Source organism: Rossellomorea sp. y25 (genome assembly GCF_038049935.1).
GTDB lineage: Bacteria > Bacillota > Bacilli > Bacillales > Bacillaceae_B > Rossellomorea.
In genome coordinates this window covers 40,001-97,500 of the sequence record NZ_CP145886.1, presented here as the reverse complement: position 1 = coordinate 97,500, position 57,500 = coordinate 40,001, and the positions used below count along the sequence as shown (strand labels likewise).

Below are 57,500 nucleotides of genomic sequence, written 5' to 3'. Positions count from 1 at the left end.
CCACGCTTAGTCATGATACGACCTGCAATGGTTACAGTGATGTCTTTCTCTTCTAGTTCTTCTTTAGAAAATTCATCGAATTGAGATTTGATCTCGGATGAACTGTGTGTACGATCATAGCGTTTACCGAATGGATCAAGTCCCTTATCACGGATTGATTCCATTTTTTCACGTCTTACTCGAAGCTGGTCATTGATTTCTTCGTGACTCATGTGTTTCACTCCTATTCTATCTACTTGCTTTACTAGACTAATACGATTATATACCATACTATTTTACACAATATCTATGTTTGTAACACCCCTAAAGTATGAGTTATTTCAGAAACGTACTTTAGCGGGTTAAAAAGAGATGAAAAAAATCTAAAAAAGGCCGATCCAACCTGGTGACAGTGTCACGAATTGGTTCCAGCCTTTTCTAGAATAACATAAAAGGATATACAGGTGAATTAACCGGCATTCACTCACTACGTTCAGATTCTTCATGAGGGATCAGCTCATGTATTGGTATGTTCAACACTTCTGCAACATTCACTAAGAAATCTTCTTTCGGTATCCGACTGCCTCTTTCCACTTCTCCAAGGACCGAAACAGAGATGGAAAGTTCCTTGGCCAAACCTTCCTGAGTATACCCTTTTAACTTTCTGAATGCACGAATGCGTCTTCCCCATTTATCTGTTTCCATAACCGAACTCCTTCTTTGTCAGGTATTTCGTCCAGAAATTCAACGAACGGGGCATTAAAAGACGGATGCTCTATATGTGGAGCAACCTCTACTAACGGGATTAACACAAATGCTCTTTCTTGCATCCTTGGGTGAGGAATGAGGAGATTCTCTGATTCAATATTTTCTTGATCATAGAGTAAAATATCAAGGTCTATTATTCGAGGACCCCATTTGAACTCCCTTTCTCTTCCAAGGTCGATTTCCACCTGCAAGCACTGATGTAATAGAGTTTCTGGACTTAGACTGGTACGAATTCCGATGACCATATTCAAAAATTTACCTTGTTCTGTAAATCCTACTGGGTCTGTTTCATACATAGAGGATTGTTTCGTTACCTCTATCTTACCATGACTGCCTAAGATGTTTATGGCTTTTTCTAAATAACCCGCCCTGTCTCCCATATTGGAACCAAGGGAAATGTATGCAGTATTCATCCTATCGACTCCTATTAATCTCCACCGCCACCGATTGGTAATGTCCAGGAATAGGTGGATCAGGCTTGATTAGTGTTATTTTACAGCTCTCTACGACTTGGAATGCTTCTAAGATCCGGGAAGAGATGTCTTCAGCGACCGCTTCCACTAAATTCTTCGGTTCTCCCTCAACTACAGTTTTCGTGATAGAATAGATCTCCGCATAGTTTACGGAGTCCTCAAGCTGATCACTTTGACCGGACTTCCTTAAATCTAAATGCAACTCTACACTAACACGAAAACGTTGTCCAAGTTTGTTCTCTTCTTGAAACACACCATGATAGCCGTAGAACTCCATTTCGTTCAATAGGATCTTATCCATACATTTTCTCCTTTCCAACGAGGGCATCCATCATCTTCGCCATGCGTGCCATTTCTTTTACATCATGAACCCTCACGATGTGGCAGCCTTTTTGAATCCCGTAGCATACCGTCGCTCCCGTGCCTTCCATCCGTTCCTCTACGGGCAGATCAAGAACATGCCCAATGATAGACTTCCGTGACGTCCCCAGGAGCACAGGATATCCTAGTGAAACAAGAACATCCAAGTGTCTCATCATCTCTATGTTTAATTGTACTGTTTTTGCAAACCCGATTCCAGGATCCAGGATGATTTGATCGTCTTTCACCCCTGCTTCTTTCACTAGGAAGATGCTTTCCTGCAGATCTTGTAACGCATCCCGAACGAAGTGGCTGTAATCCTGGTTATCCCGGTTATGCATGAGAATAATCGGGGCTCCCGTTTCCGCCGCTACTTGGGCCATTTCAGGATCCTTTTTCGCGCCCCATACATCGTTAATGATGCTTGCACCTGCTTCCAGCGCTTTTCGTGCCGTCGCTGCCTTATACGTGTCGATGGATATTGGTACGTTCACTTCCCGGGAGATCGCCTCTATAATCGGCACGACCCTAGAAATTTCTTCTTCAGCCGCTACGATTTGGTGCCCTGGCCGAGTGGACTCTCCCCCTATATCTATAATATCCGCACCCATCTCTACCATTTCTTTCGCACGCTCTACAGCCCGGTCCAATTCATTGAACGAACCACCGTCCGAGAATGAATCAGGTGTGATATTTAAAATCCCCATAATAAGGGTTTTCTCTGAAAAATTAAGTTCGTATTTCCCGCATTTCATTGCACGACTCCCCCTGCTATAATTCCTCAATTGAATTCAACTGTCCTGTATACTTGCTGTACTGATCATGAAGCAACCTTGAATACTCTCCATTTCGGCCGGGGAAATTCACAGAGTCGATTCTGTTTACCGGTATGATCTCTTGCACAGAATTCGTAAAGAAAACCTCATGGGCATTCAGTAATTGCTCTTTCCCGAACATCCCTTCCCGGACCGGCATCTGCATTCGATCCGCCAGGGCAAGGATGAACTGACGCGTTATCCCGTTTAAGAGCCCGGTCCCTACAGCTGGTGTATACAATTCTGCATTTTTTACCCAGAAAAGATTGGAGGTTATCCCTTCACACAGATAGCCTTCCTTTGTAAGGAATATCCCTTCCCGGTGAGGAGATGGTCCAATTTCCCGTTTTGCCGCCATATTGTTCAGGTAATGATGGGATTTCAAACGTTCCCCTGTCTCCGGTGTGTTTCTTCTTAACTGAAGCAGCACACCTTCTTTTTCTTTTAATGGCAGAGAAGGAGGCAATTCCTTTTGAAAAAGGATCACCGTCGCATCCTCATAAGGGGTCGTTTGTAAACCTATCTCCCCAGCCCCACCGGAGATGTTGAACCGGCAATATGCATCCTTCAAGCCATTTTTATCTAAAAGGGTTGTTATTGCATTCCTGATCTTCTCTTCATCCAGGTCTGCTGCAATATTCAATTCCTTTAATCCATGAGAAAGCCTCTTCAAATGATCCTTTAGCAAAAAAGGATGACCCTCATACGTCCGAAAGGTCTCAAACACGCCCAATCCATATAAATACCCGTGATCGAATGGGGAAATGACCGCCTCTGATGCATGAACGATTTCTCCATTAAGATATAAGTACATTTATAAAACCATCTCGATTTTTTTATAGGTCGTTAAAAAGTTAAGGAGCAGCTGTTTCCCTTGTTCCGTCATGATGGATTCGGGATGGAACTGCACCCCTTCGATCGGCAGCTGTTTATGACGGATCCCCATAATCTCCCCTTCTTCCGTTTCGGCTGAAATGTCAAAGCATTCAGGAAGGGTTTCTCTTTTAACGATCAGGGAATGGTATCTTGTTGCCTTGAAAGGATTGGGCATGTCTTTGAAAATGGTTTTCCCGTCATGGATCATCGGTGAGACTTTTCCGTGCATTAACCGTTCAGCACGAACAACATCCCCTCCGAAAACCTGGGCAATCGATTGGTGACCCAGGCAAACGCCGAAAATCGGAATCTTTCCGGCAAAGGCCCGGATCGCCTCGAGGCTCACACCCGCTTCATTTGGACTGCACGGTCCCGGAGAAATCATCAGGTAATCGGGAGACAATGCCTCAATCTCATCTAATGTGATCTCGTCATTTCGTTTCACGACCAGCTCTTCCCCTAACTCTCCTAAAAATTGCACAAGATTATAGGTGAATGAATCGTAGTTATCAACCATGAGAATCATAGGGTTTCTCCTTCCGCCCGGGCTTTCGCTACCCAAAGGGCTTTCGCTTTCTTCAAGGATTCTTTATATTCATACTTAGGGTTAGAATCAATTACGACTCCCGCACCCGCTTGAATATGCGCTTTTCCATCTTTCACAAGCATCGTCCGAATGACGATATTCAATTCCATATCACCATTGACGCCAATCCAGCCAATGGACCCTGTGTAAATCCCTCTTCTGACCGGTTCTAGCTCTTCAATGATCTCCATCGTTCTCACTTTAGGAGCTCCCGTAATGGTTCCACCAGGAAAAACAGATCGAATTAAATCCGCTCCCGTTTTGGTTTCATCTAGTGTTCCTCTTACATTCGAAACGATGTGCATGACGTGGGAGTATTTTTCGATGACCATGAACTCATTCACTTCAACTGTCCCGTATTGGCACACCCTGCCCAGGTCATTTCGTTCCAGGTCCACAAGCATCACATGCTCTGCTCTTTCTTTTTCGTTGTTGATCAGCTCAAAAGCAAGTTTCTCATCCTCTTCAGCATCTTTTCCACGCGAGCGTGTGCCTGCAATTGGTCTTGTGCTTACTTCCGTTCCTTTTTTCTTTACTAGTAATTCCGGTGATCCTGAGACAATCTGAAAGTCCGGGCTTTGAATATAACTCATGTAAGGGGAGGGGTTTAATTCCCGAAGCATTTTATATACCGTGTAGGGCTTAGCCTTCAACTCTTGAGATTGTCGGACAGATAAATTCACCTGAAAAACATCACCTTGAGATATATAGGATTGAATTTGTTTTACGGCCACTGAGAATTCTTCCTCATCCATGGATACCTCAATGCTCGCCGTCTCATGATGTACAGGATCTTCTGCATCCTCATTAATCGGGGACAGGGCTTCTGTCCAAATGGATGTCCATTTGGCAAGATTCTTCTCAGCCGATTCCGGTTCTTTATCGGAAAGAATCATCGTCCACAAAATATTTTCCTGATGATCGAAGACTACCCATTCCTCCAGGTAGTAGAAATAAAGGTCCGGAATCTCCAGGTCATCACGCCCCAAAGCGGGGAGCCTCTCAATCTTTCTTGCATAATCATAACTAAGGAACCCGATCACGCCCCCTTGGAAATCAGGGAGATCCTCTCTTCTTTTCGTCCGAAGGGGATTCATCCACCTTTCCAACAAAATCAACGGATCTCCATTTATCGTTTCAACTCCGGAAGAGCTTTGTATGAGCAACCCATCAGGGACACTTTGTAAAATTACATCAGGTTGTAGTCCAGCAACGCTATATCGTCCACCCCGTCCACTTTCTAACAAAATATGATGTGGCTGATGTTGACTAAGTTGTTCGTATGCTGCAAAAAATTGTTCTTTGGTTGAATGGTTTTTATGAAAATATAGGTGCTGCACTGACCCCTCACACTCCTAATCTTTATCTATTTTCATGATACATGAACTTTGGGAAGGTTTCATCGTTAAAAACTTGAAATTATGTAATGGGATGATGGATTTTGAAGGTGCTTTTACTATTAATCTTCTAACAGATCAAAAAAAAACGGATCCTGAAGATTTCACTTCAGGATCCGACACATCTTTATTATTCTTCATCAAATTGGTAAAGAGGAGTACTTAAATAGCGTTCTCCATTACTAGGGATGATTGCCAGTACTTTCTTACCCTTTCCTAACTTTTTCGCCACTTCAATGGCTGCATAGATGGCTGCTCCAGAAGAAATCCCGCCCAGGATCCCCTCTTCTTTAGCAGCTCTCCTTGCATAGTCGAAGGCCGAATCTTTTTCAACTTGAATAACATGATTATATACACTCGTATCTAAGATCTCAGGGATAAATCCAGCACCGATTCCTTGGATTTTATGAGGACCAGGTTTACCCCCTGATAATACAGGCGAATCTGACGGCTCCACCGCATACAGATCAATGGATGGATAATGCTTCTTCAGCACTTCCCCCACACCTGTAATCGTACCACCTGTTCCAATCCCGGCAATGAAGGCATCCAGCTGATCGCCCATTTGCTCGACGATCTCAGGTCCGGTTGTTTCCCGATGCACTTTCGGATTGGCTGTATTTTTAAATTGCTGCGGCATGAAATAGCCTTTTTCTTTCGATAACTCTTCAGCTTTGCGAATGGCCCCTCCCATACCTTCTGCTCCTGGCGTTAATACTAATTCTGCGCCGTAAGCACGTAACAGGTTGCGTCGCTCCATACTCATTGTGTCAGGCATGACAAGTAGGGCACGGTACCCTTTTGCCGCAGCCACCATCGCTAAACCGATACCCGTGTTCCCACTCGTCGGCTCAACAATCGTATCCCCAGGTTTAATCGTACCTGCGGCTTCACCTGCTTCAATCATCGCCAATGCGATACGATCTTTTACAGAGCTGCCCGGGTTCATATATTCTAATTTCAAGTAAACATCCGCACTATTTTCATCTACTAATCGATTCAGTTTCACCACTGGAGTCTGACCTATTAATTCCGAAATTGAATTGGCTACTCTTACCATTCATCCATCACTCCTAATCCCAAGTAAATTTGTTGGTTTTATAAAAATGTAACAATATTCAATATATTTGTCAATTAATAAGTATAAGCGGGGGTTGGCCCTGTTCACTCTAAAGGGCCTGGATCGGGGTAAGTGTTGTGCATATTGGATAGGTGTATTATTCAACTTCCCGGTTAATCCCTCGAGCTTTCCAAATGCTTGTAGGACCTGGCCAAATTACCTCCACCCTAGGTTATATGTATGCACATTTCATTTATCCTATGTTACGTTAAAAAGCTTTTCTCTATGTAAAAAGAAGCTGACCTTTAAAAGGCCAGCCCCCTCTAATTCTGTTTTCCGTAAAACCAGTCCACTTCAACCTCTTCCCAAAAGGACTCGGGCTGCAGTGGTGTCTCTACTTGCTCTAAAGCAATTTGTCTCCGAATTTGAGATTTTACGTCTTTGAATGAAAAATGTCTTTCTTTCAAAACATCGTCTACATAATAAATAACGTACTCTGAATCCTCTCGAACCGGTTTTGTCCATTCACCTGGTGAGAGAGGCTCTATTTCTTCTGAGGCTTCTGAAGATAGGAAATCTCCATCCAGAGGAACATACCCGATGTCCCCCCCTAAATGAGCACTTTGCTCATCGATTGAACGCTCCATGGCTAATGCTTCAAAGTCCGAGCCAGCTTCGAGTTCTTCCAATGCTTGAGCTGCTTCTGATTGATCAGCCACCTTCAACTGCTTCAGCTTATACATTTTAGAAATAGAATACAGATGCTCGTTTTGATTATAAAAGCTCTTTAACTCTTTTTCAGGTACTTGGACATCCTTAGTGAGGAGCTCCTCTAATAATAATTCAGATCTGATTTGAGCCTTTAGTGAATCTTCATCTTCAAGATTTTCTTCATCGTAAGCATTATAAACAGACTGTATGAGATAGTATTCCTGCTCTACTTCTTTTTCCGAAACGGAGATATCATATTTCTTCGCTAAATGGTCGATCACTTGCTGATTGATCAGGGCCTTTAGCTCTTCCTTACCATGTTTTTGCTCAAGGGAATACAACCAGTCCTCCCGGGTTACTGACTCTCCACCAACCGTTGCCACTACTTCAGGAGTTCCACTCGCCCCGGAAGAGCGATCCCACACGAGTGTAATGATGTTTGTGACAAGTAGTACCCCAACCAAAACCATGAGTACAGACCGTTTAATTCTCATTTCTCCCATTCTCCCTGGATATGATTTACTGCTTAGCGTTTGCTTTCAGTTCTTCTAATTCTTCTTTAGAAAATACATAGGTTTCGTTACAGAAGTGACAGCTTGCTTCTGCACTTCCATCTTCATCGATCATTTCTTGAATTTCTTGCTCCCCTAAGCTGATGATGGCATTTGAAAAACGTTCTTTATTGCACTGACATTTAAATGCCACAGGAAGCGTTTCAAGTACTTTGACTTCCCCTTTTCCAAGTACTTCTTCTAATACCTCTTCAGGGGTGAGGCCCTTTTCGATTAACTTCGAGATTGGAGGGATTTTTGCTAAGCGCTCTTCAATCTTCGTAATCGTTTCTTCATCCGTTCCCGGCATAAGCTGCAGAATGAACCCGCCTGCTGCAAGGATCGAATTATCAGGGTTCACTAACACACCAACCCCTACAGAAGAAGGTACCTGTTCAGAAGTGACGAAATAATATGTGAAGTCTTCTCCAAGTTCTCCTGAAACAATCGGAACCTGACCAGAGAAATGATCTCTCATGCCTATATCTTTTACAATCGATAATGTTCCTGTTGTACCTACAGCACGACGGACATCAAGCTTCCCGTGCTCGTTTAAATCAAAGTGTACATGTGGGTTGGTCACATATCCCCTGACCTCTCCTTTTGCATTACTGTCCACAAGAATGGCGCCGATCGGGCCTCCACCTTCCACTTTGATCGTTAATTTATTGTCTCCTTTAAGCATAGCCCCCATCATGACTCCGGCACTAATGCTTCTGCCTAATGCTGCTGATGCAGTTGGCCATGTTCCATGTCTTCTTTGTGCTTCTCCTACTGTATCCGTGCTTTTCACTGCATAAGCACGTACCTGGCCATTATAGGCTAACGCTTTTACTAAATAGTCGCTCATGGGTTGAAGCTCCTTTCACTTTAGTTCATGTTTCTCTTGTAGATTAATTTTAATCCATTTAATGTCAGGAAAGGATCTACTACGTCAATGCTGTTGGATTCTTTAGAAATCAATGTCGCTAATCCTCCAGTTGCTATGACCGTTGGTTCCTTCTTACTTTGTGCTTTCATTCTTTGAACGATACCTTCTACTTGTCCAACATATCCATAGAGAATACCTGCTTGCATAGCCGTTACGGTATTCTTTCCAATAATATGTTCAGGACGGGCAATTTCGATCCTTGGCAATTTAGCCGCCTTTGAGTACAGGGCTTCCGTTGAAATACCTATTCCAGGTGCAATCGCTCCACCCATATATTGTCTTTCCTCATTGATATAGCAATACGTCGTCGCTGTACCGAAATCAACAATAATGAGAGGACCACCGTATTCATGAATACCAGCGACAGCATTTACAATTCGATCCGCTCCGACTTCCCTTGGATTTTCATACTTGATATTTAAACCGGTTTTAATACCAGGCCCAACGACGAGCGGAGTAATATTAAAATATTTCTCACACATACGTTCCAAACTAAACATAATTGGAGGAACAACTGAGGAAATAATGATTCCGTCAATCTCGTCAAACGTCAGCTTCACATGCTCGAACAGATTCTTCACAAGCATCCCAAACTCATCTTCCGTTTTATGTCGATTCGTTTCAGCTCTCCAATGATATTTTAAATGGTCATTTTCATATACACCAAATACAATATTGGTATTCCCTACATCCATTACAAAAATCAATATCCTCACCTACTAAGCCAATTGTTTTCACACTGCCAACATCATACCATAATTTATTTAGAATAGGTACAAAAGCGGAACCGGCTTGGTCAGACCCGACAAGCATAAGATGAATGGGCCGGGAAGGCGTTCTTTGCCTTCTTGGACCATTTATCTTATGACCTCGAGGGGCTAGCCGGTGGAGCTAGATGAGACAAAAGCGGAACCGGCTTGGTTAGACCCGACAAGCATAAGGCGAATATGTTTAGCAGGGGGATTCGCTAGCTCCATCTAGTTACGGTTAAATATTCTGTATTTTGCATTTTAGAGCATTATCTTGTAGCAAACACGCATATTGAGCATATAATCCGATTTTGGGTGATGAAATCCAAGAAAAACTCTGCCATAAGGTGCTGTTTCGGGTTACTCGTTGAGAAAATCCGGCCATTTTACGCCATAATCCGGCCGTTTTAATCGAAAATCCGGCCGAAACAGGAAATAATCCAGCCGTTTTACAATCCTTTCCAAAACAACATATTAACCAATCATGAATCGTCCTGCAGTGGAAGCCAATCTACCACAACAAAAAGGATGCACCCATTACTGGATGCATCCCCTCTATTTACGTACGATCAGAGTTAGAATCGTCTTCTTTTGAAGCTGTATCTTCCTCGATCACCGTTTCTTCATTTTTCTTTTGGATATTTACTTTCACGTCGCTGTTATCCTGATCGGATTCATACGTACGTTCCGGTAATTTACCATGATCCATTAAATGCTTGATTTGCGCTGCATCCAATGTTTCAATGTCTAATAATGTTTTCGCAATGAGTTCAAGCTTGTCGCGATTTTCAGTAAGAATTCGCTTCGCTCTCTCATAGCTTTCTTTAATTAGACGCTGCATTTCTAAGTCGATTTCGTAAGCGATGGCATCTGAATAATTTTGCTCACTATTGATGTCGCGTCCCAAGAACACTTGACCGCCTTGAGATTGACCAAACTGAAGCGGTCCAAGCTTATCACTCATACCATATTCAGTGACCATTTTACGGGCAATTCCAGTTGCACGTTGGAAGTCATTATGGGCACCAGTTGAGACATCACCGAAGATGATTTCCTCTGCTACACGACCACCAAGTAAACCGGTAATCTTATCAAGAAGCTCAGGCTTCGTCATAAAGTAACGATCTTCTTTCGGAAGCATAACGGCATATCCGCCTGCTTGCCCACGAGGAACGATGGTCACCTTATGTACCATATCTGCTTCATCAAGGACTAATCCAATAACGGTATGACCCGCTTCGTGGAATGCCACGATTTTACGTTCTTTTTCAGATATGACGCGGCTCTTCTTCGCAGGACCGGCAATGACACGGTCTGTTGCTTCATCAATATCGCGCATATCGATTTTCTTCTTATCCTCACGGGCTGCCACAAGTGCTGCTTCGTTTAGAAGGTTTTCTAAATCAGCTCCAGAGAAACCTGGTGTTCTCATGGCAATTGCTTTTAAATCGACAGATTCATCAAGCGGTTTATTATGTGCATGAACTTTAAGAACCGCTTCACGTCCTTTAAGGTCAGGACGATCAACTGTAATCTGACGGTCGAAACGACCTGGACGTAACAATGCAGGATCCAGAATGTCTGGTCGGTTTGTTGCAGCGACGATGATGATACCTTCGTTAGCGCCAAAACCATCCATTTCGACTAGTAACTGGTTAAGGGTTTGTTCACGCTCATCGTGACCTCCACCTAAACCTGCTCCACGTTGACGACCGACTGCATCAATTTCATCAATGAAAATGATACAAGGTGCATTCTTCTTTGCATTTTCGAATAAATCACGTACACGAGATGCTCCGACACCGACAAACATTTCAACGAAGTCGGAACCACTGATTGAGAAGAAAGGAACTCCTGCTTCTCCAGCCACTGCTCGCGCAAGTAAGGTTTTACCTGTACCTGGAGGTCCCACTAGAAGGACACCCTTTGGAATACGGGCACCCACTTCAGAGAATTTGCGTGGATCCTTTAAGAATTCCACTACCTCTACAAGTTCTTGCTTCTCTTCATCTGCTCCCGCTACATCTTTAAAGCGGACTTTCTTCTTCTCTTCGCTGTATAGCTTTGCTTTACTTTTCCCAAAGTTCATGACACGGCTGCCGCCGCCTTGAGCTTGGTTAAGTAAGAAGAAGAACAGAATAAAGATAATGACAAATGGAATGATCGTCGTAAAGAAAGATACCCAGCCGCTTGTTTCTTTGGCTTGTAATACTTCCACATCAATTCCTTGCTCTGATGCTGCCGTATTGATCTTCTCCATTAACTTTCCATCTGTGGTAAGGACATAGGTTAAGAAGTACTCTCCTTCTTTAGCCCCTTCCATCTGTCCTTTCACTTCATAAACGCCTCTGCCAGGCTGAATTGAAAAAGAAGAAACGTCTCCCTCTTCAAGGTTATTAATAAACGTACTGTACTCGATATTTTTGGTTGGCTCGTTGTTATTACTGAAATAACTCACCACACCTATAATCACTAAAAAGACTAGTAAATAGAATATGGTGTTTCGAAAGATCCGGTTCATCCCTTACCTCCTCCCACGGGTAAACAAACTAAGTAAAATAGTATCATAGAAAATCATGGCATTACAACAAATTGCACTTACAAGATTCCTCTTTAGAATATACTTATTCTCCTGTTGTATACACTCTTGGTTTTAAAACACCGATATACGGTAGATTACGGTATCTTTCTGCGTAATCCAGGCCATACCCGACAACGAATTCGTCAGGAACAATAAAGCCTACATAGTCCGCTTTGATATCTGCTTTGCGTCCAGATGGCTTGTCAAGAAGCGTGACAATGCTGATGGATTTTGCTTTGCGATAACGGAATAGTTCCACTAAGTAGCTTAGTGTTAAACCACTGTCGATAATATCTTCAATGATCAGGATATCCCGTCCTTCCACTTTCGTGTCTAAATCTTTCACAATCTTTACTTCTCCTGAAGAGACAGTAGAGTTTCCGTAGCTGGATACATCCATGAAGTCCATTTCCATATGTGTATCCATACGTTTACAAAGGTCCGCCATGAATGGCATCGCGCCTTTTAAAACTCCAATTGCCAAAGGAAATCGATCTTGATACTCCTCTGTTAATTGTGCACCTAATGCTTTAATCTTTTCTTGAAGTTCTTCTTCTGAAATTAACACTTTCTCAATATCTTGATTTAACAATGTTCAACTGCCTCCTAGAAGATGATTGCTCTTAAATTGTAGTACTAAACTATTTTCTTGCTCTTCTCCCAAATCGTAAATAGACTTTTTCATTCCCGGTACCCAAAGTATGTGATTATCTGCGTCCACTACAATAGGCCATCCGTCACGGAGGTGTACAGGAACTTTTTCGTCAATAAAGAGTGTCTTAAGCTTCTTTGAGCCTTCCAAACCCTTCACTTTCATTCGATCTCCGCTCTTTCTCGTACGCACATATAAAGGTAGAGTGACCTCGTCCGGATCCAGGTAGATCCTATCGCCGGTAAGATCCTCTGCTAACGAGGAAGAACAATGGAGACGGAACTGATATCCACCTTTAAGTTCAAGCGTTTCATTCACCTGTATCCCGTAACAATAAGGAGATTCGGTTAACGCTAATTCTCCAAAGTGAAAATAACATGTATGATACGCCCTTGTTACCTTAAGCCCTTTCGGTAAATCCAGGCTGGCATTAGGCGTTTTTCCTTTTAATATACCCAATACATCGTAAATATGTATAGACGATAAGGAAGATGGTCTAAGTTTGTAAAGATAGTTTAATATTAGATTAATCCCTCTTCTTTGTAAAGGCTGAGCCATTGCAAGAAAACCTTCGATATTTAAAGATGAGAAATCTCCAGTGTTATTCCATACCTTATTCAACTTATTCCTTGTTAATTCCTCTAAAAATGCCTCATCTTCTTCCAATTCTTCACTAAATCGTTGGAATTGAAGATGAACATGAGGGTTTTCATTCTTTAAGAACGGCAGAACCTTTTTTCGGAATCGGTTCCTCGTATAATCTTCCTTCTGATTGCTGGGATCCCTCCTCGGAGAAAGGTCGTATCTCTCACAATAGCCTTCGATTTCCTTCTTGGTGATCGAGAGGAAGGGCCGGATTATCTCTCCTGTAGAAAAAGGGCGCTTGAATGGAATTCCCGCTCTGCCGGCTCCCGACGCTCCCCTTGTCATCTTCATTAAGATGGTTTCTACCTGATCATCCCCATGGTGACCGAGGGCCAATTTGGTAGCTGATACATCTTCCATTACATTCCCCAAGAATTCATAACGAATGTGTCGGGCCTTTTCCTGTAGGCTTCCATTCATCTTCTCCATTTCAGTTGACACATCCATTCGTTCACCGTAAAAAGGGATGTGTCGACTTCTGCAGAATCCTTCTACGAACAAAAGCTCTTGATAGGACTCTTCTCCTCGAAACATATGATCAAGATGAGCAGCGATCACTTCTACTCCCCACTCATTACGGTTCGCATCGAGAAAATGGAGAAGCGCTAAGGAATCAGGGCCTCCAGACACAGCCACAACAATTCGATCTCCCTCTTCAATAAGCCCATGATCGTGAATAAACTCTTTTGTAGTATGTTCTAACATAACGCTTCCTCTTCCTAAAACCATTTTCCCCATTGTATCAATATCTGCTGAAATCTCACACTCTTAAGCTACATCAATTCTCCATAAATATACAAAACATATAATAACGAAACAATCATCACCACGAGCACAGTCTCAAGAAAGTGACTTGACTTTTTATTTCGGTGATTTTGATATCTGCTTGTATGCGAAGGTGATGAACTTACATGAGAATTTGTTGGAACAGGTCTTTTGACTTTAGGTTTCGGTTTGGGCTGCTGTACTGGTTGAGAGTGAGAAAGTCCATTCAGGAGGCTGACTCTCATATCACTTGCAGATTGAAATTTTCCTTCCAACGCATCCAGAATCGACCCTTCAAACTTCTTCAATTGATCTTTGGAACCTATCGCTTCCCTTAATTGTTGCATATTCCCGTTTCCTGACTTGGTGAAACGCCCAGGGTAGGCTAAATTAATGAGGATCATACCTACAGAGAAAAGATCATATGAAGGTTCCGCTCTCCGTGAACCTCCTACCCAATATCCTCTATCAAAAAACTCCGTAAACTCTTTGATTGCCCGTCCATTGATAGTCGTTCCCCCAACATCAATACAGCGAATTCGGTAAGGAGGGCCTGTGACGATCAAGTTTTCAGGTTTTAAATCCCCAAAGACCCACCCTTCCTTATGAATTCGCTCTAGGTCTGTCAGGAGTTGAGCAATGAGTACACCTGCCCACGAAAATCCTTTCGATTGAACAAATGACAGCAAGTCAGTACCTTGAATATATTCCATCACGTAATAATGTATTTTCTGTCCCCGATACTCCCAATCGTCCACATCAAGAAGCTTTGGCCCAAGGGGAGCACCTTGGACCTTTGAGAAAGACTTTAAAACATTGACTTCAGAGGTAATAGATACATTACTGTCACTCATCTTTAATGCCTGGTATCCTGACGATCCTTGTACAAGGTACACAATACCGTTCGCACCATACCCTAATTCTTTTACAATGGTGTAGATGTGCTTATACCACTTTCCTCTTATAACTGTTCCAGGGGGAAAATCAAATGGTTTCTTCGAAGTATTGTTCATCATCGCCACGAGTGAGCAATCCCCTTAATGAACGTTTTTTCTTAAAGTGTGTGATAGCTTCTGAGATCGCTGGACCTGTTGGAGTAATTCCACCTGGAGACAATTTAGAGAATATACTCGTTAATGTTTCAAGTTTCGGTGTCCAATCTAGCAATTTTTCGACATCTTGTCGTTTCCCGGGAAATACAAAGACGGAAAATTTATTATCACCCATTCTAGCATTCAGGCTTAATGAAAGGTCTAATAGAGCTTCCTTAACCGTGGGAAGCTTATGTTTCATACTTGCAGACGTATCGACAAGAATCAACACTTCCATATCAACTGACTCCCCTAATTCGTCGACAACCTCCATGACCTCTCCACGTTGTTCTGGAGGAAGCTCCTCCATGGATGCGGATTTACCGAGGATTTGTTTCAGCTCTTTATTCACAACCCCCTGCAAGGTTTGTGTCATCGCTTTACGTGTAACCATTTGCACGGTTTGAGAAAGTTGTTGAGCATATACAATCTGACTTACTCCACCCCCTGATAGAGCAATTCCTTCAATTTCCTGCATTCCGTTATCATCTATCACATCATTATCCATGACACCAATTACGTTAACTGAAATTCCTTGCTCCTTCGCAAGGGCCGCCATCGCAATTGGATCTTCCCCTTGATTCGAACAACCATCCGTAATTAATAGAATTTGACGAAGTGTACCTGGCTTCATCAGACTCCCCTCCTCATTCTAAAGTTGTTATCATCTTCGCCGAGTGAGGAGGAAATTATACTCTAGTTAACTATTTTTCAAGGGAAATATTCGTCCTACGAAATCCTTTTTTTATCTTTCGTTTTCGGTTTTTGCACAGGGATAGAGGACCATTTCGGTATATTATGTTTGATTTTCGAAACCACAATTGTCATATCGTCTTCTATTAATCCGGAGCTCGACCTGATCACTTCCTCCATTAGAATATCGGCCACTTCTTGTGGTTCCTCGGTTTCAAGTTCCTTTATTTTCCTCTTCATCCAGAGGTCATAATTTTCTACATGTTTCGGGCCTTCAAAGGCGCCATCACTCATCATAATGAGAAGGTCTCCTGCTTTTAACTGCTCAGACACGACATCCACATCGAAATCCTGCTGAAGCATCCCCATTGGTAAATTGCTTGCCTCTACCTTTATGATTTTATCTCCCCGCTTAATGAAACTCGGGGTTGAACCGATTTTCAAGAACCTCGATGACGCATTCTGCAGATCGATCATGGCTAAATCCAATGTAGAGAAAATTTCATCATTCGTTCTTAGAGATAGAATCGAGTTGATGGATTTGATCGCCACCTGTTCTTCAATCCCGGATTCCAGTATTTTTTTCAAAAGTCTCAGGGTTTCATTACTTTCATAGTGAGCCCGTTCTCCATTTCCCATTCCGTCACTAATCGCAACAGCATATTTCCCCCTTCCTAATTCAATCATCGAGTAGCTGTCTCCTGATACCAGCCCTCCCCCTTTCGCTGCATGAGAAGCTCCGGTATCCACTACAAATTTCTTGGCAGATTGGAAGGTCACATGACATTGACCGTTCGGAAATTGAGCACACTCCTCCTTTTGAACAATGATATTTTCACCTAAAATATCCGATAACATCGGGGCAATCAGCTTTTCACCCTCTCCATGTCCCCCGCAATAAGGCATGGTCATATCTATATCAACATTCCCCTGTTCCAGGTTATAGATTTCAATGCTTTCAATCTCGATTCCAAACTCTCCGATACTCGATAAGATTTGTTCTTCCTGAATATGATGATTCTCCCTCTCTCTTTGAATTTCTTTTGCGAAGTTCCCCATTACCTCGGATACTCCCAGTAATTGATCAGCGACCAGCTTCCTGCTTTCCTGGACCTGCTTCTTTAATTTTAAATTGGCTTGATAGAAGGTCAACTCCTGATAAATCGTCTCTTTCAGCTTTTTCTCTCTCGTACAATGCTTCTCTACTTCTCTAGCAAGTTTTTGTGACAAGGGGACACGTCCCTGATCATACTCGGTCATCACATCTTTCATCAGATTATAGGTTTTATCAAAATTCCGAGCCCAGCATTGATCTTTCTTAAAACAGGTTTGACACGTTTTCTCTGTCACATTGCTTAAGAAATAATCGAACTCTTTATCTTCCTCCTCTTCAAATCGGTCTTCTATTTGTTGAAAACTATTGGACAAAGCTTGAAACACCGAGGAAAACTGCGTGACCCTGTTAGCGGTCACATCTCTCACCCTTCGCATGTATCCCTGTTGTTCCTGCTGGTATTCGGCAGTCCCAGGAATATGCTTGGCAATTTTAGACGTTAAACTTTGAGGGGTTAAAAATAAGAGTAAAATCGCTACCCCCGATTCATATAAGGTTTTCGTTATGACCGTATCTGTTTCTCCGTACATCCCCATTAGTAAAGTAGCGATTAACAAACCGATTGCTGCTCCGAATTTCTTTCCTTCTTTCATAAGTCCGCCCAGAAGCCCCGAGAAAGCAAGCAAGCTCATTTGATAAAAGCTGGAAACGTTCGCTAAACTGAAAACAAGCCCAGTGACAACCCCTACTGTGGAGCCCACTGTAGCCCCTGCTATAAAGGAAAACAGCAGCACTAAGTATCTTGATAACACATGTTCCACAGACAGATTATATACAGACCATCCGATCGTACCTGTCATAATAGATGCTAATAGAATGATCAGACTGACCACTTCTTCTGTTTTCAGCGACTTCCTTCTACGCTGAACGGTTACAAGGGGCACACTTTGAATGAAAATATACGTTAACAGAAAAGCAAGGCTCGCTTCTATCAAAGCCATTACTCCGTTGTAAACCGTCAGGGCTTGTCCTTGCTGGATATAATCGAATGAAAGCTTCGCTGCCATGACAGTGAAGAAGACATAAAAAGCGACGACTCTCAAATTGTTCTTGTGATATTTCTGTGATAATCGAAACGCTAATAGGAATATTATCGCACTGACAAACGTATAACTGATACTAGGAAGAGATAAGGTAAGAGCTCCTGCAAGCAATCCGATTAGTGCAATGGGAGATTTTTCTCTTCGGATAATGTAAACAGCGGCAAAGAACGGTAATGCAAACGGCGTTAAGTGGGAAAGGATTAACGCTCTCCCCAATAAAAATCCGATAACGAATAAGGCGATCCCCTTTTCTACGAATAGCCACGAAAGCTTCGAATAAATAGACTTAATTCCCTTGGATAGCTCCACCCTAGTGTGTTCAATGTCCACGTTCTGAACTGGTTCGATGATCGACTGATCGGCTTTCCCCATGTATGAAACACTCCCCATTTCTTTTTTGTTCAGTATAAATGGTACAAGCTTAAAACTTTGTCAAAATGAGGGAATACACACCAAGAAAGTTTCGACGACTTTCTATGGATTCCGGTAAAATATTCAGAATATTCTCGTCTCATTCACTATCCCTTACTGCTTTTTTCGTCTTAAACGCTTATGCAACTAGACTTAAGGGAATTTTGACAAATTCTTTACGAGAGTATATTGACAAGATAATTCTTTCTATGTATCATAGATTTTGTGCCTAAAAGGTGCATACAATATGGCGGTGTAGCTCAGCTGGCTAGAGCGTACGGTTCATACCCGTGAGGTCGGGGGTTCGATCCCCTCCGCCGCTACCATATTTTGAGGCCCGTTGGTCAAGCGGTTAAGACACCGCCCTTTCACGGCGGTAACACGGGTTCGAATCCCGTACGGGTCATAGTAAAAAAAGACTATCAGTTATGATAGTCTTTTTTTTATATTCAAGTTCTTTTCGTATGAATGTGCAAATCAGGCTTTTTCGGCAGACACCACTTCTTCAACTTGCTCCTGGTGATGTTTATCATGACCGATAAAATCTTCAAAAAACTCTTCAAGTGTAAAGCTTTGATCTCCTACAGAGAACGAAAGTTGTAAATCATCATCTGATAAGCTATTTACATAAGCTATAATTGAATCGCGTGTTTTGATACCCTCTTCAATCAAAGCTTCCTTATTGACCACGTCATGCGCATATTTTTCAGCTTCTCCATTAAAACGTTGAAAATCCGGAAAGGGAGACAGCTGCGCTCCTTCTGAAATATTTGGAAGAAGCTCTTCTAAGGAATATTGGTCCCATTTGATCATGTGAGAAACATTTGCAGCAATCGACCATTTGCTTTCCTCCATTGGCTGAAACCACTCGTTATCATTTATCTTTTTCAATTCATTAAGCCACAGCTTAAACGATTCATGATGATCGATTATCTGTTCTTTTTTCATAATGGCTGCCTCCATAAAGTTAGTTAAGACTATATTAATTCGATGGGGGCATGTCATTTTCCTGTCTCCACAATATAAAAAAAACAGGCACACTCATCATAATGAGTATGCCTGTTTTCCGTTCACAACCTGCTATATGAGTTAATAGACAGCAAGTTAACCTTTTTTCGCCCCTCTTCCACCACGACGAGACTCAGTATTCTTCTTTAAAGATGATAAACGATCCTCACTGTCTTTCAAGAAACGTGCCATCTTTTGTTCGAAACTCTCTTTAGTGCGTGTGTCGTTCTGTTTGTTATTATTACTACGCGGGCGTTGAGGACGCTGAGGGCGCTGCGGGCGTTGTGGTTGCTCTTTCGCTTTTCGGATGGACAAACCGATCTTTCCATCTTTCTCAACATTAATAACCTTAACCGTTACTTCGTCGCCAACTTTAAGGTGCTCGTTAATATCCTTAACATAGTTGTCTGCAACTTCACTAATGTGAACTAAACCTGTTGAACCTTCCGATAATTCCACGAACGCTCCAAAATTTGTAATACCTGTTACCTTACCCTGTAACTTGCTGCCTACTTCGATTGACATAAAAGAAATGCTCCTCCTTAAAATGATAAAAGATAAACCTTATTATATATTATAGCCAATTAAAAAAAAGAGTGTCAATAAGACACCTCTTCTTCTTTCTCTTTATCTGGTTCAGGTATGTTGAAAATAATCTCACCATCATCTGATAAAAAGTAATCCCGGCGCGCCAGTTTGGCTATATATTCATCGTCGTTAAGCTTCACAATCTCTTCTTCCAACGCGGTTTGCTTATCTTTAAGATGTTCTAACTTTTTTTCTAATTGTGCTTTTTCAGTACGTTTATCTTCTAAAACTTGGGCTCTGGAAATGAGAGTCGAAACTAAAAATCCACTAATTGCCAAAACTAAAACAAAAAAAACTGCTAATCGACGGACCAAACGCTTTTTTCTCTTAGAAGACGATTTATGCATATGCTCCTGATGACGGACATATTCATTTTCCATTGGTGTCACGTTTTTTCTCATTCCCAAACCTCCTTTACAATATGGAGTGGCAAAGCCGTAAGCCCTATTCTTTATCTTTAGGTTTCTTGTTAAACTTTTCTACCACTCTATATACTTTTTTGATATACGCTTTAAAAATCCCTGCCAGTTTATTATATAACTTCTCGACTCTTTTTGTAAGATTTTTCGGCAATAAATTCCAAATACCCTTTAATATCCACCATATTGGAGCAGTTACGAGCTTAATCGCCCAATGCAATACCCTCCAGATCACCTTTAAAAGGAAGATTATGACGGATAAGAGCCCTTTTCCTACAGATAAAACCATTGTAATGAGAAGCACGATTATCCATTTTATCGGTGAATAGATTAATTTTTTCACCATTTGCACAGCAAAATTATAAAGGGAGATAAAAAATAAGATCAGTCGTTCCAAAAAGGCAAGATAAAACTGCTTGATGAGAGCTTGATAACCAGCAAAGCCACACAGCAAAGCAATGAAAATATAAAATCGAATCTCACCAAAATTGACGACAAATAAAATGTAAAAGATAGACAGGGCTTGTAATATCCAAAACATAATGTCGTTTAGGAATACAAGCCACCGTTTTCTTTCTGACCGGTTTAAGAAACGATTGTAAGTATCCAATGTCGCACCAAATAAAGCTCCCATACCGATCATGGAAAGCATGGTATAGAACTGGATTGAGAGTGTCATCGAAACAGCTTGCTAAAGAAGCCTTTAGCCTTCTCCCCATTTTGTTCATCCAGGTAAACGAGATCAAACACCTTTCCTTTAATGGAGACAATGCCTTTGTCCACGTCTAAATTTTTCATTTGAAGATTTTGGCCTCTGACAGACAAAAAGCCCATCACGGTTTCGAGGAGAAACTCTTCATTATCGAAGCTTTCCACTTGTTTAACACCCGTGATATCAAGAAGCTTGCGGCCTCTCATCATAACGTCATGCTCTTGAAAAGTGGTTTTATCTTTGTTCCCATCATAATATTGATTCATATCCATCCCTCACATTCCCATAGTACAAGCTTTGTAACTATGTTTATGTTTTCGGGAGGAAAATAGAACCTCTGACTATGTAATCCTTACTCCGTTTCTTCTTGAACTCTTTCTTCTGAAAGAACGGAATAAAGTCCACTCGCTTCTTCTTTTTTGGTCGTTTCAAGTAGCCTTTCTATCTTTACCCTCATAATCTTTTGACCAAACCTCACGCTTAATTCGTCTCCGACTTTCACGTTAGAGCTCGCTTTTGCTTGCAGTCCATTCACTGTTATACGGCCCTGATCGGCAATTTCTTTCGCCATCGTTCTTCTTTTTATCAGTCTTGATACTTTTAAAAATTTATCTAATCTCATGGATACCATTATACATTTCCCCTTATTCGATATTCATCTTTTTGGCTTCGTTCCAAAATTGGTCTAATTCTTCTAGTGTAAATTCATCGAAGCTCTTCCCCGTTTTCAAAACCTGCTCTTCCACATAAGAGAAGCGGCGATAAAATTTAGTATTGGTCATAGCCAGGGCTTCCTCTGGAAATATCTTATAGAATCTGGCCACATTGATCAGCGCGAATAAAATATCTCCAAATTCTTTTTTGATATGGTTTTCACTATTATTCTCGACCTCGTTTTCAAATTCCTTTAATTCTTCCCATACTTTTTCCCAGGCACCTTGTGGTTCTGGCCAATCAAATCCTACTTTTGCGGCTTTTTTCTGGTATTCGTATGCCTTCATGAGAGCCGGCATTCCTTTGGCAACGTTCTTAAGCATCGGTTCATGTTCATCCGACTTTTCTTGCTTCTTGATTTCATCCCAGTTCGCTTTCACTTGTTCCGTATTTTCTACTTGAACCGAACCGAATACATGAGGGTGTCTTCGGACCATTTTGGAAGCAAGACTTTCAATCACTTCCTCCATCGTGAACATTCCTTCATCCTCACCTATTTGGGCATGAAGCATGACCTGGAGCAGGACATCCCCCAGTTCTTCAATCATATGCTCAATATCCTCTTCTTCAATGGCTTCCAGTAATTCGTACGTTTCTTCGAGTAAGTATTTCTTGAGGGAATGATGAGTTTGCTCTTTATCCCACGGACACCCATCAGGTCCCCTTAGTGTCGAAATGATTTCTCTTAATGTAGTATATTGCTTATAAGTAGATTCCATTTCTTTCACTGCCGGGACATATAAGCTTGTTACATTACTGAGGTGGGCCACACGATCAAGTTCCACCAGCGGGATTCTTTCCACCTTCTCTTCCTTGCTGCCAGCCGCTGTCACGAGCATCACTTCATAATCATACGGATAGAGTTCCATCAAGGTAATCTTCACCTCAGAAGCAACGAAAGCATCATACACCTGTCCGATAATCAGCTGTTGATTCATATGTATATCGTGAAGCTTTAAGCTGGTACCGTCCAATAGCTGAAAGCCATCTATGGGATCCGCTCCGACTGAAGCGAACAAAGCATCAATGAAGCTCTGCCCCCCGCCGATCGACACCTGGATCTTCCCTTCTTTCTGTAGGTCAAGAAGCATTTGAACAGCTTTTTCAGCCACTAAGGGATGACCCGGAACGGCATAGACGAGTGGATGCTGTTCAGATTCCCTAACCAACTCACGTACAATTTCTTCATACACGTGGTCGAATTGTTCATGCTTTTCATATACAGCATCGAAGGATTGAAACTCGACTCCTTCAGCTGTTAAATCCTTTACGACTGGATGCTCCTTCGTACGTAAATATAGATGAGAGCTACTCTTTATTAATCGGTATACTCCTAAAGGGAGTTGTTCGATATCTCCTGCACCTAAACCCACAATTGTTATTGTATGCATATTGATCTCCTCGCTACTTTTTATTCATTGGTTGTGCTTTATTCATCAACCAAACCCATTTACTCCCAAATGGCAAGAAACTGATTTCTTCTCTTGTGAGGACATTCCCTCTTAAAAATACGATCAGAAAGATCATGCCACCGATACAAACCCCTCCTAAAGAAAAGAGGACGGAAAGCTCCCGTTCAGGCATTCCTTTGTCTAAAAGTGTATCATAAATCCGCAATAACACCTGTAACCCGATGGTCATGGATCCACCGCTAAGAAGTAATGTTTTGTAGAAAGAAAAGGGGAAAAACCGAATAGGGAATAACCTTCTTAGCTTCCCGATCATCATTCCGGCAATAACAGTTAAAGAAGCAACAGTCGCGATGGACGCCCCCATGATCCCCATGACAGGAACGAGATAGGCGTTGCCGATATATTTTAAAAGAATGCCCATCATAATACAGAACGCAGGAAAATAGATTTTTCCGATTCCTTGGAAAATACCTGCAAACGTAAGAATAAGACAGCTAAAGAAAATCGATACACAAAAAACGGCTATGACCTTTGAGCCGAGGGCATTTTCAAATAACATCGTATTGGTGGGAACCATGATATTAATGATTCCCAATGTTGCAGCAAATCCGATGGTAATGCTAATTTTAAGGGATAGCTGACTGTACTCCCTCACTAAATCATCTTTCTGTTTCAGATAGGCACTTGTCACCAATGGGACAATGGTCAGGGAAATGGAGGTCGCCACTACAGTACCCAGCTGGACAAAGGGTTGTCCCCGGTCATAAATCCCTTTCCAGGTTTTCGCCGTTTCCGCTTCCATACCTGATGAGGTTAAGAGGGAATATACATTCAAGGAATCAACAAACTGAAGAAGGACCAGCAGCATGGCACTTACACAAATGGCGGTTCCATTCTTTAACAATCGTGACCAAATATATAAGTAATCTTCTGGCAATCTAAGGGATTTACGTGAAAACAGCTTCTCCTTCCGTGCAGACACAAAGAAAAGTAAAACCAGCAAGCCTCCAAGACCACCGGTTATCGAACCGAATAGCGCTCCGTTCCCTGTGATATACAGGGAATATCCTTGAGATATCAATATCGTGGAAAAAACAAGAATTGTCGTCACTCTTATCGTCTGCTCCGTCACCTGCGAAACGGCGGTTGGCACCATATCTTCTCTTCCTTGATAGTATCCCCTCATAACAGAAAGGGGAGCTAACAATAGAAAGGATAAAGAAATGACTTGAATCAACGGTTTAAGGAGTGGATCTCCCATCCAATCGGCAATGACCCCCGCACCAAAGTAAACGAGAAGAAACCAGCTTATTCCAACAAGACATAGAAACAGGAAGGAGGTGACAACTATATTCTTCGCCCCTTCTTCATCTTCATATTCTAATTTCTCGGCTACTAACTTCGAGATGATCACAGGGAATCCATAGGTGGATAATGCAATGGCAATTCCGTAAAAGGGATACACCTGCTGATAGATATAAAAACCAATATCACCAACAATATTTTGAAACGGCACTCGATATACAGCACTTAATATCTTCGTCACTAGTGCGGCAACCGTTAATACCATTGCCCCCTTCAAAAATTGATTGGAGGAGTATTTCTTACTCAACCAGTTTTCCTGCCTTTCTGTACCACTTTTTCAATGCTCTGAAGTGTCTGATCAGACAGAGAAAAAATCATTTATGTACTGGTCATTTTACCATAAAGAGCTGTCTGTTTTCTCCACTAGCATCGTTTAACAGCCCAAAACAAAAAAGAAGAGCGGCTATGTGCCACTCCTTAAGGTTATTGCTCCATTTGTCTTGCTAAAAAGCCAGCTGCCGTTTCTACTGCCTTTTGTTCCACTTCGCCTACTGTACGTTCCTTCGAGAAGATCGCAACGGCACCAATCGGGTCACCATTTGCGACAATCGGGGCAATCGTATAGGAAGCAAGATCCTCACCGTGTCCATCGACAAGTTCAGCTTGTCCTTGTTGAGTGTGTAATAGAGACGTACGGTCATCCATTACTTTCTCAACCAGTTCACTGATGTTCTTATTTAAATATTCTTTCTTTGAAGCGCCGGAGATTGCGATTACAGCATCTCGATCGCAAATTAAAACAGCACTTCCAAGGCTGTCGTATAATGCTTCGCCGTATTCCTTAGCAAAGTCACCAAGTTCACTGATTGGGGAGTATTTCTTTAAGATGACTTCTCCGTCACGATCAACGAAGATTTCCAGGGGATCTCCCTCGCGAATCCTTAATGTTCTACGAATTTCTTTCGGAATGACGACACGCCCTAAATCATCAATACGACGAACAATACCAGTTGCTTTCATCTATAGTTGCCTCACTTTCATCAGATGATTTTTATTTGGCAATGTACCAACTTGTTATTGAATACTTTACCATTGTTGAGTTTAGTATCTTACAACTTAGAAGTTCTATACACATTCAGTTATTTTTTCTGTAATTTCACTAAAATTCTAATGCAGGTATCTTTTTCCATTGTTGGCAGCTGCATAAATACTAATACCCTTATCATAGTAAAGTAAAACAATCAGCGCGTTTACATTTTGGTTACAGTATTATAACGAAGGTAAGAATTTCCGTTTTTCATCTGATGAATGAGGCTGCTATCAATTTTATGCGTTTTCTTCTACTTTCAATGCTTCATCTAAGTGCTTAATGATGTCATAAGCCATATTAAACCACTTGGATGCTTCTAAGCGTGTGGTATTGATGGATATTTTAAGCTTAGAGCCTTCCATTCCTAGTCCAACAGCCCGGCCGTGTTTATTGCATAAGTTAAAGACCTTGGAACCATCGATCTGTGCCGTTCCTTCTGGCGACATGAAGATGTTCACTGATTTCTTATCCTGCTTAATGGATTCAAGCTTTGTATTTTTAGCGTATATTTTCATTTCAGAGATTAAGAATAGATAGCCGACTTCCTTTGGGTACTCCCCGAATCGGTCAAGGATCTCTTCTTCCAGCTCTTCGATTTCCGGAAGAGAAGAAAGAGAACGGAATCGTTTATACATTTCAATCTTCTGATGACCATCTTTAATATAATCATCCGGAATATAGGCGTCAATTTCGATATCCACTTCAAAGGTCGACTCCGGCTGCTTCGGCAGATCTCCCTTTCGTTCCTCGATCGCTTCTTTCAGCATTTGAGAGTACAAATCAAATCCGACAGAATCAATAAATCCGTGCTGTTGGGCTCCCAGGAGATTCCCTGCTCCACGGATCGTCAGGTCGCGCATGGCAATTTTAAACCCTGAACCGAGCTCAGTAAATTCTTTTATTGCCTGCAATCGTTTTTCGGCGACTTCCGTCAGCACTTTATCCTTACGATAGGTGAAGTAGGCATAGGCCACCCTGTTCGATCGTCCTACCCGTCCCCTTAATTGATAGAGCTGAGATAAGCCCATTCGATCGGCATCAAAGACAATTAATGTGTTCACATTCGGGATATCAACTCCCGTTTCAATGATTGTCGTTGTGACCAACACATCGTATTCTCCAGCAAGGAAGCTTAAGATAACCGCTTCCAGCTCGTTTTCACTCATTTGACCGTGTGCGTAGGCAATTCTCGCATCTGGTACGAGCATGGAGATTTCGTCAGCTTTCCTTTCAATATCTTCCACTCGGTTGTAGAGGAAATACACCTGACCGTTACGGGCCATTTCTCTTTCAATGGCTTCTTTGATTAAGGCACCGTTGTATTCCATCACATATGTCTGAACAGGGAAGCGATTCTCTGGCGGTGTTTCAATAACAGATAGATCCCTTACTCCAAGCATCGACATATGGAGCGTCCGCGGGATTGGGGTAGCCGTTAAGGTCAATACATCAATGTTTGTTTTTAATTGCTTAATTTTTTCTTTATGCGTAACTCCGAATCGCTGTTCTTCATCGATGATCAACAAACCTATGTCACGATATTGAATATCCTTAGACAGTAGACGGTGAGTCCCCACTACAATATCAACCGTACCATTCTTAAGCCCCTTCGTCGTTTCCTGCTGCTGTTTTCGTGTCCTGAAACGGCTTAACAACCCGATCTCAACCGGAAAGTCCTGAAAACGCTCTTTAATCGTCTCATAATGCTGCTGAGCAAGGATTGTGGTCGGTACAAGAATGGCGACCTGCTTTCCATCGGCAATGGCTTTGAAGGCCGCACGGATGGCCACCTCTGTTTTCCCATAGCCTACGTCTCCACATAGTAAGCGGTCCATCGGACGTTCTCTTTCCATGTCGTGCTTGATCTCACTAATAGAACGCAGTTGATCGTCTGTTTCCTCGTAAGGGAAGGCTATTTCGAACTCTCGTTGCATATCCCCATCAGGAGAAAAAGCATAGCCTTTTGCCGCTTCACGTTCCGCATAGAGTTTGATCAGATCATCGGCTATATCTTGAACAGAAGACTGTACCTTCGATTTAACCTTTTTCCATTCGCTGCCACCTAATTTGTATAGCTTGGGATCCTTATTTTCTGAAGCTACATATTTTTGAACGAGCTCAATTTGATCGACGGGAACATAGAGTTTGTCATTCCCCTGATACTTCACATGCAGGTAATCTTTATGAACCCCGTTGATTTCTAATGTTTCAATCCCCAGGAATTTACCGATCCCGTGATTCACATGAACAACATGGTCGCCAACCTTCAGCTCAGAATAACTTTTGATGCGCTCAGCATTTGAAAGCTTTTGTCTTCTTGGCTTCTTTTGGGTCCTTTTATTAAACAGCTCTTCTTCCGTAATGACAGCAAGCTTCTGAAGTGGAAGCTCAAATCCGCTCGTCAGGCTTCCGTTAATCATTTGAATCGTTCCGGGTAATAGCTTATCTCCATCTTCCACGAAGGCGATTTCAATTTTATAATCGTCCAGCACCCGTTGAAGCTTCTTCACCCGTTCTTCATCGGGGCCTAGTAAAACAACGGTATATTTTCCTTTTTTCCAGCGGTCCAATTCAGCCTTCAACACATTCATTTGCCCATGGAAATTTTGCATGGGCTTTGTGGAAACATTAAAGATATTCTGTGGGCTTGTGTTGGGAATATGACGCAGGAACAACGAAAAATACACCTTTGGAAGCTTCGTCGTACTAATCAACTTGGAAAAGGCATGGGATACTGGTACGTCATGGATGATCTGTCCCTCTTGTAATAAAGAGGTATACCACTCGGCTTCCTCTTTCTCAAGAGACTCACTCATTTCTTGTACCCGACTGAATTCGTCAAAGAAAATGACCCCGTCCTGAGGTAAATAATCTAGCAAACTACTAGGATTTTCATATGCCAGCGATAAGTACTTGAAAATCTGCTCGGGGACCTGGCCATTTTCAAGCTGATCCATCTCATGTCCTATGTACTCTGTTAACTTCTCCTTTACAGCAGCTGCTTTGACTTTCTTTAAACTAGAAGAAAGTCCAGCTTCAATTTCACGAATCAGTCTTTCGATATTCTCATATTTCAATAAGACCTCTGTTGCAGGACCTATTTCCATGGAATCCAGTTTATCAATCGATCGCTGATCCTCTACAGAAAATAAGCGTATAGAATCAATTTCTGTGTCAAATAACTCGATCCGGACAGGATTTTGGGACGTTAAAGGGAACACATCGACGATTCCTCCCCGAAGGCTGAATTCCCCAGGTGTACTGACCATTCCCGTCCGCTGATAACCCATTTGGACCAATTGATTTAACATTTCATCCAAGTCGATATCTTCCCCCGTTGTAAAACGAATTTGATTCGTTTCCCACATTGATTTCGGAGGAAGGATTTTTCTTAACCCTGCGACAGGAACAATGTAGACACCTTGATGATTCTGGGATAGCTTGTTTAATACTTCGATTCGTTGAGCTCTCAGTTCCGGACTAGCTACGCTTAATTCCGCTGCGATTAATTCATTGGCAGAATATAAATATACTTCATCATCGGATAAAAATTGAATGAGATCGTCATAGATTTTCTGCGCTTGAAACAAATTATGGGTAACCACTATGGTGGATTTCTTTGTTTGTAAATACACATCCGCTATATAGGCTGTTCGAGATGAGCCTGACAATCCTGCTACAAGTTGTTCTGATAATTGTTCTTCCACTCCAGTGATGATGGACTGGATTTCTTCACTTTGATGAACCTGTTTTAGAATACCTTTCAAGTGTACGCTCCTCCCCTACGGATCTTTCTATATATCTCAGGTTGTAAACAGAAAAATGCTTTGGTTCGCAACCAAAGCGTTCTTACTGAATGATATGATCTAATTGATGATAGTCCGGATTTCTTTCCAGACTCTCCTGACAATCTTCACAGATGGTCTTTACTTGGATATCTCCGTTGTCTCGATACTGAACCATGTGTAACCGTTCTTCCTCTGACAGCGTATGAATCCCGAGCTGCTCTGAATGAACAGATACGTTTGAAAGTGTTCCAACATTCGTACCACAATGTCGACACTGATAATGGATCGCCATACCATTTCCCTCCATACACATTTATACAGTTAGTATGAACCTGATAGAAGGGAGTTATTCAACTCTTAAAAGGAATGATGGATGGTTTCACCAGGATGATTCATTTGTCTTGGAAGTTCAGTATATGAAACCCTTAATTGAATTTATTCATCACTTCGAGGAAAGGTTTATCAAACCATGTTTCACATGCTTCGACACTGGCAGAGATCGCCTTATCAAGCTCCGCCTGATCTTCCTTATTAAACTTACCAAGTACGTAATCCGGAACGCTCATCCCGTTGACAGGACGGTCGATTCCAACTCGAAGACGATTAAAGTGTTGAGATCCTAAGTGAGCGATTGTCGATTTAATGCCATTATGACCGCCTGCACTTCCTTTTTGTCTTAGCCTTAATTTCCCTACTGGTAAGTCCAAATCATCATAGATGACAAGCAAATCTTCCTCTTTAATATCAAAATAATCCATCAGGGGGACGATGCTTTCCCCAGACAAGTTCATATAGGTAAGGGGCTTTAATAATATGATTTTTTCACCTTTATAATGGTACGTCCCGTATACGCCTTTAAACTTTGACTGATTCAACGAAACTCCCAGTCGATCTGCTAAAGCATCTATAATAACAAACCCGATATTGTGTCGTGTTTTCTCATATTGTGATCCCGGGTTTCCCAGTCCAACGATTAACTTCATTTCTAACACCTCTTCTGACCTTATACTTCTAGAATAACGTAAAAAGCGCAACCTGCAAAAGGTTACGCCAAAAAATATTGATTTTTATTCTTCCGTTGACTCACTTTCTTCATTGGCCTCTGATTCTCTTCCTTCTTCATTCTCAGGAGTACCAGCTTCCTGCTCTTCGCCACTGTCGATCTCTTCTTCTTGTCGAGGAGCAAGAATGGAAGCGATCGTACGATCATCCTCTTCGTTAAGAGTGACGCTGTATTTGTCCCGGATATCACTGATTGTGACCGTTTCTCCGACTTGTAGGTCGGCAATATCGACTTCAATTGATTCTGGGATATCCTTAGGTTTAGCAGTAACAGAAACCTCATGTAATGGCTGCTGCAACACCCCTCCGTCTTTCACTCCAGGCGCTTCTCCTACAAGATTGATACGAACATCGGCATCAATTTCCTCTGACATATTCACAGCAAGAAAATCAACGTGCGTAACAGCATCCTTCAAGTGGTCCTGTTGATAGTCACTTAAAATGACGTTTTGTTTATTACCATCTACGTTTAAAGAAATTATCCCGTTTCTTCCTACTTCGCGAATCGTTTTGATAAACGTAATGGCATCTACCATAATAGGTGTATTATCTGCTTTGTAGCCGTACACGACTCCAGGAATGTTACCCTCGTGTCTCAACTTGGTTAATGAAGATCGTTTAAAATCTTTTCTAGTATTTGCTTTTAATTCGGTTGCCATGTCTAATCCAACACCTTCCCTAATCTTTTATGTTAGTTAAAGTTCTATATATAGTAATTACCCTAATATGATTTGAAATAAACATAGAAAAATCAATTCATTACAGGAAGAGTGCTCTGGGAATGTTGTCAGAGAGGGAATAAGGCAGAATGACAAAAAGAAGAGCCCGACCCTCAAAAAGGGCAGGCTCTTCTTCATATGCACAAACTACAAATATTAATTCTTAATCAAAAAGCGTGCTGACAGATTGTTGTTCATAGACACGGATGATGGCTTCACTGATTAGTGGAGCCACTGACAACGACTTCACTTTACCGATCATTTTCTCTTCCCCTAGTGGGATGGAGTTCGTCACAACCAACTCTTTAATATTTGAATTCTCGATGCGCTCGATGGCCGGACCTGAAAGAACAGGGTGCGTACAGCAAGCAAAGACTTCTTTCGCTCCGTTTTCTACTAACGCATTGGCAGCCAGCGTGATCGTACCTGCTGTATCAATGATATCATCGATCAAGATGGCGATTTTCCCATCAATATTACCAACGATGTTCATAACCTCTGCAACGTTCGGTTTTGGACGACGTTTATCAATGATGGCAATCGGTGCTTTCAATCGTTCCGCAAGCTTACGGGCTCTTGTCACTCCTCCGTGGTCCGGGGATACGATCACAAGGTCTTCATTATTGAATCCTCTTTCTTCAAAGTAATCCGCAAGGATCGGAACACCCATTAGGTGATCAATTAGGATATCAAAGAAACCTTGAATTTGAGGGGCATGCAGGTCCAGCGTAATAACGCGGGTAGCACCGGCAGTTTCTAACAGGTTCGCAACCAATTTAGCCGTGATCGGCTCACGCGCTCTTGCTTTACGATCTTGACGGGCATAACCATAATAAGGCATAACAATGTTAATCGTTTTAGCAGATGCCCGTTTCAAAGCATCGACCATAATAAGAAGCTCCATCAGGTTTTCGTTTACAGGCTGACAAGTAGACTGAATGACGAATACATCACAACCACGGATACTTTCTTCAATGTTAATCTGGATTTCACCGTCACTAAAACGCTTAACAGAAGATTTCCCTAATTCTACTCCTACTTCATCCGCAATTTCCTTTGCAAGATGATAGTTTGAATTAAGGGAGAAAATTTTTAATTTGGAATTAATATAAGAGTTTGGCATTGTGGACCTCCAATTATTTCTTATGGTTTAGATTTTGAACATAGTTTTCTTTATTTACTTGGCGAGCTCTTGCAATTGAAAGAGACTCTCCTGGAACATCCTCAGTAATAGTAGAACCGGCAGCAATGTAAGCACCTTTTCCAACTTTGACAGGCGCTACCAGATTTGAATTACAGCCTACAAATACACCATCTTCAATCTTCGTCAGGTGTTTGTTTTTCCCATCATAGTTCACTGTGATCGACCCACATCCAATGTTGACGTCACTTCCAACCTCTGCATCTCCAATATAGCTTAAGTGAGATGCTTTACTCGCTTTACCAAACGAAGCCTTCTTAATTTCAACGAAGTTACCAATTTTCACTTCATCCTCAATGGTCGAAGCCGGACGAATGTGAGCAAATGGCCCAATATGAACATCCGATCCGATCGAGCTGTCATGGGCAACAGATTGCTTCACGACTGTTCGGTCGCCGATCTGACAATCCTTCACCTCGGAGTTCGGTCCGATCATAGTGTCTTCACCGATTGTGGTGCGGCCCGTAAGAACCGTACCCGGAAGGATAACCGTATCTCTGCCAATCATAACATCGGCATCGATATACGTATTGTTCGGATCCTTTATCGTTACACCATTGCGCATATGGTATTCATTGATGCGCTTTTTCATCGTGATTTCTGCTTGAGAAAGTGCTACACGGTCGTTCACACCCAATGTCTCATCAAAGTCACTTGTTTGGTACGCACTTACGATTTCACCTTCAGATTGGAGAATCTCAATCACATCCGGTAAATAGTACTCGCCTTGTACGTTATCATTCGAAACCTTTTTCAGGGCATCGAATAACGCTTTATTATCAAAACAATAGGTTCCAGTATTGATTTCTTTCACGTTTCTCTCTTGATCAGTTGCATCCTTATGTTCAACAATGCGCTCCACTAAACCTTCTTGATTGCGGATGATACGTCCGTATCCATCAGGAGATTCAGTGTGACCAGTCAAGATAGTCGCTTTCGCACCCTGTCCTTCGTGATGCTTCACTAAAGCTTCCATCGTTTCTCCTTTAATGAGCGGTGTATCACCACATACCACTAAAGTAGTGCCTTCTAAATCACCTAGCACATCTTCAGACTGCATGACAGCGTGAGCGGTACCTAACTGCTCAGCCTGAAGAGCAAAATCACTCTTTCCCTCTAAATGCGACTTCACAAGCTCAGCACCGTGACCAACGATTGTGACAGTCTTTTCTATATGTAATGTTGAAATTTGGTCGACCACATGTTCCACCATTGGCTTGCCACACACAGGATGAAGAACTTTGTAAAGCTTCGACTTCATTCTCGTACCTTGCCCAGCAGCTAATATAACGGCATATCTATTTGTCATTTTTGGTCCTCCAATAACCTTTTTATCCATAACGAATATATCCTAAAAACTCTATCATTTCAAGGATTCAAATAAAAGTACATATATTTGTCAAACGAAAAGCGGAGGCGGCTTGGTCAGGCCCGACAAGCATATGATGAATTGACCGGAAAGGCGCCCTTTGCCTTTTTGGTCAATTTAGCTTATGACCTCGAGCCTTTAAGCCCTGGAGCTGGACAAGACGAAAAGTGGAGGCGGCTCGCTAGCCAGAAAAGTCCGTGTTCACAATTTGGCACAAGTTTGACCGAAAGTGGCACAACAAACCCCAATAATGGCACAAGTTTTCCCGAAAACTGCCTCTACAAACATTAAAAGTGCCGCAACACTTCCGCATTTCCAGCTTAAAAAGTACTTTCAAACGACCTAAATCAGCCATTTTCCCTTAAGGGCAGCGACACCGTCATTTAATTGAGCCGTTTTCATTAAACACATGCCATTCCTAGTTCCATTTTATCCATGTTTTAGCCCGGATCTCGCTTTTTCAGACAAGCTATCCTATTATCAACATCTATGTCGAATTTTCTTTTCCTTAAAATACAAAAAAAATAAATTAGAGGTTTCAACTCTCCAAACATCGGGGTATACAAAAAGCGTAAGAACTGCCACTTTTAAATGCTCGGCTCTTAAAGACAAAAAAAAGAGCCTTACAAAAGTAGGCTCTTGATGCAATAGATTCTATTAGGAAGCCCCAGCTTCTTCTAACTCAACTTCTTCTAACTCACCTAGACGGTGATACTCAGCTAAAACGGCATCTTGGATCTTGCCGCGAGTACCCGAATTAATTGGGTGAGCAATATCACGAAATTCCCCATCTGGAGTTCGCTTGCTTGGCATCGCTACAAATAAGCCATTGTTCCCATCAATTACACGAATGTCATGAACAACAAATTCATTATCCAGCGTAATAGATGCGATAGCTCTCATGCGACCATCGGTGTTTACTCGGCGTAATCTTACGTCTGTTACTTCCATTCTGTTCACCACCTTTTTCCCTAGATGAAATCTACTCTATGTATTCAACGAATTATTTAGATATTCCTTCTTAAATTGTAAAATTTTTTGAAAAGTTTTATTTTTTATACCCTTTCATCTATTTCATTTGAACTACACTTCTTTTTTGACACAAAAAAACACCCGTGAATATTACTTCACGAGTGCGATTACTTCGATCTCAACCAAGGCATCTTTAGGTAAGCGGGCTACCTCTACACAAGAACGAGCAGGCTTGTGGTTACTAAAATACTCCCCATATACTTCATTGATCGTACCAAATTCATTCATATCCTTAATGAAGACAGTGGCTTTTACCACTGTTTCCAATGACGCCCCAGCTTCTGATAGTACGGCTTGAAGATTACGGAACACCTGATGCGTTTGTTCCGCTACATCCCCTTCCACCATAGTACCTTCTGCTGTCAGAGGAATTTGTCCTGAACTATAAAATAAATTATTTACGACAATCCCCTGAGAATATGGACCAATTGCTGCTGGTGCTTGCTTAGTAGAAACTACACGCATTTTAAATGCCTCCCCTTATGGTAGAAATGTTAAATTTGATTGAAAGTAATTTCCTTCCGTTAATGAAATTTGTTTATCTTTTTCATTCACATCAGACAATTTTAATAATGAAACATAGTCATCCACTAGTCGATCATCGATACTATTGGATTCAACTAAAACACCGATGCCAGATAAAGTAGCCGAGAACTCTTCCAGTAAGTTCTTCATACCGTTGATGGTTCCACCGGCCTTCATAAAATCATCGACAACCAATACTTTAGACCCTTCCTTCAAACTTCTCTTGGAAAGTACCATAGATTGGATTCGCTTCGATGAGCCGGAAACATAATTGATGCTCACAGTCGATCCCTCTGTTACACGACTATCCCGCCTAACGATGACCACTGGAACATTTAAGTATGAGGCAATAGCATTAGCAATCGGTATCCCTTTTGTCGCTACTGTCATGATGACATCAATATCTTTCTCAGCAAAAGCTGACGCCAGTAACTTCCCGACACTTTTCATAAGCTGAGGATTGCCCAGCAGGTCAGTCATGTATAAATATCCGCCTGGCAATAAACGATCTGAGCTTTCCAGATGAACACAAAGCTCATCTATCATTTCTTTCGCTTCCTGACTGTTTACCTTTGGAACATATTTCACTCCACCGGCTGCCCCGGGAACTGTTTGAACAGTCCCCACACCCCGTCCTTCAAATGTTTCCTTTACTATCGTCAAGTCCTCACTGATGGAAGACTTTGCAGAACCGTACCGCTCAGAGAAAAAAGTTAAAGGAACAAGTTGGTGGGGACGTTCTAATAAATAATGCGTCATATCAATTAATCGTTCACTACGCTTAAACTTCACCAAAGAAACCTCCTAAATCCGAATATTATAATGTAAATATATCATTAATATACGGATTTCGGCAAGAGGTCTTAATCTCCCAGCATGCGCACCGCGAACACTTGATCACAAAAACCCCTTAAACCATTATAGATTCGATGAAGTCTTGATTCATATTGCACTAATCCATATACTGTCGGGCCGCTTCCGCTCATTAGAACAGCATCGGCACCAAAGCGCTCCATTTGGTCTTTTATTTGGGCCACTTCAGGGTGCATATCCAATGTGACTGATTCAAGTACATTCCCAAGATTGGAGCATATATCATGATAATTTCCATGTTCCAAAGCTGAAACCATGGCGTTTGTATTCGGATGTGTAATGTTTTGCAGATTCAAATTTTTATAAACATCTGCTGTTGAAACTCCTATTGTTGGTTTCGCCAAAATAACCCAGCAATTTGGTGGAGCAGGAAGGTGTTGGATCTTCTCACCTCTGCCTGATGCTAAAGCTGTACCCCCGTAAACACAGAAAGATACATCTGAACCAATTTCGGAACCAAGTTCTGCCAGCTCATCCATACTGAGACCTAAATCCCATAATCGATTTAACCCTTTTAAAGTTGCTGCTGCGTCACTGCTCCCGCCTGCTAATCCTGCTGCTACAGGTATCACTTTATCAATGGAAATTGCTACCCCTTTTTTGATATTCAACCTCGTCTTTAAAAGCTGTGCAGCCTGATAGGCAAGGTTTCTTCCATCGTCCGGTACAAATCGATTATGCGAGAGAATCTTAATCGTATCATCAGAAAGATTCGTAAGCTCAATTCTATCTGCTAAATCAATTGTTGTCATAACCATCTCAACTTCATGGTAACCATCTGAACGTTTATGTAAAACATCAAGTGATAGGTTAATTTTTGCCGGCGCCTTCACTAATAACCTCATATCATCACCTTCTTACCAATACTCTTTGTTATATTGTATCATACACTTATTATTGAGAGTGTTAACTTCTAAACATACTCATACAAGTATGTTATTTTATCACGTAAAGTACTGATAGGAAAGATTGTCTTGTCCTTATTAAAACAGGGGCCGCCTGAAAAGCACTACACTTTTAAGGCGACCCCCTGTATATGGTACTGATAAAAGATGTAATCCTGTACGCGTGAAAAGAGTTAGTGAGGACGATTTTCAGATAATCGCTGACTTGCGAGCTCAACTGCGCGCTTCACCATATTACCTGCATCCCGTGACGTGATTCCACCCCAACCATCTTTCTGAACAACATCATAGAATCCCAATTCCTGAGCGATTTCTTCTTTTAATTGATCAGACATGATTCCTCTTCTTCTGCTCATAAGTCTACCTCCTTTAGATGTACCACACGTTTAGTATGTGTACAAAAGGACAAAACATAACAAAAGGAAGGGAGCGCTATCTATGTAAATCATGAAAATCAGACAAATAAAAAAGCAGCAAACAATTGTCTACTGCTGGCTAAAGATGATATTTCCTGTTGCTTCATCATAAAATGTTAATTGAACTGTCTCAGTGAGAACATCTGCATAGCTGTAAGAAACTCGTTCGAACGCATTCTCTTCTTGATCCAGTTGAACAACGAATACAGAAGGATACGTTTCGGCTAGAACACCTGAACGCTCAATTGTTTTTCGACGTCCACCGTTTGCTTTAAGCATTAAACGTTTCCCCAGATTAGAATCAAGGGATCTTTTAATGTCGGCTAATGTTTTTGGCATTTCGCTTCCACCTCACTATAATCAAATATAACACATTATGTAATTTTAGTCAAATAAATTTATTATTTTAACAAGAATCACGAACACCTGTCAATATATTTTATTCAACAAAAAGTACGTTTTTTCTACACACCTAACATTCCCCATACATTGAGAAATTATGTAAACAATAAAAGCGGAGGGGCTTTGCCCAGAGGCGACAAGCATAAGGCGAGCATGCCGGAAAGGCGCTTTTTGCCTTTTTGGCATGCTTGACTTATGACCTCGAGCCTCTAAGCCCCGGAGCTGGAAACAATAAAAGCGGAGGCGGCTTGGTCAGGCCCGACAAGCATAAGGCGGGTGCATCGGAAAGGCGTTCTTTGCCTTTTTGATGCACTTGCCTTATGACCTCGAGGGACTAGCCGCCGGAGCTGGATAACAATAAAAGCGGAGGGGCTTTGCCCAGAGGCGACAAGCATAAAACCACTAAAAAACCCACCTTACTAATCTATACATCTAAACACCAAATAGACCTTACAATTCACGCGGTAAATTGTAAGGTCTATTTGATTTTTGTCGAACATCCCCTAATCTTCTTCAGTAATTTTATATGGCATCCCAGTCCGAAGAACACCCTTCGTCTCGATTCCGCCAAGCCCTTTGTCCCCTGTTAACGTATTACGGATGACGTCCCAAACATTAACCGAGTCCTTAAACCCCGTAAAACAAATCTTAGCCACGATATATACTGGATCCAATGCATGGATATTAACTCTGGATGGAGAACTGGCGAAATTGGCTCCAGCATGAATGAGTGATTCAAAGTGGGATTGACAAGCACCCGCAAAGATCACCAGCTGGTCCAAGTGAGGAGATTTGCTCCGTGCCTCTCTCACTGCCTGAACAAAATACTTCGAATGTCGATATGCGTTAATATCAGCTTTGGTCCCTTTTGCCTTAGAATAGGCATCGTGACCAGTCAATACAATAATATTCGGTCTATATTTATCGATAAGGGACCCAATTTGTTCAGGCATTTCTGTCTCACTACAGTGAACACCTTTTACTGGAACACCAATTTTTTCATAAAGATCTAGACACTTTCTTAAATAGCTGGGATCTCCATCAAGATGAAGCACTTTCCCTGGAACTTGGAAATAGTTATAATCGTCTCGATAAGCATTCGTTACTCTATACTCCTGCTTATACTTGAGAAGCTCTATATCCTGTCGGAACAGGTCAAGAGATTGTTCCTCCTTTGAACGAAACTCCTGTGTAATACGATCCTGCTCTCTAGGGTCCATCTTCTTCAAATCATGAAAAGGAGCATCCGCTATTAATCGAAAATCTTCACCATACAGCACCGCCGTTTTTTGACCATCTATCATGCGGATATCTATCACTCGGAATAAAATATCACATTGATATGAAAGGCGACCTACGACATCATTGATTTCGATATTCACATCAGTCACTCCCATGGGCTAAACATTCGTTGATAAATTAAAAAAGGAAATAATAAGCCGAGGAGAATCAACGTTTATCTTATCCTTCTCAACACGTTCCTTATCATCAATTAAGTAAAGTAAATATTCCCTGTGATAACCTATGCAACCTTCTACTGTTCGGTGTCAATAAAATGGGTGTCCCTTGCGGAGTACACGGGAACAAGAAAATGGCTAAACGCACTTACACGTTTAGCCATCTATCCAAGCTTTAATTAAAGTTCGGGTATAACGCATCACTCAACCGGCCGAATTCCTGTATCGTCAGTGTCTCTCCACGGCGGGTAGGTTCAACCCCCGCAGCAGATAAAGCTTCGAGGATTAAGTCTTTCTTTTCTTTTCCTTGAGGAAGCTGACTGCTTAAATTGTTCAAGATCGTCTTTCTTCTCTGAGCAAAAGAAGAGCGTGTTACGGTAAAGAAGAAGTCTTCACTGATAACCTCGACAGGAGGCTTCTCCCGCTTCGTTAAACGGATGACGGCTGAATCAACATTCGGCTGCGGCATAAAGACCGTTTTCGGGACAGTCATGACCATCTCGGCCTCTGTATAGTACTGTATGGCAATCGAAAGAGATCCGTACGCTTTTGTTCCGGGTTGGGCTGAAATGCGGTCTCCTACTTCCTTTTGAAGCATGACACAGATCCCTCTGATTGGAAGTCGCTCCATCAACAGCTTAAGAATGATAGGTGTAGTGACGTAATAAGGGAGATTGGCCACTACCATAATGTCTTCGAACCCTTCAAACTCTTTATTAATAATGGCTTCAACATCCGCCTCTAATATATCTTCATTGATTATTTTAACGTTTTCGTAAGGGGATAGTGTATCGGCCAGAATAGGAATCAGTCGCTGGTCGATTTCAAAGGCAACGACCTTTCCCGAGGTGCGCGCAAGATGTTCTGTTAACGCACCGATTCCAGGCCCAATCTCAATGGCTGCGGTTTTCTCAGATAAACCTGCGTATTCCGTTATGTTCCTGAGGATATTAGGATCGATCAAAAAATTCTGACCCAGGCTCTTTTTAAACGAGAAACCATACTTACCTAATATCTCTTTCGTACGTATCGGGGTGGCAATATCTTTATGCATGTTCTTCCTCCTGAATAATTTCCATTAAAGCTTTTTTAAACTCTTCTTTTTGAATATTGAACATCCTTAATCGTTTATGCAGCTGTTTTCCATTAGTGTATCCGATTCTAAGCTTCTCACCAAGAGCAATTCTTCGGTCCTTCGACTGAGCACTCCCGATTAAGCCTGCATCAATTAAATCCTCTTTTGAGATAACCTCTTCCTGCTCAACATCCAGCACATGAGCCTCTCTTAAAGACTCTCTTATGATATCTGGCGAAGCATGCTCTACTCCTATTCCTCTGCCTGACTTTGGCAGCGCATCCTTCTTATGTACAAAGGCATGTTTACAACCCGGTACCGCTTCACTCACAATCTTCCGGATACGTTCACCCGGGTAGTCCGGATCGGTAAAGATGATTACGCCTCTTTTTTCCTGGGCGTGTTTTATTTTCTCTATAGTAGCCGGAGACACAGCAGAACCATTCGTTTCAATCGTATCTGCATTGACAGCACGTTGAATGGCTACCGTATCGTCCTTTCCTTCCACTACGATGATTTCTTTAATTTTCATAATTCCTCCAAAAGAATTGAAACTTTTCTGCTTTCATTTTCGTCTAATCATTGAAGACCTAAAGCTATTATAACGGTTTTCACCGATAAATAAAAAAAAGCAGGAGAACACCCCTGCTCTTAGTTTAATATTTTTACTTTAATTGTTTTTCTTCCCCAACGATAGGCATCTGATTTAGACGGGAAGAATACATCAATTTTGTTCCCTTTGATTGCTCCACCCGTATCTGCAGCTACGGCATAGCCATAGCCTTCTACATATACCTTTGTTCCTAAAGGAATAACAGAAGGGTCTACTGCAATCACCTTAACATTCGGATTTGATTTCAGATTGATTCCTGTAGCTGTATAGCCTGAGCATCCGTTACATGATGCAGTGTAAGCTGTAGAGCTCACATAAAACTCTCTTCCTCCACTTGGAGCAGCTGAGGCTGAGGCAGATGAATTAGAAGATGAACTTCCACGGGAAACTTGAGCCACTAAAACCTTCGTTCCGACATTAACGATTTTATCCTGGCTTTCTTTCACTACCTTTTCACTAACTAACTTCCTGGAAACCTCTTTGCCGTTCTCTTTCACAACTTCAAATTTCTTTTCAATCAAGCCGTTTTTACCTTCTTGAACGACCTTCTCTTTTCCTTTTGAAAGATCGGAATCCTTTTTGGAAATAACGGTGAAATCCTTTGTCTCTTCCACTACATCGGTGACTTTTTCAACTCGAACGACATTTACGACATCATTTGCTTTAACAACTTTGTCTAAACTTGGTTCAACACGGTCTGATTTCTTTAGTGTAATTCCTTGTTGCTTTAAAAAGTCAGCGACCGTAGTCGAAGTAGACCATACCTTTTGTTCTTTTCCACCGTTCACTAGCTTAAGTGAAAATGCGGTATCAATCTTGACATTCATATTCCCTGTTACTTTTTCTGATAAGCCGGGTTGGACCTTATCATGCTCTCCTACTTTAATTTCATTTTCAGAGAGTAACTCTTTTACTGTATCAGCAGTCGTCCAGACCTTTTTCGTCTGATCCCCTACTACTACTTCTACCTGTTTTGCCGGTTCCCAAACAATGTTCATGTTATTTGAGACCTTCGTATTCCCCGAGGGGTACAAATAGTCTTCTGAGCGGGTTGAAATCTCTAATTCTTTTAATATATCTTGAATAGTATTTGCATGCGTCCTAATCTCTTTTTGCTCGCCGTCTAGGGTCAATGCCACAGTGTTTTTAGATCCTTCATAAAAAAGAATTCCGAATACAGCTGCAGATGTTACCAATGTTCCGATTGTAACAATCCATTTCCTTCGACTCAAAGACTTGGAAAACAGGCTTTTCATGGTTTTAAACTTCATGAAAAACGCCTCCTTTTCTCGGAGTGATTATATAGAGTAATCCAGTGACTGTCAACCCTTACTTCTTTTAACTTAATCTAGCAAAATATTGAAACCCAGGGAACATAAAACATATTATGCATAAAAGAAGAGAAAAAGAAAAGAGAGAGTTATCGACATGATTATCCTATGAAACAAGAATCCTATGTAGAACTTTTTGTTTTTATTAACTATTTGGACAAGCTCTCTCAATTCTCGACAATATCTGATGTCAGATTATGTTGAATAACTTTTTTGCATTTTCGGTTGTTTTGTTCTCTACTTCTTCTAATGATACTTCCTTAAGCTCCGCGATCTGTTCTGCTACCAGCTTTACGTATGCAGGTTCATTTCGCTTCCCTCTGTTCGGGTGAGGTGCTAAATAAGGACAGTCTGTTTCGATCAGAAGCTTTTCCAATGGAATTTCTTTTGCTACTTCTTTTGGCTTTTTCGCATTTTTAAAGGTTACGGGACCTCCCAGAGAAATGTAGAAATTCATATCCACACATTCTTGAGCAATTTCAGGACTTCCGCTGAAGCAATGCATGATCCCTCCAACTTCCTCTGCTCCTTCTTCCCTGAGGATATCCACTATATCTTGTGTGGCATCACGGTTGTGTATAATTATTGGGAGTTTTACCTTTTTAGCTAAATGGATCTGTTTTCGAAACACTTCTTTTTGAACATCTTTCGGTGATTTATCCCAGTGATAATCGAGTCCCATTTCCCCTATGGCAACTACTTTAGGGTGGTTGGAGAGCTCTTCTATCCAAGCTAAATCTTCATCCTTCATATCAATTGCATCCACTGGGTGCCAACCGATGCTGGCATATAAAAATTCATATTGCTCAATGAGCTCCATCGCCCGGTTAATCGTTGGCCGATCAAAGCCGACGACCACCATCTTTTCAACTCCAGCTTCTCTTGCTCTTGAAATTACCTCCTCCAGATCTTCGTCAAATTGTTCAGCATTCAAATGAACATGTGTATCAAATAGCATGTAAGACACTCCTTGTAATAAAGATAAGTTTAATATAAAAAAGCATGACAAGCATCACATTCATGTAACATTCATATTACATATTATGGTTTCTATGGATATTTTTTATTACTTCTGTTTCATTCGCAGGTACTCTTCATTCTATCTACTTTCGTCACAGAACCAAAACAATCTGTTTCTTTCTATATTATTGTTTTCTAAATATAGTAATGAGTTTAATAAATACCTAATATGACAAATTTCATTCCATATATTCATTATTTTAATATAATAAAGGGATGTTCCACGTGGAACATCCCTTTATCGACAAAAGCATAAAAACCTTACTTATTTTACTTTTGTTCCATTTGGTAAAGACTGGTCGATGGAAGCAAGAGACAGTGTTCCATTTTCTTCACCGGCAAGAATCATTCCTTGTGAAAGTTCTCCACGCAGTTTTACTGGCTTCAAGTTTGTCACACAGATCACTTTTTTCCCAACCAGTTCGTCCGGTTGATAGAATTTAGCAATTCCTGACACAACTTGTCGTTTTTCAAAGCCAAGATCCAATTGCAGCTTAAGCAGTTTATCCGCTTTTTTAACCGGCTCAGCTCCTATGACCTCCGCTACGCGAAGATCAACTTTCATGAAATCATCGATTCCGATTTCCTCTGACTCTTCTTTAGCAGGCTCCTTCTTTTCTTCAACAGCTGGAGCAGATCCTTGCATTTTCTCTTTGATGAAGTTTACCTCTTCCTGAAGTTCAAGTCGCGGGAAGATCGGTTCCCCTTTTTTCACTACTTCAGTTCCTACTGGAATAGCTCCAAAACTCTCCAAGCTTTCCCATGTGTGCATTTTTTCATCATGAAGGTTCAATTGTTCAAAAATCTTTTTAGGAGTTCTCGTTAAGAATGGTTGTAAAAGAACAGCGACTCTTCGTAATGATTCAGCTAAATGACTCATCACACTGCCGAGCTCTTCTTTTCTGCTTTCGTCTTTAGCAAGTGCCCAAGGCTGAGTTTCATCAATATATTTATTCGTACGGCTGATTAACTGCCATAGACTGGACAAAGCTACAGAAAACTCCATGTTTTCCATTGCTTCTTCATATTTATTCACTGTTTCTTTGTTCATATCCAGGAGGGCTTGATCGAATTCACCGTTAGAATCAACATAGGCTGGAATGACTCCATCAAAATATTTATTGATCATGGCCACTGTACGATTTAACAGGTTTCCTAAGTCATTTGCTAAGTCGAAGTTGATGCGTTCAACAAATCCTTCTGGCGTAAAGACTCCATCAGAACCGAATGGCACTTCTCTTAATAGGTAGTAACGAAGAGAATCAAGGCCGTAGCGATCAATAAGGGTAACAGGATCAACTACATTCCCTTTAGATTTAGACATTTTCCCGTCTTTCATCAGAAGCCACCCATGAGCGAAAACCTTCTTAGGAAGCGGAAGATCTAATGCCATTAACATGATCGGCCAATAAATCGTATGGAAACGAACAATTTCCTTCCCGACCAAGTGAACATCCGCTGGCCAGTACTTTAAGTAATTTTTATCTTTTTCACTGCCGTAGCCAAGGGCTGTAATATAGTTGGAAAGGGCATCGATCCACACGTAAATGACATGCTTGGGATCTCCCGGTACTTTCACTCCCCAGTCGAAGGTTGTTCTTGAAACAGCCAAGTCTTCTAAACCAGGTTTGATGAAGTTATTCACCATCTCATTCTTACGGGACTCAGGCTGAATGAACTCAGGGTTTTCTTCATAGTAAGCAAGGAGGCGGTCAGCGTACTTGCTCATTTTGAAAAAGTACGATTCTTCCTTCACTTTTTCAACAGGTCTGCCGCAATCAGGACAGTTTCCGTTTTCCAATTGACGCTCAGTAAAGAAGGATTCACATGGTGTACAATACCAGCCTTCATACTGGTCCAAGTAAATATCACCTTGTTCGACAAGCTGATGGAAGATCTTTTCCACAATATCCTTATGACGCTTCTCAGTCGTACGGATAAAGTCATCATATGAAATATCCAATTTCCCCCATAGATCTTTAATTCCACTAACGATCCCGTCTACATATTCTTGTGGAGTAATCCCCTCTTCCTGGGCTTTACGTTGAATTTTCTGTCCATGCTCGTCCGTTCCTGTCAGGTACATGACATCGAATCCACGCATTCTCTTATAACGGGCCATCGCATCACCAGCTACCGTGGTGTAAGCATGTCCAATATGTAAATTTCCACTTGGATAATAAATCGGTGTTGTTATATAGAAGGTGTTCAACTTTTCTTCCACTTTCTGTTCCTCCCTTTTTTATCTACCCCCATAAAGCCATATGGGCATCCGTATGGTTTATAGTGGCATAATTGTTACGTACATCCATTATCTGCGTCTTACCTATCATCTTAACCTCTTATCTCATCAAAATATACCTAAAATATAGGGTTTCTGCAACTAAACAATGTTGAATATTGATTTTGTCGAAACACGTGCGGGTTTTTGTCTAAATTTGTCGAATGTATACATACCATAAAGATAATTCGACATTTCTCACTTGCATTACTTTCGTTACAATAATATTCAATTGGTAATACAATTTTTTACAACAAAGCGTAAAGCTTATTATAACAGCTTTTTTTTATCCATTTTTTCTTAAAAATTTACAGATATAATTATTGACGATATTCCTAAACGTTGGTATGATAGAAGCAACAAAAGAAATTTGTCGAATATTGACGAACTAGAGAGAGATATAAATATCTTATATTTGGAGGAGATTTTTAAATGAAGTCTACAGGTATTGTAAGAAAAGTTGATGAATTAGGTCGTGTCGTTATTCCAATCGAATTACGTCGTACATTAGGTATTGCTGAGAAAGATGCTTTGGAAATCTATGTAGATGACGAAAGAATCATTTTAAAGAAATATAAGCCAAGCATGACTTGCCAAATCACTGGTGAAGTTTCTGATGACAACATCAAGCTTGCTAACGGTAAATTGGTTCTTAGCCGTGAAGGTGCAGATCAATTACTTAAAGAAATCCAGGATTCACTACAAACAAAATAATTTGTTGTTAATATACCAAAGGCCTGAGTGACTAGACTCAGGCCTTTTTTTATGGATCTATTCGTAAAGTTTGTTGCTATTGTAGAGGAGAAAGTAATTGTTGATTTCCGCTCCGGGATGCTCGCTTTCCGCGGGGCTGGCGGTGAGCCTCCTCGGCAAGCCTCCGGGGACTCACCTGTCCAGCTATTCCCGCAGGAGTCGAGCATCCTTCCGCTCCAATCAACTTTCTAAGCATGAATCCTTAATAGAAATCAATCATAACAAGAATTTTAGCAAGCAATCTCATTTAAGGTAAAAGAGATTGAATTTCATTTTAAGGAAGAAGGATTATTTTTTCTCGTAACATTGTTTTCTTGCACACCTTGAAGCTCTGTCATGAAAATACTGTTTAAGATGGTGAGGGGAACTGCGCAGACTCCGGCGGATTTTGGACGTGCCGAGACCCCGTTCGGCTAAGCTGAGGAGGTTCGGCCGAACGCTAGCTGCAAGCAGAGCAGTTTCCCTCACCATCCAGCATAAACCTGGTTGATAGAGCCCTGGCAGATTCTATGCTAGAAAACAACAATCTTTGCGAAAAGAGCCTTTTTTATTTATTGATTCTGCCTCTCTGCACTTTTCTATTCAACATGATAAGCTTGATATACTTCCCGTTTTGGAAGGGATCGTTCTTTAGAGACTTGTTTGATGGCTTCTTTGGAGGACATGCTTTTTTCATTTACATAGTGTTGAACATGTTCCTGGAGGGAGTAGCTGCTCCACCAGACGTCTTCCTCTTCTTTCTCCAACGGACCTGCTCCCTCAATCAATAAGCAGAATTCGCCTCGTACTTCTCCATCGTTTGCCCATTCCATTACTTCTTCCAGGGATCCACGGATGAATTCCTCGAATTTCTTCGTGAGCTCACGACAAACAACGATTTGTCTATTTCCCAAAGCTCCATATAGCTCTTTTAATGTTTCTTTTAATCTGTGTGGTGATTCATAAAGGATAAATGTATCTTCCAGCGTTTTAAGTGTAGCCAGTTCCGCTCTTTTGTCTTTCTTCCCTCTATGTAAAAACCCATAGAAATAAAATGGCTGCGGAGCCAATCCTGAAGCGATCAAAGCCGTAAGAGCTGCATTAGCTCCCGGTAGTGGAATGACAGCAATTTCGTGATGGATTGCTTCTTTCACCAGTTCGTATCCCGGATCTGAGATGGATGGCATACCTGCATCACTTACAAGGGCAATGAGCTCGCCTCTTTTCATTCGTTCAATCAGCTTCGGTCCGCTCGTTTCTTTATTATGCTCATGATAACTAATGATAGGCGTGTCAATTTCAAAGTAATTACATAGTTTTTTCGTATTTCTTGTATCTTCAGCAGCAATCACTGCCGCTTCCTTCATCATGCGGATTGCTCGAAACGTCATATCCTCTAAATTCCCGATTGGTGTAGGGACAAGATACAAGCTTCCTTTGTCACTATCTTGAAAGCTTTTTTGCTGGTTCATTGAATCGCTCACCTTCTCATTTCCTTAGTCCTTATCTTCATTCTTTCCAAACAGCATATCATATACTTCCCTTGAGTATTTGTTTTGTTCGTCATACACATAAAGGGGAGGAAGAATTTTCAGGTCCGGTTTCCCATCTTTTATTCCTTCTATTAAGATGGTGTTGGCTTCTCTTCCCGGCTTCGGATATACAAAGCGCAATCGTTTCGGCTCGAGACGATGCTTCCTCATCAACGATAGGATGTCCATCAATCGACCCGGACGATGGACGAAGGAAGCCTTTCCCCCTTGCTTCAGGAGATAGCTTGAAGCTTTGATGGTATCCTCAAGAGAACATAAGATTTCATGACGGGCAATCGCATAGTGCTCGTTTACGTTTCTTTTATCCCCGGGTGGAGTATTAAAGTATGGAGGATTACAGGTTACGACATCATAATGGGAATGATGAAGAAGCTGATCAATTTCCTTCACATCCCCCAGCTTCATGGATATTTGATTTTGACGGCCATTATACTCGATACTTCTTTGTGCCATATCAAATAGTCTTTCCTGAATCTCCACCCCCGTAATTTCAACGTTGGTTCTTGCACTTAGTAATAAGGGGATGATGCCGTTACCCGAACATAGATCAACCACTTTCCCTTTGTGAATCGGTAAATAGCTGAAATGGGCCAATAGGACCGCATCTGTTGAAAAGGAAAAAACAGATGGACTTTGAATGATCCTCATGTTTTCGGCCAATAAATAATCTAAACGTTCATCTTCTTTTAACTCAACCATGCCTTACCTCCTTCTTTTCTTCTATTATATGTTGTTTCGCTTTACGATTTGTCCGGCTCCGGCAGCTAGTCCCTCTAAACTATTCCAATAAAAAGGACCAATCCCACTACACATGGATCAGCCCTTTTTACTCTGTATTCAGTTCAAAAGAATGAAGTGCACCTTTATTTCTTATTTAAGAAAGAAAGGCAGAACAAGCAGTCTTCATCCTTCCGTGGACTTCCGAAGTGTATATTACAAATATGAAATCCTTCCTGGTATAATCGAGCAAGGTTGTCATACCCTTCTCCAATATCCAGTGTTTTATCTTCTAAGTCTGACTCACTCGTTGTACCCGCATCGCTGTTTGTTTGTACCTTTTTTGGTGAGTTCTCTGTTTGTTCCAGTCTACGGCGCAAATGCTCATTTTCAAGCTTCAGAGAGTTATTCTCTTCTAACATTTCAGCTAGGCATTGTTTGAGCTCACCTAATTGATGATATAAATGACCAATTTGTTGTTCCATGTTACTGACTGAATCAAAGAACTCTTTTTTATCCACGACACTACACCCCGTTACTCTGTGGCTTGGAATGATACGGCACCCGCGTTCATAATTTCATCTAATGTGAATTCCAGAACCCGCTCTTCTTCTTTAATTTCCACTTGAAGAATACGTTCCAGAATATTAAGACCTACCACTTTTCCTTTTCCATGAGGTGTCTTAATCACTTCTCCGATATCAGGTAATTCTTCTTTTGCTGCTTCATACTCATCGTTCTCGTATTTCAGACAGCACATTAAACGTCCGCATAAACCTGAAATCTTCGTTGGATTAAGGGATAGATTCTGATCCTTCGCCATCTTAATGGATACCGGTTCAAAATCTCCTAAAAAGGTTGAACAACATAGCATGCGGCCACAAGGACCAATACCACCCAGCATTTTCGCTTCGTCTCGAACGCCAATCTGACGAAGTTCTATGCGGGTACGGAAAATGGAAGCTAGATCTTTTACTAGCTCTCGGAAATCAACTCGTCCATCAGCCGTAAAATAGAATATGACTTTATTTCGATCAAATGTATATTCTACATCTACCAATTTCATATCTAATTGATGCTGATTAATTTTATCACAACATACATTGTAGGCTTCCGTTGCAGATGATTTATTCTCATCTACGATTAAACGATCTTTTTGATCAGCGATACGAATCACTTTTTTCAATGGAAGCACTACATCATTTTCTCCTACTTGCTTTCTCTCTACGACTACTTTTCCAAATTCGACCCCGCGAACCGTTTCAACGATCACATAGCAATCTTTCTGAATATCCAATTCACCCGGATCGAAATAATAGATTTTACCCGCTTTTTTAAAGCGTACTCCTACAACATCGTACAAAGGACCATCACCCCTGCAGTTTTAGCATAAGCTGTTCTACTAGCAGCTGCGAATTCATATTGGCGTTTAACTTGCGTTTTGCTTCAAGTATCGCCGTCATATTAGTAGAAAGACGATTGGTAGATACTTGAAGTGCGTTTGATTTCCAGTTTTCCTTTTGGTCCGGGTACACGAGCTGTTCTTCTTTTCCTAACTGGATATGAAGTAAGTCTTTATATATTAGAAGTAAAAGATCTAATGCTCGATCGACTTGATCTTTTTCTTTGAAGTGCTGTACAAAATCCTCTTGTATTTTGACCATTGCTTGGAAGGGACTTTTCTGGAGGACTTCATATAATTTTAACACTATTATTCTTGCTTGTGCAAACCACTCATTTTGACATATTTCTACAGCTTCCTCATAATGGTTCGTCAAGTTGGATGCAAGGGTTGCTAAATGAGGCTGAACCCCCTCTTCCAATAATTGTTTTGTCAGCTGTTCTTTCGGCAACGGTTTAAAGGAAATCGTCTGGCACCTGGAAAGAATAGTAGGCAAAATCCGATGAATATTTTCTGTGATAAGAATCGCCGTTGTATCTGCTAATGGCTCTTCAAGAAACTTAAGCAGGCTATTAGCTGCATTGGCCGTCATCTTATCTCCATGAACGATAATGTAGATTTTCTTCTTGGATTCTACACCGGTTTTCGAAAATTCTTCTTGTAAACTTTTAATCTGATCCTTCTTGATTGAAAGACCGTCCGGCTCAACGACATGCAGATCCGGGTGGTTCCCATGATTAATCCTTTTACAGTTAGAGCAGCTTTCACAAGCCTTTCCATCCACGCGGTTTACGCATAGCAATGCTTTTGCAAACAGGATGCTCATTTCTTTCTTCCGTGTCCCTTTTTCACCCTCAAATAAATAAGCATGAGCGACACGATCCTTCACAATACTGTTTTGAAGCATCTGAAGAACGACGGGCTGAAATGGTTGTATCTCTTCAAACAACATGTCTTAACATCACTCTCTTACATATAAAGATTAATAAGCAATCCTTTTATTTCACCTATTTTCCCTAATATATCAATGGACTTCTTTTCTTTATCTAATACATCTTCCGTCAGTTCAACAAGTTGTTGATCGATGGTTTCTACTATATTGAGCTTTCTGCCCTCGCCATACTGATTCCATGTATGAGATTGCTTCAGATCCATTCCGAAATCTACGGCCTCACGCACAAATTTCTTGACCAATGTTTTATATTTAGCAAGATCTTTAAAGGATCTTGATTTGGCTAAACGACTGCCGGCATTTTCTATTGTGACAAGCAGCTTATTGAGCTGATCCATCTGCATTTTCTGATCGTGCTTGTGAATAAGCTGCCCGAATTTAACATGACCTGTGCTGTTAGACTTCTGGTCTTTTGCTACTTTATCTAAGGACACTCGATGGTCTTGGGTAATTTTCATAGGTTAAACCCCACTTTAAAACTGATGGAATTGCTCTACAGGAAGAACGAACACGGTCGCTCCACCAACGGCTACTTCAACAGGGTAAGGCACGTAAGAATCTGCATTTCCACCCATAGGGGATACAGGAGCCACCATCTGATCACGTGACTGACAGTTTTCTTTAATAACCTGTAACGCTTTATCTACACGAATATCTTCAGTACCAATAATGAACGTGGTATTTCCAGACTTCAAAAACCCGCCTGTACTTGCTAATTTCGTCGAACGAAAATTATGTTCCATCAGGGCATTAGACAAACGATTGCTATCTTTATCTTGAACAACTGCCATAATTACCTTCATAAATCAATTCCTCCGTTATAAAGCCATTTACTTCCTTCTATTATATCATTGAACAAGATCTACATACATGTTTCATCTAAAAAAGAGACGGACTTCTTAGCACCAATTTTTGCTTAGAATTCCGCCTTTCCCTTTTCACTAAACTTACTTGTTTAAGTAATCGGTCACGATACCATATGCATCACCAAATACAGCTTCTTTGCTTTGGCTGGCATCGATGACTTGTATACGATCAGGATATTGTTTTATTAACTTCTGATACCCTTCCCGGACGCGGGTATGGAAATCGACCGATTCCAGATCTAACCGGTTCACTTCTCTTCCATTGTGTTTCGCAATTCTCTTTAACCCTTCTTCGGGATCGATATCAAAATACAAGGTAAGATCAGGCATCTTATCCTCAATCGCAAATTGATTGATGTTCATGACCTCTTCCATACCGATTCCACGCGCATTCCCTTGATACGCAAGAGAACTATCAATAAAACGATCACAAATCACAATCTTCCCTTCATCGAGTGCGGGAATCACTTTTTCCACCAAATGCTGTCGTCTCGCTGCAGCATACAAAAGAGCTTCCGTCCGTTTATCCATTTCCGTGTTCTTTGTATTTAATATCACTTCTCTAATCTGTTCAGCAATCGAAATGCCTCCAGGCTCCCTCGTCTGAATGACATCGAATCCTTCTTGTACTAATTGATTATATAACTCAGTTAATATAGTTGATTTCCCGGCTCCCTCAGGACCTTCAACTGTAATAAACAATCCTTTTGACATGTCTTTCCCTCCACTTGCTTAGCGGTACACAAACACACGGTTTTCATCTAAGCGGTGATGACCTTGTATATTCGCCTTATTCTTTACATACTCTGTTAAACGCGCAATGGCATGAGAGGTAATTCGTTCCCCTTGGATCAACATAGGAATTCCTGGTGGATAAGGAGTGACCATTCCTGCAGAAATTTCTCCTTCTGCCTCCTCAAGGGCAACGAGAATTTCAGCTTTATCCTCCATCTCTTCAAAGCTTAATGCCAAGGTAGTAAAATAATTCTCATCGCTATTTGAACGATTTATTCCATGATTCGTTATCTTTTCTATTATCGGTGCATTCCCTAATGCCTTACTCATTCGACTGATTGCTTCTTTATAAGGAAAAGAACGATCTTTCTTCAGTAACGGAAGAACCAATAGTACATAAGCAGGGTCTGCAAGCTCCGAGTAAATCCCTTCTGACTCTAATAACTGTTGAAGAGAATACCCCGACCTTCCCTCTAGCTGAATGACAAGCTTTAGTGGGTCATGAGCCCGGTTTACAATGAGCTGAGGGTGAATCCCATCTAACGCTTGTACAAACTCATTGACCCTTTTAATATTTTGATCCATATCCTCTTTAGTAAAGGTTCCGACATAGGATCTGGCATAATCCAGGGATGCCATAATCGGATAAGATGGACTACTTGATTGTAGCATAGTTAAATACTCTCTTACCTTACGTTCAATCACTCTGTCACTTGCAATATGTAAATAAGAACCCATCGTCATGGCAGGGAGCATTTTATGGGCCGAATGGACGACAATATCTGCTCCAAGTTCAATTGCAGACTTTGGAAAGGGTGTGCCCAATGAAAAATGAGCTCCATGTGCCTCATCAATGATACACGTCACATCATGTTTATGTAATTCCTCAATTATCTGATCGATATTATAGGTGAACCCATAATAAGTCGGATAGGTAAGGACACACGCCTTCACATGAGGAAATGCCTTCAATGCTTCCTTCAAAGCGTCTAGATTAATACCAAGAGCAATCCCCTCGTCGTTCCACTCTGTTTCTATTAATATAGGAACCGCCTTCGCAAGCTTGATTCCGTTTAGTACTGACTTATGACAATTCCTTTGAACAAAAATGGGATCTCCAGGTGAACATGAAGTAAGAATTGCAGCGATATTCCCTACTGTACTCCCATTCACTAAAAAATAACTCTTCAACGTCCCATATACATCCGACAACAAGTCCTCAGCTTCACGTATTGCCTCATGTGGATCATGTAAATCATCCAATCCGCTTAATTCAGTAACATCAGATTGATAAAATGGATCATCATTCAACAATAAACCATTTTTATGACCCGGCACATGAAAAGAGATAGGCTTTGCAGACCGGTGCTTCTCTATCGCCTCAATAAGCGGGGTTCTCGTATGATCTCGTTTCATTCTCTAAATCTCCTCAAAACAAATATCCACTCATATCGTATCACAACCATGCTGTTCGTTGCGTCAAGGAACAAGGAAAACTTTTTAAAGTACAACGCTTTGCACGTAAGCTATTAATATCAAAAAAAATCATAACCAAGGATACTTCCTGGTTATGAATAGATTTGAGGAGTATTCACTTTTTTTAATCTTTGAACAAACGTTTTATACAAAGGATCGTTGGTTTCTGTCTGAACCATTTCTTTCTCACATTCTGTGCAGATAAACGATGTGTATAGATGGATTCCAACCTTCTTTTCAACGTGACAAACGATACACTCTTCTAAAGCCGCCTTACGCTCCGGATTTAACATAGGGCTCTCCACCTCCATACAACCTATTCTGCCTCAAAACCTTAAATTGTATACATTATTTCAAACTTTTAAACTGACAGAATAATCAAGTGTAATTTATCTTATGTTACAATCGCCCTGTCTGTGTATGTCTCTATAAAAAAGATTGTGGAAAAAATACTGGGAAGGTTTAGGTTGGTATAGATCTTTTATGGAGAAAGGGGGTGCTGTGGGGCAAAGTTAGTTTAAAAGAAGAGTAGATAATGGTGGGATATTGATTATTCATTTTGGGATTTGGAAAGTGAATCATTCATGTGGATGTGCCGGGAATGTGCGGATAGAAAGCTGTAAAACTTGTAAAATGGTATAAAATAAGTTGTTTTCGTGTGAAAACGTAACCAAACTTGGAAGATTGCCTCTTTTTATCGGTACTAGTACGGTTTGTTTAGGTATGGCTGTGTCTTGATTTGTGGTAATTGCGTCGTTTTAACCATTATTGCGTCATTATCATACTTTTTTGCGTCATTATTTTATTTTATGCGTCGTTTTCGGACATTATTGCGTCACTTTTTCGTTTTATGCGTCTTTTACCAATTGTTACCTAAATTCTCGGAGTAATTACCCGCTGAATTAGATTATCCGCTCAGCTGTATAGAGAATGGATGTTCAATCCACAATCTCAAAAATTCAAACGACAAAAAAAGAGTAACTCCTAAGAGCTACCCTTTTTTCATATTTGCCTGGCGACGTCCTACTCTCACAGGGGGAGATCCCCCAACTACCATCGGCGCTGAAGAGCTTAACTTCCGTGTTCGGCATGGGAACGGGTGTGACCTCTTCGCCATTGTCACCAGACGAATTATTCAATTGAAGGATTGTTCCTTCAAAACTAGATAAAGAATTGATGTCAAGAAAGCCAAATATCGACCAATCGTTGTTCATTTAAAAAATGACTCTTTGTGGTTAAGTCCTCGATCGATTAGTATCAGTCAACTCCACATGTCGCCATGCTTCCATCTCTGACCTATCTACCTAGTCATCTTCTAGGGATCTTACTCACATACGTGATGGGAAATCTCATCTCGAGGGGGGCTTCATGCTTAGATGCTTTCAGCACTTATCCCTTCCGCACATAGCTACCCAGCGATGCCTTTGGCAAGACAACTGGTACACCAGCGGTGCGTCCATCCCGGTCCTCTCGTACTAAGGACAGCTCCTCTCAAATTTCCTGCGCCCACGACGGATAGGGACCGAACTGTCTCACGACGTTCTGAACCCAGCTCGCGTACCGCTTTAATGGGCGAACAGCCCAACCCTTGGGACCGACTACAGCCCCAGGATGCGATGAGCCGACATCGAGGTGCCAAACCTCCCCGTCGATGTGGACTCTTGGGGGAGATAAGCCTGTTATCCCCGGGGTAGCTTTTATCCGTTGAGCGATGGCCCTTCCATGCGGAACCACCGGATCACTAAGCCCGACTTTCGTCCCTGCTCGACTTGTAGGTCTCGCAGTCAAGCTCCCTTGTGCCTTTACACTCTGCGAATGATTTCCAACCATTCTGAGGGAACCTTTGGGCGCCTCCGTTACTCTTTAGGAGGCGACCGCCCCAGTCAAACTGCCCACCTGACACTGTCTCCCACCCCGATAAGGGGCGCGGGTTAGAATTTCAATACAGCCAGGGTAGTATCCCACCGATGCCTCCACCGAAGCTGGCGCTCCGGCTTCCAAGGCTCCTACCTATCCTGTACAAGCTGTACCAAAATTCAATATCAGGCTACAGTAAAGCTCCACGGGGTCTTTCCGTCCTGTCGCGGGTAACCTGCATCTTCACAGGTACTATAATTTCACCGAGTCTCTCGTTGAGACAGTGCCCAGATCGTTACGCCTTTCGTGCGGGTCGGAACTTACCCGACAAGGAATTTCGCTACCTTAGGACCGTTATAGTTACGGCCGCCGTTTACTGGGGCTTCGATTCGCACCTTCGCTTGCGCTAAGCACTCCTCTTAACCTTCCAGCACCGGGCAGGCGTCAGCCCCTATACTTCGCCTTACGGCTTCGCAGAGACCTGTGTTTTTGCTAAACAGTCGCCTGGGCCTATTCACTGCGGCTCTCTCGGGCTTGCACCCTACCAGAGCACCCCTTCTCCCGAAGTTACGGGGTCATTTTGCCGAGTTCCTTAACGAGAGTTCTCTCGCTCACCTTAGGATTCTCTCCTCGCCTACCTGTGTCGGTTTGCGGTACGGGCACCTTTTTCCTCGCTAGAGGCTTTTCTTGGCAGTGTGGAATCAGGAACTTCGCTACTATAATTCGCTCGCTATCACAGCTCAGCCTTCACGATGATGGGATTTGCCTCATCATCAGCCTAACTGCTTAGACGCACATATCCAGCAGTGCGCTTACCCTATCCTCCTGCGTCCCCCCATTGCTCAAACGGAAAAGAGGTGGTACAGGAATATCAACCTGTTGTCCATCGTCTACGCCTATCGGCCTCGACTTAGGTCCCGACTAACCCTGAGCGGACGAGCCTTCCTCAGGAAACCTTAGGCATTCGGTGGATGGGATTCTCACCCATCTTTCGCTACTCATACCGGCATTCTCACTTCTAAGCACTCCACCAGTCCTTACGGTCTAGCTTCGCAGTCCTTAGAACGCTCTCCTACCACTGACACCTAGAGGTGTCAATCCACAGCTTCGGTGATACGTTTAGCCCCGGTACATTTTCGGCGCAGAGTCACTCGACCAGTGAGCTATTACGCACTCTTTAAATGGTGGCTGCTTCTAAGCCAACATCCTGGTTGTCTAAGCAACTCCACATCCTTTTCCACTTAACGTATACTTTGGGACCTTAGCTGGTGGTCTGGGCTGTTTCCCTTTCGACTACGGATCTTATCACTCGCAGTCTGACTCCCATGGATAAGTCTTTGGCATTCGGAGTTTGTCTGAATTCGGTAACCCGATGAGGGCCCCTAGTCCAAACAGTGCTCTACCTCCAAGACTCTTACACATGAGGCTAGCCCTAAAGCTATTTCGGAGAGAACCAGCTATCTCCAAGTTCGATTGGAATTTCTCCGCTACCCACACCTCATCCCCGCACTTTTCAACGTGCGTGGGTTCGGACCTCCATTCAGTGTTACCTGAACTTCATCCTGGACATGGGTAGATCACCTGGTTTCGGGTCTACGACCACATACTCATTCGCCCTATTCAGACTCGCTTTCGCTGCGGC

56 protein-coding genes, 2 tRNA genes and 2 rRNA genes (2 of these 60 running past the window's edge) are annotated in these 57,500 nt (G+C 41.7%); 3 read left to right on the top strand and 57 right to left on the bottom strand.

From position 1 onward, the window contains the following. The 18 genes from lysS to spoIIE all read right to left on the bottom strand — a co-directional run. Positions 1-221 carry the beginning of a lysine--tRNA ligase gene (gene lysS, locus AAEM60_RS00495; protein ID WP_341357958.1) on the bottom strand. The gene continues 1,276 nt to the left of window position 1, outside the view, so only the first 221 of its 1,497 coding nucleotides appear in the window; the start codon lies at positions 219-221; its stop codon lies beyond the left edge, outside the window. Between the two features lie 238 nt (positions 222-459). Beyond that, positions 460-684: a helix-turn-helix transcriptional regulator gene (locus AAEM60_RS00490; protein ID WP_299746269.1), complete on the bottom strand. Its 225-nt coding sequence runs from the start codon at positions 682-684 to the stop codon at positions 460-462. Next, complete coding sequence (gene folK, locus AAEM60_RS00485) at positions 636-1,160, bottom strand: 2-amino-4-hydroxy-6-hydroxymethyldihydropteridine diphosphokinase (protein WP_341357228.1); 525 nt, start codon at positions 1,158-1,160, stop codon at positions 636-638. The genes AAEM60_RS00490 and folK overlap by 49 nt, the downstream gene beginning before the upstream one ends. A 1-nt stretch (position 1,161) precedes the next feature. Beyond that, on the bottom strand, positions 1,162-1,521 hold the full coding sequence (gene folB, locus AAEM60_RS00480; RefSeq protein ID WP_299746275.1) for a dihydroneopterin aldolase: 360 nt from the start codon (positions 1,519-1,521) through the stop codon (positions 1,162-1,164). Then, a complete protein-coding gene (folP, locus tag AAEM60_RS00475) occupies positions 1,514-2,335 on the bottom strand; it encodes a dihydropteroate synthase (RefSeq protein WP_299746278.1) in 822 nt (273 codons plus the stop codon). Before folP ends, folB begins: the two co-directional genes overlap by 8 nt. Positions 2,336-2,351: 16 nt before the next feature. Then, positions 2,352-3,209, bottom strand: a complete 858-nt coding sequence (gene pabC, locus AAEM60_RS00470; RefSeq protein ID WP_299746281.1) for an aminodeoxychorismate lyase — start codon at positions 3,207-3,209, stop codon at positions 2,352-2,354. Beyond that, the gene (gene pabA / locus AAEM60_RS00465; RefSeq protein WP_299746284.1) at positions 3,210-3,797 is read right to left on the bottom strand and encodes an aminodeoxychorismate/anthranilate synthase component II; all 588 of its coding nucleotides are present in this window, start codon (positions 3,795-3,797) and stop codon (positions 3,210-3,212) included. Next, entirely contained in the window at positions 3,794-5,197 is a 1,404-nt protein-coding gene (pabB, locus tag AAEM60_RS00460; RefSeq protein WP_299746287.1) for an aminodeoxychorismate synthase, component I, read from the bottom strand. The genes pabA and pabB overlap by 4 nt, the downstream gene beginning before the upstream one ends. Positions 5,198-5,384: 187 nt before the next feature. Then, positions 5,385-6,314 carry a cysteine synthase A gene (gene cysK, locus AAEM60_RS00455; RefSeq protein ID WP_299746290.1) on the bottom strand — a complete coding sequence of 310 codons (930 nt, stop codon included), beginning with the start codon at positions 6,312-6,314 and terminating at the stop codon, positions 5,385-5,387. 323 nt (positions 6,315-6,637) lie between these two features. Further along, on the bottom strand, positions 6,638-7,519 hold the full coding sequence (locus AAEM60_RS00450; protein ID WP_299746293.1) for a peptidyl-prolyl cis-trans isomerase: 882 nt from the start codon (positions 7,517-7,519) through the stop codon (positions 6,638-6,640). Positions 7,520-7,544: 25 nt separating this feature from the next. Beyond that, positions 7,545-8,426: an Hsp33 family molecular chaperone HslO gene (gene hslO / locus AAEM60_RS00445; protein ID WP_299746296.1), complete on the bottom strand. Its 882-nt coding sequence runs from the start codon at positions 8,424-8,426 to the stop codon at positions 7,545-7,547. Between the two features lie 20 nt (positions 8,427-8,446). Further along, a complete protein-coding gene (locus AAEM60_RS00440) occupies positions 8,447-9,214 on the bottom strand; it encodes a type III pantothenate kinase (protein ID WP_341357227.1) in 768 nt (255 codons plus the stop codon). 601 nt (positions 9,215-9,815) lie between these two features. Then, the gene (ftsH, locus tag AAEM60_RS00435) at positions 9,816-11,777 is read right to left on the bottom strand and encodes an ATP-dependent zinc metalloprotease FtsH (RefSeq protein WP_299746301.1); all 1,962 of its coding nucleotides are present in this window, start codon (positions 11,775-11,777) and stop codon (positions 9,816-9,818) included. Between the two features lie 103 nt (positions 11,778-11,880). Beyond that, complete coding sequence (gene hpt, locus AAEM60_RS00430) at positions 11,881-12,429, bottom strand: hypoxanthine phosphoribosyltransferase (protein WP_224945544.1); 549 nt, start codon at positions 12,427-12,429, stop codon at positions 11,881-11,883. A gap of 3 nt (positions 12,430-12,432) precedes the next feature. Next, entirely contained in the window at positions 12,433-13,839 is a 1,407-nt protein-coding gene (tilS, locus tag AAEM60_RS00425; RefSeq protein ID WP_299746307.1) for a tRNA lysidine(34) synthetase TilS, read from the bottom strand. Between the two features lie 68 nt (positions 13,840-13,907). After that, positions 13,908-14,915 carry a serine/threonine-protein kinase gene (locus tag AAEM60_RS00420; protein WP_299746445.1) on the bottom strand — a complete coding sequence of 336 codons (1,008 nt, stop codon included), beginning with the start codon at positions 14,913-14,915 and terminating at the stop codon, positions 13,908-13,910. Continuing rightward, on the bottom strand, positions 14,884-15,624 hold the full coding sequence (locus AAEM60_RS00415; protein ID WP_299746310.1) for a VWA domain-containing protein: 741 nt from the start codon (positions 15,622-15,624) through the stop codon (positions 14,884-14,886). The genes AAEM60_RS00420 and AAEM60_RS00415 overlap by 32 nt, the downstream gene beginning before the upstream one ends. Before the next feature lie 95 nt (positions 15,625-15,719). After that, entirely contained in the window at positions 15,720-18,212 is a 2,493-nt protein-coding gene (spoIIE, locus tag AAEM60_RS00410; protein WP_299746313.1) for a stage II sporulation protein E, read from the bottom strand. Between the two features lie 288 nt (positions 18,213-18,500). On the opposite strand from spoIIE, the gene AAEM60_RS00405 reads away from it, so the two are divergent. Together AAEM60_RS00405 and AAEM60_RS00400 are read left to right on the top strand one after the other, a co-directional pair. After that, positions 18,501-18,577, top strand: a tRNA-Met gene (locus AAEM60_RS00405). 8 nt (positions 18,578-18,585) lie between these two features. Further along, positions 18,586-18,657 (top strand) — tRNA-Glu (locus AAEM60_RS00400). A gap of 71 nt (positions 18,658-18,728) precedes the next feature. On the opposite strand, the gene AAEM60_RS00395 is transcribed toward AAEM60_RS00400, so the two are convergent. The 27 genes from AAEM60_RS00395 to metG all read right to left on the bottom strand — a co-directional run bounded on the left by AAEM60_RS00395 (position 18,729) and on the right by metG (position 45,511). Next, complete coding sequence (locus AAEM60_RS00395) at positions 18,729-19,199, bottom strand: DinB family protein (protein WP_299746316.1); 471 nt, start codon at positions 19,197-19,199, stop codon at positions 18,729-18,731. Positions 19,200-19,355: 156 nt separating this feature from the next. Then, positions 19,356-19,784 (bottom strand): S1 domain-containing RNA-binding protein, encoded by a 429-nt coding sequence (locus AAEM60_RS00390; protein WP_044340617.1) that lies wholly within the window; start codon positions 19,782-19,784, stop codon positions 19,356-19,358. 74 nt (positions 19,785-19,858) lie between these two features. Then, positions 19,859-20,248 carry a septum formation initiator family protein gene (locus tag AAEM60_RS00385; protein WP_299746322.1) on the bottom strand — a complete coding sequence of 130 codons (390 nt, stop codon included), beginning with the start codon at positions 20,246-20,248 and terminating at the stop codon, positions 19,859-19,861. A gap of 43 nt (positions 20,249-20,291) precedes the next feature. After that, the gene (gene yabQ, locus AAEM60_RS00380; RefSeq protein WP_299746325.1) at positions 20,292-20,945 is read right to left on the bottom strand and encodes a spore cortex biosynthesis protein YabQ; all 654 of its coding nucleotides are present in this window, start codon (positions 20,943-20,945) and stop codon (positions 20,292-20,294) included. Then, complete coding sequence (yabP, locus tag AAEM60_RS00375) at positions 20,942-21,244, bottom strand: sporulation protein YabP (protein ID WP_044340620.1); 303 nt, start codon at positions 21,242-21,244, stop codon at positions 20,942-20,944. Before yabP ends, yabQ begins: the two co-directional genes overlap by 4 nt. Before the next feature lie 86 nt (positions 21,245-21,330). Further along, positions 21,331-21,600 carry an RNA-binding S4 domain-containing protein gene (locus tag AAEM60_RS00370; RefSeq protein ID WP_044340650.1) on the bottom strand — a complete coding sequence of 90 codons (270 nt, stop codon included), beginning with the start codon at positions 21,598-21,600 and terminating at the stop codon, positions 21,331-21,333. Positions 21,601-21,622: 22 nt separating this feature from the next. Continuing rightward, positions 21,623-23,083: a nucleoside triphosphate pyrophosphohydrolase gene (mazG, locus tag AAEM60_RS00365; RefSeq protein WP_341357226.1), complete on the bottom strand. Its 1,461-nt coding sequence runs from the start codon at positions 23,081-23,083 to the stop codon at positions 21,623-21,625. A gap of 13 nt (positions 23,084-23,096) precedes the next feature. After that, positions 23,097-24,716 carry a polysaccharide biosynthesis protein gene (locus AAEM60_RS00360; protein ID WP_299746331.1) on the bottom strand — a complete coding sequence of 540 codons (1,620 nt, stop codon included), beginning with the start codon at positions 24,714-24,716 and terminating at the stop codon, positions 23,097-23,099. Between the two features lie 176 nt (positions 24,717-24,892). After that, entirely contained in the window at positions 24,893-25,429 is a 537-nt protein-coding gene (gene spoVT, locus AAEM60_RS00355; protein WP_149158188.1) for a stage V sporulation protein T, read from the bottom strand. Positions 25,430-25,735: 306 nt separating this feature from the next. After that, positions 25,736-29,266, bottom strand: a complete 3,531-nt coding sequence (gene mfd / locus AAEM60_RS00350; RefSeq protein ID WP_299746339.1) for a transcription-repair coupling factor — start codon at positions 29,264-29,266, stop codon at positions 25,736-25,738. Positions 29,267-29,348: 82 nt separating this feature from the next. Next, positions 29,349-29,579 carry an anti-sigma-F factor Fin family protein gene (locus tag AAEM60_RS00345; RefSeq protein ID WP_299746342.1) on the bottom strand — a complete coding sequence of 77 codons (231 nt, stop codon included), beginning with the start codon at positions 29,577-29,579 and terminating at the stop codon, positions 29,349-29,351. A gap of 133 nt (positions 29,580-29,712) precedes the next feature. Continuing rightward, complete coding sequence (gene pth, locus AAEM60_RS00340; RefSeq protein WP_299746345.1) at positions 29,713-30,270, bottom strand: aminoacyl-tRNA hydrolase; 558 nt, start codon at positions 30,268-30,270, stop codon at positions 29,713-29,715. 84 nt (positions 30,271-30,354) lie between these two features. Then, positions 30,355-31,008 carry a 50S ribosomal protein L25/general stress protein Ctc gene (locus tag AAEM60_RS00335; RefSeq protein WP_299746348.1) on the bottom strand — a complete coding sequence of 218 codons (654 nt, stop codon included), beginning with the start codon at positions 31,006-31,008 and terminating at the stop codon, positions 30,355-30,357. 223 nt (positions 31,009-31,231) lie between these two features. Continuing rightward, the gene (locus AAEM60_RS00330) at positions 31,232-32,191 is read right to left on the bottom strand and encodes a ribose-phosphate diphosphokinase (protein ID WP_044340628.1); all 960 of its coding nucleotides are present in this window, start codon (positions 32,189-32,191) and stop codon (positions 31,232-31,234) included. A gap of 13 nt (positions 32,192-32,204) precedes the next feature. Next, positions 32,205-33,578: a bifunctional UDP-N-acetylglucosamine diphosphorylase/glucosamine-1-phosphate N-acetyltransferase GlmU gene (gene glmU, locus AAEM60_RS00325; protein WP_341357225.1), complete on the bottom strand. Its 1,374-nt coding sequence runs from the start codon at positions 33,576-33,578 to the stop codon at positions 32,205-32,207. A 717-nt stretch (positions 33,579-34,295) separates the two neighbouring features. Beyond that, positions 34,296-34,589 (bottom strand): septation regulator SpoVG, encoded by a 294-nt coding sequence (gene spoVG / locus AAEM60_RS00320; RefSeq protein ID WP_032085215.1) that lies wholly within the window; start codon positions 34,587-34,589, stop codon positions 34,296-34,298. Between the two features lie 171 nt (positions 34,590-34,760). Then, positions 34,761-35,135, bottom strand: coding sequence for a RidA family protein (locus tag AAEM60_RS00315; RefSeq protein ID WP_341357224.1), 375 nt, complete (start codon positions 35,133-35,135; stop codon positions 34,761-34,763). A 15-nt stretch (positions 35,136-35,150) separates the two neighbouring features. Beyond that, positions 35,151-35,987 carry a pur operon repressor gene (purR, locus tag AAEM60_RS00310; RefSeq protein ID WP_299746364.1) on the bottom strand — a complete coding sequence of 279 codons (837 nt, stop codon included), beginning with the start codon at positions 35,985-35,987 and terminating at the stop codon, positions 35,151-35,153. Between the two features lie 71 nt (positions 35,988-36,058). Next, positions 36,059-36,913: a 4-(cytidine 5'-diphospho)-2-C-methyl-D-erythritol kinase gene (ispE, locus tag AAEM60_RS00305; protein ID WP_299746370.1), complete on the bottom strand. Its 855-nt coding sequence runs from the start codon at positions 36,911-36,913 to the stop codon at positions 36,059-36,061. A 233-nt stretch (positions 36,914-37,146) separates the two neighbouring features. After that, positions 37,147-37,329, bottom strand: coding sequence for a small, acid-soluble spore protein, alpha/beta type (locus AAEM60_RS00300; protein WP_299746376.1), 183 nt, complete (start codon positions 37,327-37,329; stop codon positions 37,147-37,149). Between the two features lie 129 nt (positions 37,330-37,458). After that, on the bottom strand, positions 37,459-37,728 hold the full coding sequence (locus tag AAEM60_RS00295) for a Veg family protein (protein ID WP_032085220.1): 270 nt from the start codon (positions 37,726-37,728) through the stop codon (positions 37,459-37,461). A gap of 566 nt (positions 37,729-38,294) precedes the next feature. After that, complete coding sequence (yabG, locus tag AAEM60_RS00290; protein WP_299746386.1) at positions 38,295-39,173, bottom strand: sporulation peptidase YabG; 879 nt, start codon at positions 39,171-39,173, stop codon at positions 38,295-38,297. A 250-nt stretch (positions 39,174-39,423) separates the two neighbouring features. Further along, positions 39,424-40,302 carry a 16S rRNA (adenine(1518)-N(6)/adenine(1519)-N(6))-dimethyltransferase RsmA gene (gene rsmA, locus AAEM60_RS00285; RefSeq protein WP_299746391.1) on the bottom strand — a complete coding sequence of 293 codons (879 nt, stop codon included), beginning with the start codon at positions 40,300-40,302 and terminating at the stop codon, positions 39,424-39,426. Next, positions 40,295-40,855 carry a ribonuclease M5 gene (gene rnmV, locus AAEM60_RS00280; protein ID WP_299746395.1) on the bottom strand — a complete coding sequence of 187 codons (561 nt, stop codon included), beginning with the start codon at positions 40,853-40,855 and terminating at the stop codon, positions 40,295-40,297. Before rnmV ends, rsmA begins: the two co-directional genes overlap by 8 nt. A 119-nt stretch (positions 40,856-40,974) precedes the next feature. Beyond that, complete coding sequence (locus tag AAEM60_RS00275; protein ID WP_299746400.1) at positions 40,975-42,207, bottom strand: G5 and 3D domain-containing protein; 1,233 nt, start codon at positions 42,205-42,207, stop codon at positions 40,975-40,977. Positions 42,208-42,457: 250 nt separating this feature from the next. Further along, complete coding sequence (locus tag AAEM60_RS00270) at positions 42,458-43,225, bottom strand: TatD family hydrolase (protein ID WP_299746405.1); 768 nt, start codon at positions 43,223-43,225, stop codon at positions 42,458-42,460. Between the two features lie 327 nt (positions 43,226-43,552). Next, positions 43,553-45,511 carry a methionine--tRNA ligase gene (gene metG, locus AAEM60_RS00265; protein WP_341357223.1) on the bottom strand — a complete coding sequence of 653 codons (1,959 nt, stop codon included), beginning with the start codon at positions 45,509-45,511 and terminating at the stop codon, positions 43,553-43,555. 489 nt (positions 45,512-46,000) lie between these two features. On the opposite strand from metG, the gene AAEM60_RS00260 reads away from it, so the two are divergent. Then, a complete protein-coding gene (locus AAEM60_RS00260) occupies positions 46,001-46,282 on the top strand; it encodes an AbrB/MazE/SpoVT family DNA-binding domain-containing protein (RefSeq protein ID WP_044340639.1) in 282 nt (93 codons plus the stop codon). Positions 46,283-46,899: 617 nt separating this feature from the next. On the opposite strand, the gene rsmI is transcribed toward AAEM60_RS00260, so the two are convergent. The 12 genes from rsmI to AAEM60_RS00200 form a co-directional block, all read right to left on the bottom strand. Continuing rightward, positions 46,900-47,772: a 16S rRNA (cytidine(1402)-2'-O)-methyltransferase gene (gene rsmI, locus AAEM60_RS00255; RefSeq protein ID WP_299746414.1), complete on the bottom strand. Its 873-nt coding sequence runs from the start codon at positions 47,770-47,772 to the stop codon at positions 46,900-46,902. A 24-nt stretch (positions 47,773-47,796) separates the two neighbouring features. After that, positions 47,797-48,552: a tRNA1(Val) (adenine(37)-N6)-methyltransferase gene (locus tag AAEM60_RS00250; RefSeq protein ID WP_299746417.1), complete on the bottom strand. Its 756-nt coding sequence runs from the start codon at positions 48,550-48,552 to the stop codon at positions 47,797-47,799. A 164-nt stretch (positions 48,553-48,716) separates the two neighbouring features. Continuing rightward, positions 48,717-49,091: a DNA replication initiation control protein YabA gene (gene yabA / locus AAEM60_RS00245; protein ID WP_299746420.1), complete on the bottom strand. Its 375-nt coding sequence runs from the start codon at positions 49,089-49,091 to the stop codon at positions 48,717-48,719. Positions 49,092-49,105: 14 nt separating this feature from the next. Beyond that, on the bottom strand, positions 49,106-49,933 hold the full coding sequence (locus AAEM60_RS00240; protein WP_299746423.1) for a stage 0 sporulation family protein: 828 nt from the start codon (positions 49,931-49,933) through the stop codon (positions 49,106-49,108). 7 nt (positions 49,934-49,940) lie between these two features. Next, positions 49,941-50,924, bottom strand: coding sequence for a DNA polymerase III subunit delta' (holB, locus tag AAEM60_RS00235; protein WP_044340644.1), 984 nt, complete (start codon positions 50,922-50,924; stop codon positions 49,941-49,943). A gap of 17 nt (positions 50,925-50,941) precedes the next feature. After that, the gene (locus AAEM60_RS00230) at positions 50,942-51,382 is read right to left on the bottom strand and encodes a YaaR family protein (protein WP_299746427.1); all 441 of its coding nucleotides are present in this window, start codon (positions 51,380-51,382) and stop codon (positions 50,942-50,944) included. 15 nt (positions 51,383-51,397) lie between these two features. Beyond that, positions 51,398-51,727: a cyclic-di-AMP receptor gene (locus AAEM60_RS00225; RefSeq protein WP_044340646.1), complete on the bottom strand. Its 330-nt coding sequence runs from the start codon at positions 51,725-51,727 to the stop codon at positions 51,398-51,400. Positions 51,728-51,871: 144 nt separating this feature from the next. Further along, positions 51,872-52,504: a dTMP kinase gene (gene tmk / locus AAEM60_RS00220; protein WP_299746432.1), complete on the bottom strand. Its 633-nt coding sequence runs from the start codon at positions 52,502-52,504 to the stop codon at positions 51,872-51,874. A gap of 18 nt (positions 52,505-52,522) precedes the next feature. Then, complete coding sequence (locus AAEM60_RS00215; RefSeq protein WP_299746435.1) at positions 52,523-53,941, bottom strand: aminotransferase class I/II-fold pyridoxal phosphate-dependent enzyme; 1,419 nt, start codon at positions 53,939-53,941, stop codon at positions 52,523-52,525. 152 nt (positions 53,942-54,093) lie between these two features. After that, complete coding sequence (locus AAEM60_RS00210) at positions 54,094-54,294, bottom strand: sigma factor G inhibitor Gin (RefSeq protein ID WP_262481870.1); 201 nt, start codon at positions 54,292-54,294, stop codon at positions 54,094-54,096. A 717-nt stretch (positions 54,295-55,011) separates the two neighbouring features. Continuing rightward, positions 55,012-55,128, bottom strand: a 5S ribosomal RNA gene (gene rrf / locus AAEM60_RS00205). A gap of 104 nt (positions 55,129-55,232) precedes the next feature. Beyond that, positions 55,233-57,500, bottom strand: a 23S ribosomal RNA gene (locus AAEM60_RS00200) (it continues 667 nt past the right edge of the window).

Excerpts from the sequence above, each read along its gene's own strand:
- AAEM60_RS00275 (WP_299746400.1), bottom strand. The coding sequence starts at position 42,207 with ATGAAGTTTAAAACCATGAAAAGCCTGTTTTCCAAGTCTTTGAGTCGA.
- yabQ (WP_299746325.1), bottom strand. The coding sequence starts at position 20,945 with ATGACACTCTCAATCCAGTTCTATACCATGCTTTCCATGATCGGTATG.
- AAEM60_RS00490 (WP_299746269.1), bottom strand. The coding sequence starts at position 684 with ATGGAAACAGATAAATGGGGAAGACGCATTCGTGCATTCAGAAAGTTA.
- spoVT (WP_149158188.1), bottom strand. The coding sequence starts at position 25,429 with ATGAAAGCAACTGGTATTGTTCGTCGTATTGATGATTTAGGGCGTGTC.
- AAEM60_RS00230 (WP_299746427.1), bottom strand. The coding sequence starts at position 51,382 with ATGAAAATTACCCAAGACCATCGAGTGTCCTTAGATAAAGTAGCAAAA.
- rsmA (WP_299746391.1), bottom strand. The coding sequence starts at position 40,302 with ATGCATAAAGATATTGCCACCCCGATACGTACGAAAGAGATATTAGGT.
- AAEM60_RS00330 (WP_044340628.1), bottom strand. The coding sequence starts at position 32,191 with ATGCCAAACTCTTATATTAATTCCAAATTAAAAATTTTCTCCCTTAAT.
- cysK (WP_299746290.1), bottom strand. The coding sequence starts at position 6,314 with ATGGTAAGAGTAGCCAATTCAATTTCGGAATTAATAGGTCAGACTCCA.
- AAEM60_RS00395 (WP_299746316.1), bottom strand. The coding sequence starts at position 19,199 with ATGAAAAAAGAACAGATAATCGATCATCATGAATCGTTTAAGCTGTGG.
- mazG (WP_341357226.1), bottom strand. The coding sequence starts at position 23,083 with ATGCATACAATAACAATTGTGGGTTTAGGTGCAGGAGATATCGAACAA.
- AAEM60_RS00370 (WP_044340650.1), bottom strand. The coding sequence starts at position 21,600 with ATGAGATTAGATAAATTTTTAAAAGTATCAAGACTGATAAAAAGAAGA.
- AAEM60_RS00345 (WP_299746342.1), bottom strand. The coding sequence starts at position 29,579 with ATGGCGATCCATTATCAGTGTCGACATTGTGGTACGAATGTTGGAACA.
- AAEM60_RS00295 (WP_032085220.1), bottom strand. The coding sequence starts at position 37,728 with ATGCCAAAAACATTAGCCGACATTAAAAGATCCCTTGATTCTAATCTG.
- AAEM60_RS00390 (WP_044340617.1), bottom strand. The coding sequence starts at position 19,784 with ATGTCAATCGAAGTAGGCAGCAAGTTACAGGGTAAGGTAACAGGTATT.
- AAEM60_RS00250 (WP_299746417.1), bottom strand. The coding sequence starts at position 48,552 with ATGGTTGAGTTAAAAGAAGATGAACGTTTAGATTATTTATTGGCCGAA.
- AAEM60_RS00260 (WP_044340639.1), top strand. The coding sequence starts at position 46,001 with ATGAAGTCTACAGGTATTGTAAGAAAAGTTGATGAATTAGGTCGTGTC.
- glmU (WP_341357225.1), bottom strand. The coding sequence starts at position 33,578 with ATGACAAATAGATATGCCGTTATATTAGCTGCTGGGCAAGGTACGAGA.
- AAEM60_RS00450 (WP_299746293.1), bottom strand. The coding sequence starts at position 7,519 with ATGAGAATTAAACGGTCTGTACTCATGGTTTTGGTTGGGGTACTACTT.
- rnmV (WP_299746395.1), bottom strand. The coding sequence starts at position 40,855 with ATGAAAATTAAAGAAATCATCGTAGTGGAAGGAAAGGACGATACGGTA.
- spoVG (WP_032085215.1), bottom strand. The coding sequence starts at position 34,589 with ATGGAAGTAACAGACGTAAGATTACGCCGAGTAAACACCGATGGTCGC.
- yabP (WP_044340620.1), bottom strand. The coding sequence starts at position 21,244 with ATGAATCAATATTATGATGGGAACAAAGATAAAACCACTTTTCAAGAG.
- AAEM60_RS00210 (WP_262481870.1), bottom strand. The coding sequence starts at position 54,294 with ATGTTAAATCCGGAGCGTAAGGCGGCTTTAGAAGAGTGTATCGTTTGT.
- AAEM60_RS00270 (WP_299746405.1), bottom strand. The coding sequence starts at position 43,225 with ATGCTATTTGATACACATGTTCATTTGAATGCTGAACAATTTGACGAA.
- AAEM60_RS00215 (WP_299746435.1), bottom strand. The coding sequence starts at position 53,941 with ATGAAACGAGATCATACGAGAACCCCGCTTATTGAGGCGATAGAGAAG.
- rsmI (WP_299746414.1), bottom strand. The coding sequence starts at position 47,772 with ATGAACCAGCAAAAAAGCTTTCAAGATAGTGACAAAGGAAGCTTGTAT.
- spoIIE (WP_299746313.1), bottom strand. The coding sequence starts at position 18,212 with ATGGGGAAAGCCGATCAGTCGATCATCGAACCAGTTCAGAACGTGGAC.
- AAEM60_RS00420 (WP_299746445.1), bottom strand. The coding sequence starts at position 14,915 with ATGATGAACAATACTTCGAAGAAACCATTTGATTTTCCCCCTGGAACA.
- tmk (WP_299746432.1), bottom strand. The coding sequence starts at position 52,504 with ATGTCAAAAGGATTGTTTATTACAGTTGAAGGTCCTGAGGGAGCCGGG.
- AAEM60_RS00415 (WP_299746310.1), bottom strand. The coding sequence starts at position 15,624 with ATGAAGCCAGGTACACTTCGTCAAATTCTATTAATTACGGATGGTTGT.
- ispE (WP_299746370.1), bottom strand. The coding sequence starts at position 36,913 with ATGAGGTTATTAGTGAAGGCGCCGGCAAAAATTAACCTATCACTTGAT.
- AAEM60_RS00300 (WP_299746376.1), bottom strand. The coding sequence starts at position 37,329 with ATGAGCAGAAGAAGAGGAATCATGTCTGATCAATTAAAAGAAGAAATC.
- AAEM60_RS00385 (WP_299746322.1), bottom strand. The coding sequence starts at position 20,248 with ATGAGAAAAAACGTGACACCAATGGAAAATGAATATGTCCGTCATCAG.
- hslO (WP_299746296.1), bottom strand. The coding sequence starts at position 8,426 with ATGAGCGACTATTTAGTAAAAGCGTTAGCCTATAATGGCCAGGTACGT.
- pabA (WP_299746284.1), bottom strand. The coding sequence starts at position 3,797 with ATGATTCTCATGGTTGATAACTACGATTCATTCACCTATAATCTTGTG.
- folP (WP_299746278.1), bottom strand. The coding sequence starts at position 2,335 with ATGAAATGCGGGAAATACGAACTTAATTTTTCAGAGAAAACCCTTATT.
- folK (WP_341357228.1), bottom strand. The coding sequence starts at position 1,160 with ATGAATACTGCATACATTTCCCTTGGTTCCAATATGGGAGACAGGGCG.
- pth (WP_299746345.1), bottom strand. The coding sequence starts at position 30,270 with ATGAAGTTAATCGTTGGACTGGGAAACCCGGGATCACAATATGAGAAA.
- holB (WP_044340644.1), bottom strand. The coding sequence starts at position 50,924 with ATGTTGTTTGAAGAGATACAACCATTTCAGCCCGTCGTTCTTCAGATG.
- AAEM60_RS00315 (WP_341357224.1), bottom strand. The coding sequence starts at position 35,135 with ATGCGTGTAGTTTCTACTAAGCAAGCACCAGCAGCAATTGGTCCATAT.
- AAEM60_RS00225 (WP_044340646.1), bottom strand. The coding sequence starts at position 51,727 with ATGAAGGTAATTATGGCAGTTGTTCAAGATAAAGATAGCAATCGTTTG.
- tilS (WP_299746307.1), bottom strand. The coding sequence starts at position 13,839 with ATGTTAGAACATACTACAAAAGAGTTTATTCACGATCATGGGCTTATT.
- pabC (WP_299746281.1), bottom strand. The coding sequence starts at position 3,209 with ATGTACTTATATCTTAATGGAGAAATCGTTCATGCATCAGAGGCGGTC.
- ftsH (WP_299746301.1), bottom strand. The coding sequence starts at position 11,777 with ATGAACCGGATCTTTCGAAACACCATATTCTATTTACTAGTCTTTTTA.
- AAEM60_RS00335 (WP_299746348.1), bottom strand. The coding sequence starts at position 31,008 with ATGGCAACCGAATTAAAAGCAAATACTAGAAAAGATTTTAAACGATCT.
- folB (WP_299746275.1), bottom strand. The coding sequence starts at position 1,521 with ATGGATAAGATCCTATTGAACGAAATGGAGTTCTACGGCTATCATGGT.